The following is a 57,671-nucleotide window of genomic DNA, read 5'->3' as shown; positions in this document are numbered from 1 at the left end:
AATTTTCTTACGATCTTGAAAACTTTTACTATACAGAACAATTAATTCGTGATAACTATTTAAAACAACAATTAAATAGATTTATAGATCAAGAAATTACACAATTAAACAATCATGTAGGATTTGATGATTGCAGACCTTTATCTCAAAGCGAATATGATTACGTTTTAAAATCAATCAAAGACGAAAGATTTACAAAAGAGCGTTTAAAACTAGCAAAACAACATATAGAACGTAATTGTTTTTCTATTGAAAGAATTAGAGCTATTGTTAAAGAATTTAGCTTTGATAAGGATAAACTAAATATCTTAAAATTAAGTTATCAATCCTGTCCAGATAAAGATCAATTTTACAGATTAAAAGAAACATTGAGTTTCTCTAGATATAAAAGAGAATTTGATCAATTTTTATTGAATCGCTAATATTCTAAAGTTTTACTTTTTTATAAATAAACCACAACAAAATGTTGTGGTTTTCTTTTTATATAAGATCTAATTTTTTATTTACCACAACGTTTTTTATCTAAAACACTATCATTTTTCAATTAAGAAAAACACAATCAAAACACTTATTTTCAAGTTTTAAACCTAAAAATATAAATTATTCAGTTCAAAATTTAAAATAAAATGATTTATGAGGTTGGGTAAAACTGTAGACTTAACGTATTACAAGAAATTACATATAAAAACTAACAATTTAATTTAAGTGTATGAAAAAATTTCTTATCCCTTTGCTAATATATTCTATTGCGTTTACGTCTTGTTCTAATGATGATGAAAATGAATATATTGATATTGTTACTGATAATCCAACGGATGCTATAATTATTGAATCAAATATTTTAAATCTACCTGGGATACCTTTTAATTATGCCAATATTGAATTGCCTAACTCTTTCTTAAATAATGGAGTTTTAAATGAAGATAATACACCAAATAACAATCCAATTACAGATCATGGTGCTACTTTAGGTAGAGTTTTATTTTATGATACTAACCTATCTAAAAACAATACGATTTCATGTGCTTCGTGTCATAAACAATCAAACGGATTCTCAGATCCAAGTCGATTTAGTACTGGTTTTGAAGGTGGTTTAACTGCTAGAAATTCAATGGGATTAGCTAATGCACGATTTTATGAAAATGGTCGTTTTTTCTGGGATGAAAGAGCCGAAAGTTTAGAAGAACAAACTTTAATGCCTGTGCAAGATTTAGTAGAAATGGGGTTAACACTTACTGAATTAGAAGATAAAATTTCACAAGAAGATCATTATACTTCATTATTTATAAATGCTTTTGGTGATCCTACCATAACTAGTGAAAGAGTTGCCTTAGCGCTATCACAATTTATTCGCTCTATGGTTTCTTATGAATCTAAATTTGATGAAGGTTTAGCACAGGTAAACAACATCGAAAATGATTTCCCAAATTTTACAGCATCAGAAAACAGAGGAAAAGCTCTTTTTATTAGTAATCGAACACGTTGTTTTGAGTGTCATAATACGAATGTATTTGTTGGAGATGCTCCAAGAAACATTGGTCTAGATGCTACTATTACAGATGAAGGTGCTGGAGGTGGAAGATTTAAAGTTCCATCATTAAGAAACATTGAACTTACTGGGCCATATATGCATGACGGACGTTTTGCTAGTTTAGAACAAGTAATTGAACATTACAATAGTCGTGTACAAAACAGTCCTAATCTAGATAATAGGTTAAGACAAGGAAATGGTGTACGTCGTTTAAATTTAACTAATGAAGAAAAGCAATCTCTTGTTGATTTTCTATTAACACTTACTGATAACAATTTTGTAAACGACGAGAAATATGGGGATCCTTTTATTCAATAAAATAATGCGTCTTTTATCTAAAAAGATTGTTAGACCTAGTAAAGTTAAGAGATATACAAAAAATTAAATTTCCTTAGTTAAAAATCAATAGATTACTTCACCTATTCTTCTTTTTTATTAAAAGAAAAATGTGAAGTAATTTTATTTTAAACTCCTATGTAGGTTTTAAAATATTGAAATCTATTTATCAGTTTGTCCTACTTAAAAATAGTAATCGTTAAAATTATTATTCTATATTTACTTTAATTAATTAGGATACAATGGAAGGCAATTTCTCTGTTTGCGAGGAACATGTTTATGATCAGTTATATAATACTCATGCTGAAAGTTTGAGAAATCATTTATATTTTAAGTTTGGTGATTTAAATCAAGCAGAAGATATTGTTCAAGAAGCTTTTATTAAACTTTGGCAAAAATGTAGTAGTATTATTTATGAAAAAGCTGCTGCTTTTTTATATACAGTTTCTAAAAACCTATTTATCGATGTGATACGATCTAAAAAAGTAGCCTTAAAATTTGAAAAAAATAGTATTCCTACACAAGATATAGAAGATCCATATTTTCATTTAAGGACTAAAGAGTTTCAACAAAAGTTAGAGACTGTAATTTCTGAATTACCAGAAAAACAAAGGGAAGCTTTTTTATTAAATAGAATAGAAAAACTAACTTATAAAGAAATAGCCGAGAAACTAGAAATTAGTCAAACAGCCGTTGAAAAACGTATTTCCAAAGCATTAATTAAACTTAAAGAAATAACTGAATTACAAAAACGTTCTATATAAGGTTGGGTAATAGAACCTTTAAAACGTTAAGTAACTGAATAGTAAAACTTTTAAGCGTGAATAAAAAATTACTTAAAGATAATTTAATTGCCAAATGGCTCGATAATAGCTTAAGCGATGAGCAAAAAAAGGAACTAGAAAGCTCTGGTGAATTAGACGAACTTAAGTTTGTTTTGGATGAAATTGATACGTGGAAAGTCAAAAAATTTGATTCAGAAAAAGGTTTAGCTGATCTTAAAAAACGAAAAAAATTAGTCATTGCTCCTGCTCCAACATCAAAGAAAACTAGTAATAGTAATCGTTGGTTACAAATCGCTGCAAGTATCTTAATTTTAATTAGTGCAGGATATTTTTCATGGAATTCCTTTTTTTACCAGACCATTACCATAAATACCCAAATAGCAGAAAACAAAACTATTGAACTGCCTAGTGGATCAATAATAAAACTGGACGCGCTTTCAGAAATATTTTACTCAGAAAAAAACTGGAAAGACAATCGAACTATACATTTAACCGGACAAGCATTTTTTGATGTTACAAAAGGATCTTCGTTCGAGGTAATTACAGATAAAGGAAACATAAATGTACTGGGTACACAGTTCAATGTAAAAACTTCTAATACTAATTTTGAAGTGATTTGCTATGAAGGTAAAGTAAAAGTTACGTATCAAAATGATGAGTTAATCTTAATCAAAGGAGAATCTGCTATAGTTCAGAAAAACAAACTAAAAGAAACAACACATACTAACACCGCACCAGATTGGACGAATGGTTATAGTAAATACAATAAAGCCAACTTACAAGAGGTTATTACAGATTTAAAGAAATACTATACTATTCAGATTCAATTACCAAAAAAGCATGAAAATCTAGAATTTTCAGGAACATTAACTCATAAAAACTTAAATACGGCATTACAAACTTTATTTGTAACTATGGAAATAAAATATGTTATTGGTAACGATAATACCGTAATTTTTGAATAGATGAATTTGAGATTTTTCTCTTATCAATTACTTTTTCTTATTTGTTTGTTAACTACTAGTCTTTCAGCTCAAAAGAGTAATCGCATAACACTTTCAGATAAACTAAATCAGATTGAAAAAAAATTCAATGTAAATCTTTCTTATAACCATACCTTCTTTAATACAATTCTTTTAGAGAACGACTTTAACTGTGCAAGTATTTCAGAATGTATTACCATAATTGAGGAAAAAATTCCGGTGAAATTTGAGAAAAAAGACACTAATTATTTAGTTATTCCATTAAGAAAAAATTTCAGTTTTACAATAATTGAAGATGAAACGAATGAATCTGTAACTTCTTTAATCTATCAAATTCAGAACAAGCCAAAACAAAATTTAGAACTTTCAAATGGGGTTTTTACTCTTAAAAATATATTTCCGTTAGATTCAATACATTTAGAATCTTACTTTCACAAAACCATTCATATACAAGCCAAAGATTTAGAACGAAATAATACACTGAAATTTTACACTAAACAATTTCGGTTAAATGAAATTGTTCTTACTAATTATTTAACTAAAGGAATTGACTCAAAAATTGACGATCATAGTATTCAAATTCAAACGAAAAGATTGGGACTGTTAGCAGGAGAAACTGATGGTGATATTTTTAATGTAATTAGTAATATTCCTGGTATCCATTCACCAAGTGGAAAATCAGGAAATTTAAATTTTAGAGGTAATACCTATGATCAAAATTTAGTTCAAATTGATGATATTCCTATTTACCATTCGGGACATTTTTTAGGCGCAATTTCTCCTTATAATGCATCAGTTATCGATAATATTGAAGTACAACGAAATATGTTACCTGCCAAATTCGGTGGCCGTGTTGGTGGTTTAATCAATATGAAAACAAAAAATAAAATTCCGAATAAAAACAGTTATGAAATTATTGGAAATACTTTGTTTGCAGGTGTTACGATTAATACCAAATTAATTGAAGATAAACTTTCTCTTTTAGCGGCTTACAGAAGAAGTTACCCTGGATTTAATTCTCCTAAATTAGAAACCATTTCAACTTTAATTTTTCAAGGTAGTCGAATTGAAACTGTAGTAGGTTCTACAAATCTAGATATAGGTTTTTCAGATATGAATGTTGCACTGAATTATAATATCAATGAGCAACACTCTGCAACTGTAAGTTTTATAAATATTGAAAATGATTTGTTTGCTGAAGTAAGAGAAATGCAAAATCCTGATCAAACTGATTTTATAGATTTAGATCTTGATAACTGGGGAATTACAGGTAAATGGAAAGCACAGTTTTCTGATAAATTTAATACTGAATTACGATTTAGTAAATCGAATATGCGTATTAATAATGTTAGTGAAGGTTTTAATAGAGATCAACGTAATAGTTTTCTTAAATATGAAAATATAATTGCCGATACTCGTTTTATTGCTGAAGCTAGTTACAGCTTTAATCCAAATACAAAAATAGATGCTGGTTATAATGTGATTAACCATGAATTAACTAGTAATGAAATGGAGCAAGAAAACAATTTGGATGCAAGACGAGATCAAAAAGCAACTATTCATTCAACTTATATTTCATTTCATAAAAACTGGAACGATAAATTAGATGTCAATTTAGGAATTCATAATAATTATTATACTCCTTCTGGGGATTTCTTTGTAAATCCTAGACTTACTGCTAGTTATGCTGTAAATAAAAAATTATATATAAAATCTTCTTTTGGAACTTCAAATCAATTTATACAAAAGAAATTCGTGAATGATTTTGATGATTTTAATATTACCAATCAATTTTGGTTTTTACCGAATAGAGAAATAGCTCCACTAAAAGGAACACAATTTATGTTTGGAGCTGTACTCAATCAAAAACAATGGCTAATTGATTTAGAATTTTTCAAAAAAAGGTCAAATAATATAACATTAAAAATAGAAGATATTCGCGGGAATATTTCAAGTATAGGTGCCGATATATTTGTGAAAAAGAAATGGCGTAACGTAGAAGCTTGGGCTAGTTATTCCTTAAGTAAAACAGAAACGACTTTTCGCAACATAACTTCTGATGCATTTTTTGATCAGCGTCATATTTTAAATTTAACAAACCTTATAAATATTAATCGATGGAAATTTGCACTTTCTTGGCGTTATTTCTCTGGTATGCCTGTAATATATCCTGATGATCCTAATATTAATACTTCTAACTTATCACTTTCAGATCGTTTTGATGGCTCACATCAATTAGATTTTTCTTCTTCTTATACTTTTTATAATACTTCAAAAAGTTTTAAAACAGTAATTGGTTTATCTATTTTAAATGTTTATGACCAAGATAATACTGTGAATATTTTTCAAAATCCTAGTGCAAACACTTTTCGAAAAACAAGCGGCTTTGCTCCTAACCTACAAGTGAATTTAGTATTCTAATAAGGCTAAATTATTTACTCTAAAAAATAAAACCTAGTAAAACCACTAAATTTTCATTAAAAAAACTTCAAAAAACCAAATACTTAACACGCTTATAATCAACATCATAAACTAAAACCCTATATAAAAAGATTAAAAAATGTTCTTTTTTTAAAAAAAGAGGTTGGGTAAAAAACAATTCAAACGTACTATAAACAAATGGATATAATTTAGTTTTTATTAAAACCTGAGTTCGATAAATTAACTACTACCAGAAAATAATATTCCGTGAAAATTAGAGGGATTTATGTTTATAGGAATTTGACTTTCTAGTAAAATCGAACTTAGGTTAATAAAAATTTTAAACACCTAAAATTTAAATTATTGATTATACAATTACTCTTTTCAAAATTGTTTACGGCCAAAAACGAGAGAAGAATACATTTTTACGAATTATAAACTTGTACTAAAAGTATTTAAGTTTTTTAAAAACGCTAAAATTATGAAAGTAATGTCTTTAAAATGGATAGTATTAATATTCCTAAATATGATAATATTTCAATCTTGTAATACTGATGAAGATACAGATATTATTGATACTGACTCTACCATTTCTGTATCCGACGATACAACTACCTTAATTACGGAATGGAACAATCTGTGGGTTTCTATAGATCAGTACACAGAGTATATGAGACCTAACAGTGTAACTAGAGCTTTGGCATATATTCACTTAACTGGTTATGAAACTGCAGTTCCGTTTATGAATAACTATTCTTCGAATACAGAAAGGTATTCTAATTTAAATATCAACTTTTCTAATTTAGAAGATAATATAAACTTAAACTTGGCTTTAAACGCTGCTTATGCAGAAGTTATAGATCATTTCATGATCAATCTTGAGTCTGGTATTAGGCAAAATATTTCTGACTTTAAAAACTCGAAGTCAGTAACATTAACAACAGGACTTTCATCTTCTGAAATAGAAAACTCCGAAAATTGGGGAAAATATGTAGCGAAACGTATTATTGATTTCAGTAAAAGTGATAGTGATGCTGAGTGGCAAATAGATAATCCAACTCCACAGAGTTATATAGCTCCAGTTGGTGTAGGCTTATGGGAAGCTAAAGAAAGTGAAGATGCTTGGTTTCCGTATTGGAGAAAAGTGAGAACTTTTGCTATTACTCCAGAAGAATCAAGTAGTGTAGCTTTTGATGATGTTTTACAATACAGTACCTCTACGTCAAGTGATTATTACCAACAAATGAATAATGTATATCAAACAACCATTACAGCTAATGCTGAAAACAATGAAGATTTATGGATTGCAGAATTTTGGGCAGATGATGTAGAAGGAATTATGATTAGTCCACCAGGAAGACAATTCTCAATTGCAAATCAATTAATAAAACAATATGATTTAAGTTACGATAAGGCACTGGAACTTTTATTAAGATTAGGCTTTTCAATAAATGATGCTGCTGTTTCAGCATGGGACGATAAATACACATACAATATCGAACGTCCTAGTAACTATATAACAAAATACATAGACGAGAGTTTTACAACAAATTTATCAAGATTTATACAGGAAGAAAATCCAGCTTTTCCAAGTTACCCATCTGGTCATGCGACATTTGCAGCTGCTGCAGCTGGAGTTTTTATAAACTTTTTTGGTACAGATAATATAAATTTTACTGATAATACATACACCAGTTTTGTAAATACATCATTTAATGGTTCTGCTAGAAGTTTTACTTCTTTTACCGAAATGGCGAGAGAAAACGCATACTCTCGCGTACCATTAGGGGTCCATATAGAACAAGATGCAATTGAAGGGTTGCGATTGGGATATGAAATTGCGGAAGCCGTAAATAACCTTAATTTACAGTAACGTGATTGATATCCTATTAGAGTAAATTTCTCTGAGATGAAGCTTTATTAATTTTATAGGTTAATAGTAGTTTGGTTTTCATCGCAATAAAGCTAGTCTCGGAGTATTTACATCTATGTTCAAGCTCATAATTATTGATAAAAAAGTCTCTCTAAAAAGATCATTAATAGATTCTTTAGAGAGATTTTCATTTTTAAAAAAATCTCATCTTGTAGTAAACGATATACGATACGCTACAATAACTTCTTATTTTTTTAACCCTAAAAACTACACAGCCATAACTAAAAAGAATACGTTCAAGGGTTATTCCTGAGTTAGTTCGTCTTTTAAATTTTACTTTTAAAACTAACTAATCTCATAATAAATTAAAACCAACGAAATAATGGAAAAACCTCAAAACGAAAAATCATCGTCATGTTGGAACTGTGACGGAGACATCGAAATTGTGACAAAACGTCTTGAAGAGATGTTTGTAGAAATGGGACAAAAAACAAGAATTGAAAGAGGACAAAAACCTGCTGAAAGAGCTGTATTCAGAAAACAACACGGAATAGCTTACGGTAACTTTGTTATTAATAAAGATATTGAAGATCGTTTTAAACTAGGTTTATTTGCTGGAGATTCTTATGAATGTGCTGTTCGTTTTTCTAGTGACACAGAACCTACTTCTCCTGATTTACATTCTACTCTTGGAATTGGACTTAAACTTTTTGGTGTAGATGGAGAAAATATTTTAGATGGCGGTACAAATGCCGATTTCATCATGCAAAATATCGATCGTTTTTTTGCTAGAGATGCACAACAAATGTGTAGTTTTACTACTGCTGGTGTTATCGATAGAGATTACGATTCTTACATAGCTAAACATCCTGAATTAGCAGCTATCTTAAAAGCTATGACTAAAGAGGAAGCTAGTGTACTAAGTGCTAGTTATTGGGCTATTTTACCTTTCAAATTAGGAGAAAATCAAATCGTAAAATATCGTTTAGTTCCAGAAAACACTTATGAAGGAGCTCCTTTTAATGAAAATGATTATTTAAAGATTGATCTTGAAAAACGTTTATTACAAGGTGATGCTACTTTCAGATTTGAAATTCAATTACGTACAAATCCTGAAACAATGCCTATTGACGATGCTCAAGTTGTATGGAGTACAGAAGAGAGTCCGTATATCTGTATCGCAAAATTACATTTACCTCAACAAAACGTAGCTGCAATCGGTCAAGCTGAATTTGGAAGTAATTTAGCTTTTAATATTTGGAGAACACTACCAGAACACGAACCATTAGGTTCAATTGCTCAAGTTAGAAAAGTTGTGTACGCTGCCAGCGCAGAGACCAGACACCAAGCTAACGGAGAATTATTAGAAGAACCCAAAAAGAGAAGTCCGCATTTCGAAGGAAATATCGATGAAAATGATGATTGTATTGTTACTGCAGGAATTTATCCTCCAATAGGAATTATGCGTGTTGGTAACAGTCAGAATGAATATTTCTTAGGTCCACTTGTTGACGAACCAATTGCTCAAGAAGATCCTTATGCTTACAGAGACGAAATCGGAGCTTTAAAAAGACAAGCTGCACAGTTTAGAATATACGGATTTAATGCAGCAGGAAAAGCTGTAAAAGAATTAACTGCTGAAAATGCAAACATTACTTGGCATTGTCATTTAGCAAATCAAAAAGCTTCTTGGTATCAATTTCAATTAGCTCTAGATATTCCTGAAGCTGCAGACGCTCCACCTTCATTTTTAAGAAATATTAATGTTCCAAATCGCGAATCATTATTAATCGATGGTAGTGCTCAATCTATTTCTGGTGTAGGTATTGAAGACGGACCAACTTTTGAAGGTGAGTTTTTAGATAAAAAAGTGTATTTAGGCGAAATGCGTACTGATGAAAAGGGAAGACTAATTATGTTAGGCGGACATGGAAAATCAGAAAATATAGATGGAGATATTGCTATTACTTTCGCCAATAATGAAGGTTGGTATGATGATACTTCAGACGGACCAGTAACTGCTGAAGTTGAATACAACGGAACTAAATTAAAAGTAGATCCTGCTTGGGTTGTATGTGCTCCGCCAGATTACGCACCAATGCAAAAATCTGTAAGAACAATGTGGGATTTAATGCGAAGTGTTGCTGTAAAATCTGGAATGTTAAATAGACCTCAACGCCCGTCGTTCACAAAAGATATTTTACCAATTTTTCAACGTATGACAGATTTACAATGGGTAAATGCTGGATTTGCTGGAGCTTTTGGTTGGGGAGGTCAGTTCAATTATACTTCAAAAGAATGGATTAAAAAATTAGGAAATCCTTCACCTGCTTTTCTTGAAATGAGAAGAACAATCTCTAATAACTTCAGAAGAATTGATGTAAAAGGTGCTGAAGCTCCACAATTATGGCCTTGGTTATATGGAGATGCTATTAGTATTCCTTCTACAGGATCAGTTCGTCAACATGCAACTTTATCAGAATTACAATTAGAATTTCTAGATCAATGGGTTACTGGAGATTTTGATGCTGATTATATGGATACAGAAGGTTGTCCGTTTCATGCTGAACCAAAGAAAATTGATGATTTACCAGTAGACGAACAACCAGATATGCTAACAAAAGCTGCAATGGATTTCTGTTTAGCTGATGCTTTTCATCCTGGTTGTGAAATGACTTGGCCAATGCGTTCTTCTGGAATGTATATGAGTGCTTTTAGAGTTAAACATGCAAAAGCAACTCCTCTTGTAAATAATATTTATTACGGACCAACAATGAATAGCGATACGTTAACTTTAGCAAAAGGACCTATTTTAGGTGGACAAGTAGCTGGTGGAATTACACGTTGGATGGCTATTCCTTGGCAAACTGATACGGCAAGTTGTAGAGATGGTTATACAACTACATACGATCCATATTTACCAACTTTCTGGCCAGCGAGAGTTCCTAATAATATTTTAAATGAAAAACGCTACGATCAAACTGTAGATTCGAATTTAGCAGAAGAAACAAGAATGGAAGCTTTTGCTGATAGAGCAGATTGGTTGAGTGATCTTCCTTTAGATGGTGCTTCACCAAACTACACGAATCAAATTAACAGTATGGTTAAGTATTTTGATAAATTAGCTGTAGTTCAAAAACGTCCTGGAGTATTAAATGATCCTAATTTCCCTAAAGAAATGCAAGTTGGTATCACTCCTACTCCAGCGCAAGAAGCTGCTTTATTAAAAGCAACATTAGAAGATTTAGCTGGAATTTTAGACGTAGGTACTTTAAATGATGAGACTAAAGAGATTTTAACTATTGCCGTAGATAAATTATCAGATAAGAATTTATTAAATGAAGAGTTATTATTAGAAAGTGCTCAAAATGAATTATTAACTTTAGTTGAAGATGAAATCACAAAAGATTTTGCACCAACAGCAAATGTTATTAATACAGTGAGTTTAATAGCTTCTAAGCTACATAATATCAGTAAAACAAAATCTCATCAATCGGCACCAGAGAAAAAGATTGAAGTTGGTATTCCAGAGAAAATGACACGATTCTCAAGGTTTATTCCGAAATAAAGAGAATAATATATGATATCAAATCATAATACAGAAATATTAATTTTAGGTGGCGGCATTGCTGGTTGTATTGCCGCCATTTCTTTAGCAGATACTTACAAAGTAACTCTAGTAGATAAATTAATTCAGCCTACAGAAAAAGTTGGTGAATCTTTAGCGCCCGCTACACATCGAATTTTAAATACACTCGGACTTACACTTACCGATAGTGAGTATAAAAATATTTTTATTAATAACCTCGGAATGCAATCGTACTGGGGAAGTGATCAAGTTCAAATAATAGATCATTTAAGAAATCCTGATGGAGCATCAAAAAGTGTAGATCGTAAAAAGTTGGCTTTGTACTTAAGAGAAAAAGCTATTGAAAAAGGCGTTGATTGTTTCTGGGGATTACGTTTTTTTAATAGTTCTTATCAAGATAATACATGGAATATAACTTGTAAATCTGATGATATAAAAAATCGTACTACGAAAGTTTTCTCTTCAAAGTTTGTTATAGATGCTACAGGAAGAGGAGCACATTTTGCGAAATCTCAAAATATTAAAAGAACAAAATACGATTCGTTAATTTCTTGTTGGCTAACAGTGCTTAACACCACACAAAATACGATGAGTACTATTTTACCAGATGAGTTTGGTTGGTGGTACACTGCGGTAATTCCCAACAACAAAAGAATTTTATCGTATCAAACTGATGCAGATATTATAGATAAAGGTATTTTTAAAAGTTTTAATTCGTTTTCAAAACTTATTCATCAAAATAATATTGTAAATCAATTTATCCAAGATCAAACTAATGCTATTGAATTTCATGGTGTTGTAAGTGCTAATTCTACTAAGTTAGATCAAGTTGTTGGTCAACAATGGTTAGCTTTAGGAGATGCTGCAATTAGTTTTGATCCTTTATCTTCTCAAGGAATGTTTAATGCTATGGCAACTGCTATGCAAGTAAGTGATATACTTAAAAAAGTAAATATTTCATCAAACCTAAATAAAGAAAAAACAGCTTATTTATCAAACAATTATTCCTCACAAATAGATTCAATCTGGAATCATTATCTGAAGCATAAAGATTTATTTTACAGTGCTGAAACTCGTTGGAAAACAGCAACTTTTTGGAAAAGAAGACAAGAAAGTGTATTCGTATCATAAAATCTACTATTTTTGCTGCCCTTTTTTTATCTTTAAATAAAAATTATGAATACACACGAAACTTATATGAGTGAAGCTGTAAAAGCAGCTTTAAAAGGAATGAGTAATAACGAAGGCGGACCTTTCGGTTGTATTATTGTAAAAGAAGGTGAAATTGTTGGACGTGGTAATAACAAAGTAACGTCTACTAACGATCCTACTGCACATGCAGAAGTTACTGCGATTAGAGATGCTTGTCAGAATTTAGGTACATTTCAATTAGATGGTTGTATAGTTTACACGTCTTGTGAACCTTGTCCGATGTGTTTAGGAGCAATCTATTGGGCACGTCCTGACAAAGTTTACTACGGAAGTAATCAAGTAGATGCTGCTAATATTGGGTTTGATGATGAATTCATCTACAAAGAAATTCCTTTGCCGTATGATAAAAGAAGTATTCCTTTTGAACAAGTAGGTAGAGATATTGCTCTAGAACCTTTTCAAAAATGGACAGAAAAAGACGATAAAATCGAATATTAATATGCAGAATCCTTATCTTAACGGTAGGGATTTTTTAATACCAAAAATTATGATTTTAGAAAACGAGCAACTACATATAGAACTTAAAACAGCTGGAGCAGAATTAACAAAAATCTATTCTAAAACAGCGCAACTCAATTACCTATGGAATGGTGATGCAAAATTCTGGAAACGTCACGCTCCTATTTTATTTCCTATAGTAGGAAAGCTAAAGGAACATGCGTATTATGTAGATAGTTATAAGTTCAATTTACCTCAACATGGTTTTGCTAGAGATTATGATTTTACTGTAGTTTCTTCAACTTCTAATTCCGTAACTTTTGAACTTAGCTTTTCTGAAAAAACATTGGAAATTTACCCATATAAATTCAAGCTAAGAGTTTCTTACACTTTAATAGAAAACACTATTAAAATTGAATATCAAGTAAACAATGAAGACGATAAAGCAATTTATTTTTCAATTGGTGCACATCCAGCGTTTAGTTGTCCGATAACTTCTGACGGAGCTTTTTCTGATTATTATGTGGAATTTGAAAAAAATGAACAACCAGAACAATACTTTCTGAATCAAGAAAATGGTTTACGTAAAGTGACTCCTTCAAAAAGATCTATTGGTAACAAATTAGATTTAAATTATGATCTTTTTGCAGATGATGCTTTAATTTTTAAGCATATTCAATCTAATAAAATCTCCTTAAAATCTATAAAACACAATCATGGTTTAGAATTTTTATCTTCTGATTGGGAATATTTTGCTTTTTGGACAAAAAAAGATGCGCCTTTTATTTGTTTTGAACCTTGGATGGGAGCTGCTGATCTTGAAACGACAGATCAAGATTTCACCACTAAAGATGGAATTATTGAATTAGTCAAAAACAATACGTTTACTCAAGAATATACTATTAGATTCTTTTAATAAATAACGTACTAAGTTTTATAAATAACGTTCTTTAATCACATTCAAGTGATGGTTTTGATGCCCAGCAATTAAAGCACCCAAAGCTCTAACAGATATTTTATTACCAGATCCTATACCTATTTTTAGTAAATCTTCTTGATTGAAACTTTTATACAGTTGAATTGTTCCTTTTCTTAACAGCTCTAATTCGTCTAAAAGCTCATTATAATCTCTTTGTTGTGCAGTTGAATTATCAACAAACATATCTTGATCAAAACCTGGTAAATCAGTTTTATCGTTTCTCGCAAAGCATAAAGCGCGGTAACAAAAAATTCTTTCAGAATCTATTAAATGTTGAATTACCTCTTTGATAGTCCATTTGCCTTCAGCGTAAGCGTAGTTTTCTTTTTCTGATATTATGTTTCTTAAAGTAGATTCAAAATCTTGTTGTACAAGTTCTAAATTCTCTTGAATAGATTTCTCTTCTGATAAACTTGTAATATATGGTTTAAAATACGGATTGTATTCGCTAGTTGGTATCATGAAATAAATAGATTGACTGAAAAACGAAATTAATCATTTTAAAATCAAAATCAATACACCAGATAAAGCTAGAAACAAACATAAAGGAGAAAAAAACTTCGTATCGTTAATACCAAACTTTGTTGATTTTATCTTTTTAAAGAAACCTACATATTTAAAATCACCAACGGCTCTAATGAAAAAAATAGAGGCAAAAATTATAATTCCGTACTCTTTTATAAATTCAGGTAAAAACTGAAAATCGTAGAAATTTGCTTCATGTAAGTATGTAATTGCAATCAACATTACAAAAACAGCAACTAAAAATGTTAAAAATGGAGGTGGGTTTAATACACTCTTTTTATTTGTTTGAGTTGGTATTACAGCGTCTACTGCGTAACGTCCACCAAAAGCCCAATACACATGAAAAATTGAAATGACAATTAATATTAATCCTGATAATATTCCTATAAAAAACATCATAATAATTTACTTTTAAACTTTCTTAATTCTTAGAAAATCAAATTTATACGTTAACTATTAATTAAAGCTTGATAAATATCAAGAAAGCGATTCGTTTAATTAATAGTTTAAGAATTATGTACATACTTCTTCAAAAAATAGCTTTGAAATTAGCTGTTTATAATATAAATTGTTTTGTATGGAAATTTCATTAAAACAGCTTAAAAAGAGTTATTTTCAAATAAATTAAGTGAAATTTAGTTAAATTAGTATAAGTTAAAATGTATGAACTTTATAGTTTTTAATGTATGTTTGTTATGACCCAAAGCTAAATATCCCTTATGATAACCTTACTTATAAATATTAAGGAATTAATACAAGTTAGAGAAAAAGGTGTTAAAAAGGTAGTTGGTAGTGATATGAAAAATTTACCGACAATAAAAAATGCCTTTTTAGCCATCGAGAATGAAAAAATTATCGATTATGGTGTAATGGAGAATATCCCCTCTTATTCTGCGGCTATTTTGGTTGATTGTACTGGGAAAATGGTTTTCCCTACATGGTGTGATAGTCATACACATATTGTATATGCAGGTACTAGAGAACAAGAATTTGTTGATCGTATTAACGGATTAACTTATGAAGAAATAGCAAAAAGAGGCGGCGGTATTTTAAATTCAGCAAAAAGATTAAAAGACAGTTCTGAAGATGAACTGTATGAATTAACAAAAGTACGTTTAGATGAAGTTATGCGCCTTGGAACTGGTGCAATAGAGATAAAATCAGGTTACGGACTAGCTACAGACGCAGAGTTGAAAATGTTGAGAGTAGTAAAACGTTTAAAGAAAGATTTTGATTTACCTATTAAGGCTACATTTTTAGGAGCACATGCTTTTCCTGAAGAATTTAAAGAGAATCAAGAAGCTTATGTTGATATTATCATCAATGAAATGCTTCCTAAAGTAGCTTCAGAAAATTTAGCTGAATTTATTGATGTATTCTGTGAAACAGGGTATTTTACTGTAGCACAAACTGAAAAAATTATAAAAGCCGGTAAAGCCTTAGGTTTACAACCTAAAGTTCATGTAAATCAATTTACAACTATTGGAGGTGTTGAAAAATGTGTGGACAATAATGCTTTGTCTGTAGATCATTTAGAAGTTTTAAATGAAAAAGATATAGCCGCTTTACAGAATTCAGATACAATGCCTGTTGCACTTCCTTCTTGCTCGTACTTTTTAAGTATTCCTTATACACCTGCAAGAACTATAATAGACAATAATTTACCGTTAGCTTTAGCTTCAGACTACAATCCTGGTTCTACTCCTTCTGGAAATATGAATTTTGTTGTAGCCACAGCTTGTATAAAAATGAAAATGACGCCAGAAGAAGCTATTAACGCAGCTACTATAAACGGAGCTTATGCAATGAATCTTTCTAATGAAGTAGGTTCGATAACACGTGGTAAAAAAGCAAATTTCTTTATTACTAAAGAGATTTCTTCATATAACTTTTTACCATACAACTTTGGAGCTAGCGTTATAGAATCTGTATATATAGACGGTAAACTTATATAATGATATTACAAACTTTTTCGCAGGATACAATTACCGAATTTGTTTCAGTTAGAACTGGAGAATCAAAATTAGGTGAACATGTACAAACAATTTCTAATCAGAAAGAAATTGAAGAAGAAATAAAAGTATCCTCTGCAAAATATATCATATTAGGAGTACCAGAAGATATTGGTGTTCAAATGAACTATGGTAATTCTGGTGCTCATACTGCTTTTATTCCTGCCTTAAAAGCATTATTAAACACACAACAAAATCAATTCATAAACGGAAAAGATATTCTTGTTTTAGGATATTTAGATTTTTTTGATGAGGTTTTAAATTTTAATCCTAACGACAGAGAAAAAGGAGATACTTTTTTAAAGAAATTAGATAGTGAATTATCTAAGTGGATTTCATTAATTGTTACCTCTGGTAAAACACCTATTGTTATTGGTGGTGGACATAATAATGCCTACGGAAACATTAAAGGACTTTCAGAAGCTGTAGATGATTCTATTAATGTGATTAATCTAGATGCACATACCGATCTTCGAAAGTTAGAAGAACGTCATAGCGGAAATGGTTTTTCTTATGCCTTACATCATAAATTTCTAGATAAATATTTCATGTTTGGCTTGCATGAAAACTATACTCCTCAATATATTTTTGATTTTATTCATGATAATATTAATCTTGAATATAATATGTTTGAAGAGATTGCTGTATACCAAACAACTTCGTTTGAAAACGAAATGCAAAGAGCTTTACAGTTTATATCTGATAAAAAATTCGGAATTGAAATTGATTTAGATTGTATTCAATATTTTCCTAGTAGTGCAATGACTCCGTCTGGATTTACTCCTGAACAAACAAGACGTGTTGTTCATTTCTTTGGAAAACATTCAAATGCTAATTATTTACATATTTGTGAAGGTGCACCTTCTATTTCAAATGAAGATTCTGCCACAAAACAAGTTGGGAAATTCATTAGTTATTTAATTACCGATTTTATTAAGGCAAATACGAATTGAAAAAGAAATCACTCTTATTATTCATCATTGTTCTAGCTCAGTTTTTTTGTACATCGCTATGGTTTGCTGGAAACGGAGTTTTAAATGATTTAATTCGTGTCTTTCATCTTGATCAGAATTCATTAGCATCTCTAACTTCTTCGGTACAATTTGGTTTTATTATTGGTACACTCGTTTTTGCTATCTTTAATATTGCTGATCGCTTTTCTCCTTCTAAAGTATTTTTTGGTAGTGCAGTACTTGCTTCAATATGTAATCTAGGAATTGTTATTTCTAATAATACAATTACATCATTATTAATATTCCGGTTTTTAATTGGTTTTTTCTTAGCTGGTATTTATCCTGTAGGAATGAAAATCGCTGCAGATCATTTTGATAAACAATTGGGAAAATCACTAGGTTTTTTAGTCGGCGCATTAGTTTTAGGAACTGCTTTACCACATTTACTAGCTGGTTTCTCTACATCATTCCCATGGAAATCTGTCATTTATTCTACTTCTGGTTTGGCTTTTTTTGGAGGAGTTGCAATTCTTTTATTTGTTCCTGACGGACCTTATAGAAAGAAAAGTTCTCGTTTACAATTAACAGCCATATTTGAAATCTTTAAGAATATAAAATTTCGTACTGCTGCTTTTGGGTATTTCGGTCATATGTGGGAATTATACACCTTTTGGGCTTTTGTTCCCGTTATTTTAGGTTTTTATTTGGATGCAAATCCAACTCCAAATTTCAATGTCTCTTTTTTATCTTTTAGTGTGATCGCTATTGGTAGTTTAGGATGCATTTTAGGTGGTTATCTGTCTTCTCGTTACCCAACAAAACAAATTGCCATGATAGCCTTAAGTATATCAGGAGTTTGTTGTCTTATATCTCCTTTCTTATACGAACTACATCCTGCAATATTTCTAACGCTTATAATTGTGTGGGGATTTACAGTAATTATGGATTCTCCTCTATTTTCTACGCTCGTTGCTAAAAGTGCCCCAGTAGAGATTAAAGGAAGTGCTCTTACTATTGTGAACTGTTTAGGATATTCGCTAACAATATTAAGTATTCAAACTATTTTCTTTTTAAACAGTTATTACAGTTTTGAATATCTACTAAGTATACTAGCTATTGGTCCTATTTTAGGTTTGATTGCGCTTCGTAAAAATAAATAACATACAGTTAATCAATCCAGTTTTTAAAGTCTTTTACACGTTCTCTACTCACAATAATTTCTTGTTCTGTAAAAGAATTTAACACTAATTTTAATCTAGCTGTTTTATATATACTTATATCTGATATGAAGTCTTTATGAACAATCCATGATCGACTAACTCTAAAAAACTTTTTAGAGTTTAACTCCTCTTGTAAATGTGTTAGTGAACTATGAATAATTCCTTTTGTTTGTATAGATTTTATATAAGTAACATTATCTTCACTATAAAACCCTATAATTTCCTCTTCATTAATAATCTTTATCTTTTTCCCGATCTTTATAGTAAAAGAAGTTTTAAACTTTTTTTCTTCTACATCTAAAAACAAATTTTTTAATGTTTTGTATTCATTCTCTATTTTCTGAATTGTATCAGCTTTTTTAATTGCGAGTTGAAGCTCTTCTTCTTTTATTGGTTTTAATAAATAAAAGATACTATTATATTCAAAAGCCTTAATGCTGTATTCACTATAAGCAGTAGTAAAAATAATTTTAGACTGGATATTGATTTCTTTAAAAATTTCAAAACATAGACCATCAGATAAATGGACATCTAAAAAAATTAAATCAGGGTGTTTATTTGCTTTCAACCAAGATACAGCTTGTTTAACAGAAACTAAATTCGCTTGAATTTCAAATTTATAATTAGAAAGCATTCGTTCGAGTCTTCTAGATGCTACTAATTCATCTTCAATTATAATTACTTTCATATTTACTCAGTCAATAAAGGAAGTTTAATTATAAATTTATTTTCACCGTTTTCGATTATGACCTTATTATCTGTAAAATACGAATAACGTTGTTTTATATTGGCAATTCCTTTTTTATGGCTTCTTTCTTTAGAGATTTTATTATTCTTATTATTTTCTATAAGTAAATATTCATCATTTGAACTAATAGTAATCAATACAGGTTTATCTTTATTAATTTCATTATGCTTGATTACATTCTCTAAAATTTGTTGCATTGCAGTTGGAACAATATACATCTCTTTTGCCTTGTTACTGACTTCTATTGAATAGCTCAAACCTTCTTCAAATCGAATAGCTAATAAATCTAAATAATTATAAATAAAAATCAATTCTTCATTTACAGACACAACATCTGACTTTTCATACTCTAAAAAATAACGGTAAATATCCGATAGTTTTGATGAAAAAAGTATAGCCTGCTTCGGATTTTCTTCTATTAAACTCGTTAAAATATTAATATTATTAAATAAAAAATGAGGACTTAACTGACTTTTTAATTGCTGATAATTAAGTTGAGATTGTAAGCTTTGCTGCTTTAGTTTTTCTTTCTCCTTTTTACTGTTCTTAAAAATATAGTTTAGATGAACAATTAAAACAATAGCTGTGTAATAGATTCCTTTTATTAAGATTAATCCGACAATTGTTTCTTTAGTTAATATTTTATATTTAAAAACACTAAAATCTACTCCTATTAGCGGTAAAATAATTAAAGAAATAAAGTATAAAAATGGAATTAAAAAACCTTTAATTCTGAACACTTTTATTTTTTTATCTACAGAATCAAAGAAATATAGTGCTCCTAATAAAATAAAACAACCAATGATTAAAGTATTAAATATAATAGAATAATTATTAAACTTATTAACCCAAATTAAAATAGAAAACTCATAAATAATAGTAAGAGTAAAATATGAAATAATTAGATTTTGAGTATTTAAAGGTCCACTTTCCTTTCTTTTAAAACTTGTTATCAAAAAAGTTATTAAAGTTATAAATGAAGTAATTATAGCACTTAAAAAAAGTATTTTATAAAGTGAATCGGATTTTAAATTATAAATTTTAATAATTAAGAATAGTAGTAAAAAGTGAAACAAAAAAGAACCAATTGTTACACCAAATAATGATTTTATAAAGTTTTTATATTTATGTGAAAAATATATCCCTATGAATATTGAAGTAGTCATAAATGGAAAAAGAATAAACAAATCTCTTATTCCTTCTATCTCTAATATGGCTTCTGAAAATATTTGTTGAATAGATAAAACAATTAAAAAGCTAACAAAAACTGATATTAACAATGATTTTATGGACTTACTCATATTTATTTTTTCTTCAAAGATGTATTATCATCTTCTTATAAAAAAACAAAAGTAAGTGAACTGTAAAAAATAAATAGCAAACAGTTAATCAATCCAGTTTTTAAAATCTTTTACACGCTCTCTACTCACAATAATTTCTTGATCTGTAAAAGAATGTAATACTAATTTTAATCGTGAATTTGTATACGATATGATGTCTTTTATGGCATTAATATGAACGATAAACGTTCTATTTACTCTAAAAAACTGTTCTGGATCTAAATGATCGTACCAATGCTCTAATGAATGATCTATTAAGTAATTTCTGTTCTCGTTCGTGTGTATATAAGTAGCTTTATTTTCTGAATACAAACACTCGATATTATCTGTGTGAATAATCTTTATATGCTGACCGATTTTTATTGTAAAACGTTTCTTATATTTTCTATCTATCGGATTAATTAACAGTTTTCTGATTTCGTTAATATCTACCTGAATATTATTGCTTTTTGGTTGTTGCTCTTTGTATTTATCTACAGCAACTTTCAATTCATCATCGTCTATTGGTTTTAATAGATAATCAATAGAGTTTAACTTAAAAGCTTTAAGTGCATATTCATCATAAGCTGTAGTAAAAATAATTGCAGATTTTACTGGTATTTCTTCAAAAATTTCAAACGATAAACCATCTGAAAGTTGAATGTCCAAGAAAATTAAATCAGGATGTTCATTCGTTTGAAACCAATTTAACGCTTCTTCTACAGAATGTAACATTGTATTTACTTCTATATTCAATTCAGCTAACATTCTATTTAAACGTCTTGCTGCTGGTTTTTCATCTTCAATTATTAAAACATTCATATTATTAATACCAATTAGTCTATATATTTATTTGCTTGTTTTTTATCTTTTTCTATTAGCTCTTTAATTTTTCGCTTTTCCCAATTCTTTCCTAAAAGTATAGATATTGCGTAAACATCTATGGCTTGAAAAATCACAATAATTCCCCAAACAGCCCACAAAGGATACACTTTAAAGTTTTCAAAATTATACCAAAGGTTACTAATTTTAAAGCCACCGAATATATGAAAGTTTATTTCTGACACATTAGATGATAAGGCAAAAATTATATTAAAAACCAGATAAACTGTTAAGTGATCGTAAAACGATTTTATTTTCGCTGCTTCTTTCTTAGCTAGTAAATATTTATTCTTCTTTACATCTAATACCATGACTTTTTTCTGTTTTAAATTAATTTCTTAGCATTTTTCTTTTTTTGTCTTCTTCCTCACGCATTAACTCTTCTATTTTTCTTCTTTCCCAATCTCTTCCGAATAAAAAGTTTGGTCCGAATAATCGTAATGCTTGAAAAACGATTCCTATTCCCCAAAAAATCCATACAGCGAACGTTCCAAAGTCGAAAAAAGCTTCTTCAAAAGATTCTCCATTCAATAAGTTTCTTCTAATTTTCATTGCTGAAATGAAAAAATTTATAATGATGTACACAGCTAAATGTCTGTAGAAATTCTTCAATTCCTCTACTCGCTTCTTAGCTTTAATGTATTCTTGTTCTTCAGTATAATTTGTTACAAACATAGTTTTAGTGATTTAACATTTTTTGATTTCTCTTTCTATCCTTTTCCATGAATTCTTTAATTTTCTTGTCTTCCCAATCTTTAGATAACAAGTTACCAAATCCGAAAACTCCTAACCAATGAAAGAAAACTCCTATTCCCCAAAACAACCAAGTAGAATATACACCGAAGTTACTAATAGCATCTTCAAAAGAATTACCATTATCATTCATTATACCAACAATTATAATAGCACTTAAAAAAAGATTTACAAGAATATAAGCTACTAAATGACCGTAAAATCCTTTAATATCTTTTACTTTCTTTTTAGCTTTTAAATAGCGCTGCTCTTCTAAAAAATCTTGCTCCATGGTTAATACTTTTTATTCATTATTTCTCTAATCTTACGCTCTTCCCATTCTTTACTAAAAAGATTATCACTAAAAGCTAAAAAGCCGTGAATTCCTATAGCAACTCCCCAACCTAAGACAGAAAACCAAAACCAATGAAACTGAGGAGAAAAAGTTAAATTAGTGTATACTATAATTGGAGTGTTTAATAGGTATAATGCTAAATGCACATAAAAACCTTTAATTTCTTTTACTTTTTTCTTTGCTTTTAAATAGCGTTGTTCTTCTATATAATTATTTTCCATTTCTATTGTATTCTTTTATGTATTCGTTAATTTTACGTTCTTCCCAATCTTTTCCCATTATTAATTTAAAGCCATCAAAAACTTGAAATCCGTGAGAAAATAATCCTATTCCCCAACCAAATACTGAAAACCAAAACCAATGAAATTGTGGAGAAAATTTTAAGTTGATGAAAATTAGCATCGGAATAACAATTATGTAAATCACTAAATGACTATAAAACTCTTTGATCTCTTTTACTTTTTTAAGAGCTCTCATGTATCTGATTTCCTCTTCTTTGAGTAACTCCATAACTACTAAAATTTATCTTTATCCATTAATTCTCTGATCTTACGCTCTTCCCAATCTTTACCTAAGAACATATTATAATTATACACTTCTAATCCGTGGAATAATACGCCTATACCCCAACCTATAATTGGAAAATAAAACCAATGAAATTGTGGAGAGAATCTTAGATTGATAAAAATGAAAAACGGAATACAAATTAAGTACGACGCTAAATTCCTATAAAATTCTTTCATTTTTTCAACACGTTCAACTGCTTTTATGTAGCTATTATTTTCGAAATTATCTGATATTTTCATAATGTCTTTTGTTTTAGATAACAGTGGTAAACTCACTGTAAATGTTTTGTTATTATTCTCGATATGAACTCTCTCGTTAGAAATAAGTCCGTATCGATCTGCAATATTTTGAAGCCCCACTTTTGTACTCTTCTTCCCTATGGCTTCTTTAGGATTAATATTGTTTTTAATTTTTAAGTATCCGTTTTCTTCATAGATTGAAATCTGTAACGGTCGAGAACTTGAAACTACATTGTGTTTTACAGCATTTTCTAAAAGTAATTGTAACGATAATGGTACTATTTTTAAATCACTAGTAGTTACATTGGTTAGAATTTCAAATTCTAAAGCATCTTCAAAACGCATTTGTAATAATTCCATATACGTTTTAGCAAACTTTAATTCTTCTTCAAGTGGTATTAATTCTTTGTTTCTCTGTTCTAAAACATATCGATATACTTTCGATAGTTTTGTTGTGAATTTCTCAGCTTGATTTGGATTTTCACCAATTAAGGAAGTCAATACATTTAAGCTATTGAATAAAAAATGAGGATCAATCTGGCTTTTTAATGTTTCAAACTTTGCTGTTTCTGTTTTAGCAACTATTTGTTGTTGTTTAGTTTCTTGATTTGCAGCTCTCTTCCAATTAAACATAAAATCACGAGCATGTAAAAAAGCGGAAACACCAAATGAAAACTGAATCCAAAATAAATGTGTCCAAATCATTCCTTTTTTAAAGAAATCTTCAGGTGGCATACCTTGAATTTTCACAAAAAGAATATAGTTGATTGCCAATATTACTGGAACCGTATACAAGATTGTAAATAAAATACCTGCCCAAACTCTTTGATTTGTTTCGGTAATCCAATCCCATTTACTACTCAAATAATCATTTACAACTCCTTGGGTAAGTGCTAATACAAAAGAGTACATTGCAGAAACACCAATTGAAATCCATAATAATTTAATGGTATAATTTCCACCAACAAGCCAAAAGAAAAAACCAAAACCAAATGTTAATTTTAACGTATGCGTTATTTCTTTTTGAAAATATTTAATTGAAAATAATTTTTCTTTTGACCTCATTATGAAATAGTTAATAAATGTTAGCTTCTATATTCTTGTGTGTTTAAATCACTTAGAATTTAATATCTAAAGATACATCTTTGTTGGTAATAGTAAACTTTGCATCATCATATCTTGGTGGACCGAAATTCATTACATTATTTGAAGCTCCATAATCTTCCATTGGCATACCACTCGGCTGAAAGTCCATTTTACCATTACTATTCTTATCATGAAAACAAGTAATTGCATATTCTCCTGCTGGTACATTTTCGAAAACAATTACAGATTTACCATTTTCTATTTTTGCTTCTTTAGCTTGAATTGGCTTTCCTATTAAAAAGCTTTCTTTATCAGAAAGAGCAAATTTTATTGTTCCATCGTTTGATGTAGCATTAACTACGGTGACTGTTATTTTTTGATTTCCTTCCTGAGCAGAAATATTTGAAAGCGATGCTAATAAGATTAAAATTGTACTTAAAAATTTCATTGTATTTAGTTTTAAAGATTAATTACACTTCAAAGATGCTGTCACATTGTGTATTTTAAAACTTATTATTACCGAATTGTAAAATTTTGATGACGAACTGTAAAATTTTGTAAAATAAGTTTGGTGTATTATTTTTTTTTATACTTTAGCAGCATGCATACAAGCAATAAGACAAATCAAATTTCATTACGCCGACGACGCCCCATGCGACGCCGCTAGTTCATTCTTACCTAAGAATAAATAGAAATTTGAATTTTATCTTATTAACATCATCATGCAATCTTACAATACTTTTTTATCGTTACCAATCATAATTATCACAACTGATAATAGGATTTCTGTACGACGCTTTTTCCCGCGCCCGTAAGGGCTTATATGACTAATAGAACTTAGGTGAGTCCGGTTCTTCTTCAAAAAAAATTTAGAACAAACAATTTAAAATCAAGGTAATGGAAATCATTATTGCCGATATATCACATAAAATTTACGCAGAAGAAATTTGTACTACCATAGAAAATGCAGCTAAAATTAGAGGTACAGGTATTGCAAAGAGAAAACCAGAATATATTATTTCTAAAATGGAAAAAGGTAACGCAGTTATCGCTTTAGATGGAAATACATTTGCCGGTTTTTGTTATATAGAATCTTGGGGACATGGAAAATTTGTTGCCAATTCTGGATTAATCGTTCATCCTAACTTTAGAGGTTTAGGTTTATCAAAAAAAATCAAACAAAAGATTTTTGATCATTCAAGAACCAAGTTTCCCAATGCTAAAATCTTCAGTATTACTACTGGATTAGCTGTTATGAAACTTAATAGTAACCTAGGTTATAAACCCGTTACATTTTCTGAATTAACAACAGATCAAACGTTTTGGGATGGATGTAAAACCTGTGTAAATTATGATGTTTTGACGAGAACAGAACAAAAAATGTGTTTATGTACGGGAATGTTGTATGATCCAGCTACCGAAAATAAAAATCAACCTAAGAAATTTAAAGAGAAAACATTCACTAGGTTGAAAAGTATCAAACAACATTTATTCTTAAAAAAAGAGAAAAAATGAAAAAATTAGTTTTAGCATATAGCGGCGGTTTAGACACTTCTTATTGTGCAATACACTTAACAAAGGATGAAAATTTTGAAGTTCATGCTGTTAGTGTAAACACAGGTGGCTTTACCAAAGAAGAAATACATGATATTGAAAGTAAAGCATATCAATTAGGTGTAAAAACATATAAAAATATAGATGCAGTTCACAATTACTACGAAAAAGTAATTAAATACTTAATCTACGGAAATGTATTAAAAAACAATACGTATCCATTATCAGTAAGTGCAGAAAGAATTGTACAAGCCATAGAGATTATTAATTATGCAAAATCTATTGGAGCAGAATATATTGCACACGGTAGTACTGGAGCTGGAAATGATCAAGTTCGTTTCGATTTAATCTTTAACACATTGGCTCCTAATATTAAAATTATTACTCCAATTAGAGATAAAAAGTTAAGCAGACAAGAAGAAATTGCTTATCTACAAAGTCACGGTGTAGATTTATCTTGGAGTAAAGCTAAATACTCTGTAAACAAAGGTTTATGGGGAACTAGTGTTGGTGGTGATGAAACATTAACCTCTCACCTAGCCTTACCAGAAGAAGCATATCCTTCTCAACTACAAGAAACAAAAGCTACAGACATTAAAATTTCCTTTGTAAAAGGAGAACCTATAGCAATTAACGACGAAAAAGATGCTTCTGGAGTTATCATTGAAAAACTAAATAATATCGCTTCTAAATACGCTATTGGTAGAGATATTCATGTTGGTGACACCATTCTAGGTATTAAAGGAAGAGTTGGTTTTGAAGCTGCTGCTGCTTTGTTAATTATTAAAGCACATCACTTATTAGAAAAACATACATTAACCAAATGGCAATTACAGCATAAAGATTATGTAGCTAACTGGTACGGAAATCACTTACATGAAGGATTATATCTCGATCCTGTGATGAGAGATTTAGAAGCTATGTTAAGTAGCAGTCAACAACAAGTAACGGGAGATGTATTTATAACTCTAAAGCCTTACCATTTTACTTTAAACGGAATTTCTTCGGATAACGATTTGTTACAATCGAAATTTGGTAGTTATGGTGAAATGAATAACGCTTGGACTGCAGAAGACGCTAAAGGTTTCATTAATATTTACGGAAATCAAACTAAAATCTATCAAAATACCAATAGTCATGATTAAAGCTGGAATTATAGGTGGAGCTGGTTATACAGCAGGAGAATTAATTAGATTATTAATACATCATAAAGAAGTCTTAATTGATTTTGTTTTCAGTACTTCAAATGCTGGTAATCCAATTAGCGCGGTTCATCAAGATTTAGTTGGATCTATAGATCAAAAATTTACACACACAATTAATACTAATGTTGATGTTTTATTCTTGTGTTTAGGACACGGAAATTCTGGTAAATTTCTTGCGGAACATCAATTTTCTGATACTACAAAAATTATTGATTTAAGTAATGAGTTCAGACTTGTAAACGATAAAGTATTTCAAGGAAATGAATACATATATGGCTTACCTGAAATCAATAAAGAGGAAATAATTAATGCGAATTATATTGCAAATCCAGGTTGTTTTGCTACTGCGATTCAATTAGCTATTGCTCCTTTAGCATCAGAAAAACTAATCAAAAATAACATTCATGTAAATGCTGTAACTGGTACAACTGGTGCAGGAACTAGTTTATCGAAAACAACACATTTTACCTGGAGAGATAATAACTTTTCCTATTACAAGCCTTTTACGCATCAACATTTAGGAGAGATTTATCAAACCATAGAAAAATTTCAATCAGAAAGTAAACACCAAGTTTTATTCTTACCGAATAGAGGAAACTTTTCTAGAGGAATATTTGCTACTGTTTATACAGAATTTTCAGGTTCAGAAGAAGAAGCTATTAAAATTTATAAAGAGTTTTATAAAGACGCTGCTTTCACTTTTGTTGCTGACCAAACTTTACATCTGAAGCAAGTAGTGAACACCAATAAATGTTTAATACATGTTCATAAACATGAGAATCAATTATTAATCACAAGTTGTATTGATAATTTATTAAAAGGAGCTTCTGGACAAGCAGTACAAAACATGAATTTAATGTTTGGTTTTGAAGAGACTGAAGGACTACAATTAAAAGCTAATTTTTTCTAAATATTAAACTATAAGAGAATATATAATTCGTATTTCAAACGTCATTCTGAATTTATTTCAGAATCTCACCGGGTAGATAATTAATTATGATGAGAAACTGAAACGAGTTCAGTTTGACGAATTACAATTTTTAGATAATCTCTTTATCAACTATAAATGAAATCATGAAAATAGCAATCATAGGAACAGGAAACTTAGGAAAATCCATAGCTAAAGGATTGATAAAAGGTCAGAACTTTAATTCACTGTACTTAACTAAAAGAAATGTAAGTGAATTAAACGATTTACCAAAACAAGAGAATATTGTTATCACCAGTAATAATAGTGAAGCAATTCAAAATTCTGATGTTTTAATTTTTGCAGTTCAACCAAAACAGTTAGAAGAAATCTTGTTTCAATCTAAAGAATATATCAATAAAGAACAACTTGTAATTTCAACAATCACAGGTTTTTCCATAGAAAAAATTGAAAACATTTTAGGTCAAGGTTTTTCAATTATAAGGGCAATGCCTAATACAGCAATTGCAGTAGAAAAATCGATGACTTGTATTTCTGCCAATACTAATGATACTAGTAAAATTACTATTGCTGAATCTATTTTCAATCAACTTGGAAATAGCATGATTATTCCTGAAAACTTAATGCAAGCTGCAACCGTGGTATGTGCAAGTGGAATTGCGTTTTGGATGCGTTTAATTCGTGCAACTACACAGGCTGCTATTCAATTAGGTTTTGATGCTAAAGAAGCACAGGAATTAGCGATGTTCACAAGTGAAGGAGCTGCTAACTTATTAATTCAATCTGGAAATCATCCAGAGCAAGAGATCGATAAAGTAACTACACCGAAAGGATGTACAATTGAAGGTTTAAATGAAATGGAACACAAAGGTTTAAGTTCTTCATTAATTCAAGGAATGGTTGCTTCTTTCAATAAAATTAACACTATTAAAAAAGAACAAATATGAGTTTATTTAACGTTTATCCATTATTCGATATCACTCCTGTAAAGGCTAAAGATGTATATGTGTATGATGAAAATGGCACACAATATTTAGACTTATACGGAGGACATGCAGTGATTTCCATTGGTCATTCTCACCCTACTTACGTAGGAAAATTACAACAACAACTAGCAAATATTGGATTTTATAGTAATTCTATTCAAAATCCGTTACAACAACAACTAGCAGATAAATTAACAACCATATCTGGATGCAACCTTTACGAGTTATTTTTATGTAATTCTGGAGCAGAAGCCAACGAAAATGCTATAAAATTAGCCTCTTTTCATACGCAAAAACATAAAGTAGTAGCTTTTAAAAATGCATTTCACGGTAGAACTTCGGCAGCTGTAGCTGCAACAGATAATCCGAAAATTGTTGCACCAATTAACGCACAACAAGCCGTTGAATTCGTTGAGTTTGGAGACATCGAAGCTTTAACTAAGATTTTGGCTAAAGGAGATGTTTGCGCAATAATCACAGAAATTATTCAAGGAGTTGGAGGTTTAGATGAAGCTTCTACAGCGTTTTACAAAACTGTAGAACAACTTTGTAAACAATTCGGCACCTTATTGATCGCTGATGAAGTTCAATCTGGTTTTGGTAGAACCGGTGATTTCTTTGCTTTTCAAAAACATGGAATAGAACCAGATATTATTTCAATGGCTAAAGGAATGGGAAATGGTTTTCCTGTGGGAGGAATTTTAATTCATCCGAAAATTAAAGCATCATTTGGTTTATTAGGAACCACTTTTGGTGGAAATCATTTGGCTTGTACTGCTGCTTTAGCAGTTATAGAAACGATTCAGCAAGAAAAACTATTAGATAATGTTGATGAAATTTCAACCTATTTTATTCACAAAGTATCACAAATTTCAGAAATAAAAAAAGTAAAAGGACGGGGATTAATGCTTGGTTTAGAATTTGACTTCCCAATTGCAGAGTTACGTAAAGAATTGATTTATAATCATCACATCTTTACAGGAAGTTCTAAAAATTCGAACTTACTACGTATTCTTCCTTCATTAACCGTTAAGAAAGAACATGTAGATGTTTTTATCAATGCATTAACAAAAGCATTAGAGTTACAAAAAGTATAAAAATTAATTATCTGTCATACTGAATGTTTATCTCTTTTCTACTACTGCCAAAAACAGTAGTCATTCCGAGGAAAGAATTAACGAAGGAATCTATTAATAAAAAATTATGATTGCTTCATTTCATTCGCAATGACGCCAACACTTTTAACACTCAAACCCATGAAAAAATATACTGAAATCAATGATATTAAAAATATACCCCAAACAATAACAGAAGCAATAGCATTAAAAAAAGCTCCATTTGAGCATAAAAACTTAGGTAAAAATAAAACCTTAGTAATGTTGTTTTTTAATGCTAGTTTAAGAACTAGATTAAGTACTGAAAAAGCTGCTAAAAATCTAGGAATGGATGTTATTTGCTTGCAAATTAGTAATTCTTGGAATTTAGAATTTGAAGACGGAACTGTAATGAATTTGTCCACTTCTGAGCATATTAAAGAAGCGGCAAAAGTAATTGCGCAATATGCAGATATAATTGCAGTAAGAGCATTTCCAACACTAAAAGATAAAGAATTGGATTATGCAGAAGTAATTATGAATAGTTTCTCAAAATACGCAGATGTTCCTGTAGTGAATTTAGAAAGCTCAACAGCGCATCCGTTACAAGCATTAGCAGATGCTATTACTATTAATGAGTTTCATAAAAATGAAAAACCAAATGTTGTTTTGTCTTGGGCACCACATCCTAAAGCTTTACCACAATCTGTAGCGAATTCTTTTGTAAATATGATGCAAAAATTACCTGTAAATCTAACAATTACACATCCGAAAGGTTATGAATTAAGTACTGAAATCACAAAAGACACTCAGGTAAATTACGATCAAGAAGAGGCTTTAAAAAATGCGGATTTTGTTTATGTGAAAAACTGGAGTTCTTATGCGGATTACGGACAAATATTAAGTCAAGATAGCAATTGGATGATTACACAACATAAGCTTAATAATGCTAAATTTATGCATTGCTTACCTGTAAGAAGAAATGTTGTTGTTGAAGATGCAGTTTTAGATTCTGATAATTCTTTAGTAATAAATCAGGCAAACAATAGAACATATGCAGCTCAGGTTGTTTTAAAAAACATCCTCGAAAACTTATAACATGCAAGAATTAAAAATTATAAAAATTGGAGGAAACGTAATCAATAACGAAAAATTATTGGGTGATTTCCTTGATGATTTTGCCAAACTTGAATCGCCAAAAATTTTAGTTCATGGTGGTGGAAGAGCTGCTTCTGAATTATCAGTAAAAATGGGAATTAGTCCTAATATGATTAATGGACGTAGAATTACTGATGCTGATACTTTAGAGATTATAACGATGGTTTACGGTGGAAAAATCAACAAGAATATTGTTGCTCAATTACAAGCTAGAAAATGTAATAGTATTGGCTTTTCTGGTGCAGACGGCAATACTATTGTTTCTGTAAAAAGACCTGTAACTACTATAGATTATGGTTTTGTTGGTGATGTTGTTGAAATAAACACTGAGACTTCTCGGATTTTACTAGACAATAAAATTAGTCCGATTTTTTGTGCCATTACACACGATGAGAACGGACAATTACTAAATACAAATGCAGATACTATTGCTGCTGAATTAGCAATAGCTTTATCTAAATCATATAAAGTTGCGCTTTATTACTGTTTTGAAAAAAATGGTGTATTAACAGATATTACAGACGATGGTTCCGTAGTTGAAAAGATTGATGAAAAGATATTTGAAGATTTAAAGCGTAACGAAATAATTAATGAAGGCATGCTTCCTAAAATACATAACTGTTTACAAGCAATTAAAAAAGGTGTAAACAGTGTTCACATAGGAAATAACACAATGCCTTTTAACACGAATGTAAAATGTACAACGTTTCAACAATAATGACACAAAAAGAACTTACCTATAGCGCTATCGATCTCTTAAAAAAACTTATAGAGATTCCATCGTTTTCTTCAGAAGAAGATAAAACTGCGGAAGCTTTAGCCTATTGGTGTACGATTCATAGTATCGATTATAAGAGAACCAATAATAATATTTGGGCTATCAATAAATATTTTGATGAAAGTAAACCAACTATTTTACTAAACTCTCATCACGATACTGTTTATCCAAACAACGGATACACAAAAAATCCACATAAAGCCATTGTAGAAGATGGAAAATTATATGGTTTAGGAAGTAACGATGCTGGAGGATGTTTGGTTTCTTTATTAGCAACATTCACTCATTTTTATCATCAAGAAAATTTAAACTATAATTTAGTTTTTGTTGGTTCTGCTGAAGAAGAAAGTAGTGGTTCAAACGGATTAAATAGCATGTTATCTATAATTCCTAAAATTGACGTAGCCATTGTTGGAGAACCAACATTAATGCAATTAGCTATTGCCGAAAAAGGATTGATTGTTTTTGATGCTAAAGTCAAAGGAACACCGAGTCACGCTGCACATCCTAATGAGGATAATCCAATTTACAATACTATAGAGGTTTTAGAATGGTTTAAAAACTACACGTTTGATAAAACTTCGGAAGTTTTAGGCGATGTGAAAATGACCGTCACACAAATTAACGCAGGAAAACAACATAACGCGGTTCCATCTGCAGTAGATTTGGTTGTAGATGTTCGTGTAAACGATAAATATACAAATCAAGAAATTGCTGATTTATTACAAAATGAAGCTCCTTGTGAGATTGTACCGAGAAGTTTACGTTTAAATTCATCATCAATAGATAAAAATCACGAATTAATACAAGCTGGTATTGCTTTAGGAAGAGAAACTTATGGTTCTCCTACCCTATCAGATCAGTCAGTTTTAAGCTGTCAATCTGTAAAATTAGGTCCTGGTGATAGTAGGCGTTCTCATACCGCAGATGAGTTTATTTATATTGATGAAATTAAAGAAGGAATAGATCTCTATATTAAGATTTTAACTTCTGTTCTAAAAGAGTAAAACGGAACGATTTTTGATGGTTTTTCAGTAGTATTTTAACTAAAATGCAATTAATTATGAAAAAAAAAATATTTACCTTCTGTTTAACCTTACTATTTAGTTTTTCAATGTTTGCTCAAGAAAAAGAGAACAAAAAAGAAACCTTACCAGATGGCTGGTATAAAGCATATAGTAATTGTATAACACCGAATGGTTTTGCAACAATCAATCTTAAAACTAACTTCAGAAGAACGATTACGGTTTGGGTAAAAGCTGAAAACAATATGATTACCCATATTGGTCGTACAAATTCTAAAGAATTACATAACAATAGATTGAATGACACAAGACTTTTTAGTGCTCCTGTTATCAAAAAAAGACATGGAAAAACTATTGCTGAGCTTAGAATTGTTGGACGTGGAGTCTGTAGAGCAAGAACTTGTGTACTTGAGATTATAGATGATAATAATCTCACTGCAAGTAGATAAAAATTTTAAAAAACAACTTAAATGAAACTTTGGAAAAAAGAGTTTTCATTAGATCAAGCTATTGAAGATTTTACAGTAGGAAACGATAGAGAGATTGATCTATTTATTGCAAAATACGATGTACTAGCTTCAAAAGCACATGCAAAAATGTTGGCTTCTGTAGGAATTATTTCTCATGAAGAAGCCAACATTCTTGTAAAAGAATTAGATCATTTATTAGATGAAATAACACAAAACAACTTCAAAATAGACCAAACATTTGAAGATGTTCACTCAAAAATAGAATACGAACTAACACTTAAACTAGGTGAAGTTGGTAAAAAAATACACACTGCAAGATCTAGAAACGATCAAGTTTTGGTGGCCTTGCAACTGTATTACAAAAATGAAATCACAGTTATTCTTGAAAAGGTTAAAACTTTATTTAAAACCTTAATTTCTTTAGCAGAAACTCATCAGCATAAATTATTGCCAGGATATACACATTTACAAGTTGCCATGCCTTCTTCTTTTGGTTTATGGTTTTCTGCTTATGCTGAAACTTTATTAGATGATATTGAATTGCTAACTGCAACATTAAAAATTGTAGATCAAAATCCTTTAGGTTCTGCTGCTGGATACGGTAGTTCTTTTCCTATTGATAGAGAATTTACAACTAAAGAACTTAATTTTTCAACATTAAAATACAATGTTGTTGCTGCTCAAATGGCAAGAGGAAAAAATGAACGAATATTAGCCAGTTCACTTGGTAATTTAGCAAATACGTTAAGTAAATTTTCTATGGATATTTGTTTATATATGAGCCAAAATTTTGGTTTTATCTCTTTTCCTGATGAACTAACTACCGGAAGTAGTATTATGCCTCATAAAAAGAATCCAGATGTTTTTGAATTGATTAGAGGAAAGTGTAATCAAATACAAGCTGTTCAAACAGAAATGTTATTGCTTACAAACAATTTACCTAGTGGATATCACAGAGATTATCAGTTATTAAAAGAAAACAGTATTAAAGCTATTGAAAACACTAAAAATGTTATAGATATATTTAATTATAGTATCAAACAAATTATAGTTAAAGATGTAGATATTAATGATGATAAGTACAAATACTTATTCACGGTTGATAATATTAATAATCTAGTAACAAATGGAGTTCCTTTTAGAGAAGCTTATCAAAAGATAAGTTCAGAGGTAGAAAATGGCTTTTACGAGCCTGATACATCAAAAAAACATACTCATATTGGAAGTATTCATAATTTAGCTCTAGAAAAAATTACAGAAAAGCTAAACTAAATAACCTTTTCACATATTTAAAGCTACTAATATAAAGTCGTACCTTTCGAATATCGAATCTACTTTATAAACAACTTCATGGTTCTATATATTTGAATAACTAATTGAATATTATAGAACCATGTATAAAATTTCAACCTTCAAAGAAGCTATAAGCTTGCTTAAAATATTTGTAATGTTATTTTTAGTGCTTATTACTTATACTAGCTGCAATAATAACACAAGTAAAAATGATTGGCGAACTGAAAACTTAAAAGGTAAAGTAAAATCTTACACTGAGCTTTCATACGAAATCCTTGAAGAAAAAAAGCAAGAAAACCATTATAAAAAAGAAGTAAAAAACTTTGACCAAGATGGTAAAATAATAAATGAATTACTGTATAATTTTGATGGTGTTGGAAATCAATTCATACCTAAGTACAACGAAAAAAATGAAAAAACTGCCATGTATTGTTATGTGGAAAATAGTGATAAACTAATTTATAGGTGGATTTATAGTTACAATGAAAAAGGGTTAAAGATTAAAGATGAAATTTATGATGCCAGTGATAAATTAACCTTAGAACGTTTTTTTAAGTATGATGAAAAAGGTAATAAAATTGAGCGTACTCAAAAATACGTATATAACCCAGATACTGCGCTTAATAAAAGGACGTTTGAATATGATGACTCTGGAAGAAATATTCGAATTAATACTTACGATCCTTTTGGTAAAAATATAAAAAGTCATTATGATTTTGTGTATGATGATGGGGGAAATAAAATAGAAGAGAATATTCTTAATCCTAATGGAAAATTAACTAGTAAATGGATATACAAATATGAGTTTGATGAGAAAGGAAATTGGATTAAGAAAACTGAGTTTGATCAAGGTATTTTCCCTAAAAATATTATTGAACGTACTTATGAATACTATAATTAAACCCATATGTTAAGAAAAGTAATTTTTATATTTTTAATTTATCTTTCTTTTAGTTTATATACTCAAGAGAACAAGACTATGAATAAAGATGGGATCTTTAAAGACAATTATGGTAATATAACCTCTTATAAAAATGGAAAATTACATGGTAAACAAGTAAAAGTTATAGGTTATACTGATAAAACAGAAACTTCTTATTACAAGAATGGTAAGATCTTAAAAAAAGAATATAATTATATATGGATTGAAGGTGTGGAAAATCCAACAGGATTTTATAAAAAAGGAAAACCTTACGAAGGTTATTTTCCTAAAGATTCTCAAGAAATTTTATTAGTTGACTATTACAAAAAAGGAAAGAAAAAATATCAATACTCTAAAGACAATCTTTTTACAGATAAAATAGAACCTTTAACTATTAAATCTACTTTCAAACAAAATAAAATTTATGATGGTCGTTCTTATGATTTTTCGGAACAGAGTCAATATTTAAAAATTAATTATCTAAAAAAAGGAGAAATAACACAACAAGTTTTTTGGGTTTTTGCTGTTCATTACGCAAATGCATTTACAATTAGTTACACTAAAACTGGTTACGAAATAACTGAAAAAAGAGCAGATGATGTAAAAGTTATTAGAAAGGATGATAAAGTATCTTTTTTCTATAAAGAACAAGAGATTATGTTTATCTCTTTACTAAAAAACACTTTAGTAGCAAAAGACATTGGATATTATGAAGTAGATGGTAGTTTATACCAAATTATCAGAAACGGACTTCAATTTAGTTCTAAAACAGAAAAAGAACCTGAAGGCGATTATTTTCGTAGTTTATTATTTAAGATATTTATGGAATTACGTTATGAAAAAAATTATAACACTAAAATTCCTACTATACTTTCAAATCTTAAAAACTCTGAACGTGAAGATATTTTTGCCCAAATCACATATGATGATAAAGGAAAACCTTTTTCGGGAGTTATAGTTTCCCAAGAAAATAGAAAATATTCAGGTAAGGCTTATGAAAATGGGAAATTAATTAAAACTGTAAAAGGAATTTCAAAAGATAGTATTAAAGCTATCTATAGGAAATTACTTCATTTAGATTAAAAGTTATTTAATCTTTTTTTAAATTTTTCAATTAAAAATACATTTCCAAAGAGCATTGTAAATGCATAACCAATATCTTCAACAGGTATAGTTACTAATCTTATTCCTAAATTTTCGTTATTGTTATACCAAACAACTGGCTCTTCTAAACCAGTTCCTGTTAATACTCCATTTACAATAAAAAAAGGAATCAAAATTATTAAAAAGGCTATATAAAAACGTCTTAAATATTCTATTCCGAAGAAAAAACCGATCAGTAAAGTTCCTATTAAAAAGGAATAATTTACCGTTGTATAAGCTTTTCCCCAGTTCATAATCAGAACAGGAATTACAACAGCTATCAAAGCTAACGTAATAAACTGAGTGTTCTTCTTAGAAATTAATAAGTTTGGTTTAAAATATTCTAAAGAATAATGGATAAAAATACTTGCGTATGGAATACAAAAAAAGAATAACCACTCTTCTATCGGCATTCCTAATAACAAGAAAGGTAGATGATAATCTGGATTAAATCCCCAAACTCCATTTTTTGTAAAAATTGCATCCCAAACAAGAAACACTGCTGCAACTATTGTTAAAGACAATAGAACAGCTTTCCAATGTTTAATAAAACGCATATTCTTTTCAAAAGAATATATGAGAGGAATACTTAGTGAACCTAAGTTTAGAAGTAAGTATAAGTAAAGCACTATTTCAAATATTCTTTAAAATACTTAAAAGGAACGAATAACATTCCGAAACACTCTCCTTCTTGTTTTCCTAATTTCTTATGATGTATTTTGTGAGCTTTTCTTAATCCTCTAAAATACCAATTATCAGTTTTATCGAACCACTTGAAACGGCGGTGAATTAAAACATCATGAATTAGAAAATATGCTAAACCATAAAATAAAATTCCAAGTCCTATAAAAAACAAGAAATTTAATTCTGGACGAATTCCAAAGAAGAATAACATCATACTCGGAATCGCAAAAACGACAAAAAATGCATCATTTTTTTCAAAAACGTGTGGATAACCTGGTTGATGATGATCTTCATGTAAATACCATCCAAAACCATGCATTACATATTTATGGGTACACCATGTGATACCCTCCATTATAATAAATGTACTTAGTGTAACTAAAGCAAATATCATTAAATCAAATTTAATTTATATTTCACATAACTTCTTGCCAACAAATTTATCTTCATCGGATTAGAAATCCTAATTCTTGTATCCATAATTTGTGCAGAAGGTGTAGCTTTTAACTTATTCAATAATTTTCTGTAATAACGATACGCCATGTAAACTCCGAACTTGGCATCTACTGGTAATTGTAAAATCCCATTTGAAAATGCATAATCGAAATCGGCTTCTATTTCTGCTATAATTTCCTCTTTAGACTTATTATCAAGTTCTTTTAAATCTACATTAGGAAAGTAAGATCTATTTAGAAGTTCTACGTCATCTTTTAAATCACGTAAGAAATTTACTTTCTGAAAAGCAGATCCTAAACGCATAGCTGGATCTTTAAGCGCTTCGTATTTTTGATCGTCTCCTTTAACGAAAACTTTCAAACACATTAATCCAACAACATCTGCAGAACCGTATATGTATTCGTTATATTCTTCTTGAGTCTTATATTCAGTTTTGTGTAAATCTGCACGCATACTCTTTAAAAAAGCCTGAACTAAATCATCTGTAATACCGAATTTGTTTACTGTAAATACAAATGAATTTAAAATCGGATTTAGACTAATACCAGAATGCTTTGATAAAAAGTAATCCTTTTCAAAACGATCTAATAAACCTTCTTTATCGTAATCATGAAAAGTGTCTACTATCTCGTCAGCAAAACGAACAAACCCATATATATTATAGATATGAGATCTTATAGATTTAGATAACATTTTAGTCGCTAGAGAGAAAGACGTACTGTAACTGTTTGTTACTATTTTACTACACTTGTAAGAAACGTCGTCGAATAATTCTTTCATGATAGGTGGTTTTTTAATATTAAATCTGAAGCTATTTTACCCGAAATTAAAGACGGTGGTACACCCGGTCCTGGAACCGTTAATTGGCCTGTAAAGTATAAGTTTTTAACTTTTTTACTTTTTATATTAGGTCTTAAAAATGCTGTTTGAGTTAAAATATTTGCTAACCCATATGCATTTCCTTTGTAAGAGTTATAATCTTCTATAAAGTCGTTTACACAATAACTCTCTTTAAATATAATACTTTGTTTAACATCTTGACTAGTTAAACGTTCTAATCTTTCAATAATTATATTAAAATACTTTTCTCTTATTTCTTCAGTGTCTTCTATTCCAGGAGCTAAAGGAATTAAAAAAGTAGCCGCTTCTTTTCCATCTGGTGCGAATGAATCGTCTGTTATACTAGGAAAACTTGCATAAAACAATGGTTTTTCTGGCCACTTTGGAGTATCGTAAATATCTTTCGCATGTACATCAAAACTAGTATCAAAAAATAATGTGTGATGTTCTACGTTTTCTAATTTTTTATCGAATCCTACATAAAATAATAAAGATGACGGTGCAAAAACTCTATTATCCCAATATTTCTCTGAATATTGCCTTAAAGATGAATTTAATAATGTTTCTGTATGGTGATAATCTGCTCCACTTAAAACAAGATTAGTTTCTATAATCTCTCCATTAACTGAAATAGAATTCACGTGATTTTTATTATCTACATCTATCTTCTCAACATTCGCATTCGTTACAAACTCTACTCCTAGCTGTTTTGCTAAAGCTACTAAACCTTCTATGACTTTGTACATTCCTCCTTTCGGATGCCATGTACCCAATCCGAAATCAGCATAATTCATAAAATTATAAAAAGCTGGTGTGTTGCTTGGTTTAGCTCCTAAGAACAACACCGGAAATTCAAGAATTTGAATTAACTTATAACTCTTAATTTTTTTTCGAACTTGTTTTTTAATTGTAGAAAAAAACTGACCAACTCTTACTGCTGTTTGCGGAGTTACTAATTCAAGAGGAGAAATTCCGGGGCGATATACAACATCTTTAACTGCAATATTGTAATTATCTTGGGCAGATTTTATAAATTTTCTTAAATGCTTAGAACTTCCTGGTTCTTCATTTTCAAAAACTTCACAAATTTCTTCAAAACTCCCAGGAATAGTTATACTATCATTTTCTCCGAAGTATACTTGATAAGCTGGATCTAGTTTTTCTAAAGTGTAGAAATCTGAAGGTTTCTTGCCAAAATCAGCAAAGAATTTTTCAAAAACGTCTGGCATCCAATACCAAGTAGGTCCTATATCGAATGTAAAACCTTCGTTTAAATATTGTCTAGCTCTTCCACCTAAAGTGCTATTTTTCTCGTATATTGTTACTTGAAAACCAGCTTTTGCCATGTAACAGGCAGCTGAAAGTGATGAGAAACCTGAACCAATTATTGATATCGTTTTATTCAATGTAAATAATTTTGATACCCTAAAGGTAGAAAAAAATATTGTTTTGTTTAATCTTTTTAACTAAAAATTAAACAAAAATTATAAACCATCAATCATATCAATTATTGAAGGGTAAATTTCAATATTAGATTTGAAATTTTCTTCTGATACTATAGTAGCTTTTTTTCCAACAGCCATTAATTTATGGTCTGTTCCTTTTAAAATATCGTCAATTTCTTTGAAGTACTCTGGAATCTTATCATCACTAGGTTGAACAGTCATTGAGGTTATAAAACAAACTTTAAGTTCACCCTCAAAGAAATAATTCAAATTATTTAATGGTAAACTTTGTCCAAGATAAATTGTTTGACACCCTCTTAAAACAAGCTCAAAATTTAAATACATTAAACCAATTTCATGAATTTCTCCATCTGGTAAGAAAAGAACATAAGTATAATCTGTATTAGTAGCAGAATATTCTAACTTTTCTGTGTTTAATTGTATTTTCTGAATGATTAGATTTGAAATGAAATGCTCATGAGCAGGCATTAACGTTTTCGTTTGCCAAAGAAGTCCAATTTGATTTAAGAAAGGAATGAAGACTTCTTTAAATATTTGCCTAAACGTTTTTTTGTGCAATAACTTATCGTAAGTACTATTAAATAATACTTTGTCGAATTGGAACATCGACATTTTGAATGCATTAATTGCTTCGTCGTTTGCTGCAAATTTGAATGCTAATTCTCGTGTACTATTGAGAATTTGCTCTTCAGACATTTGAGCAATTTTAGAAATCTTGAAATTATGCTTATTCAATAATGCCACATTTAATAGTTTTAATAAACTATCTGTGGAGTAATATCTAATGTTAGTATCCGTTCTGTTAGGCTCAAGTAGATTGTAACGCTTTTCCCAAATACGGATAGTATGTGCTTTTACTCCAGAAATGTTTTCAAGATCTTTAATAGTAAATACTGTCTTTATATTGTTCAACGTTTATCTTTTTTTATTAAACAAAGATAACAAATATAATAGTGTTTTTTAATTTTTTTTATAAAATACTGTAACAATTTATATATTGGCGCATCTAACAGTGTAACTAACCAGTAAATATTGTGTCAAAAAGTCTAGAAGACAAGTTTTTAGATAATTTCGAATCGAATCAGAATATTGTTCATAAAATTTGTAGAATTTATACAACAAACCAGAGCGATCACAATGATTTGTTTCAGGAAATTACAATACAAGTATGGAAAAACTATGCTAAGTTTAGAGGAGATGCTAAGTTTAGTACCTGGTTATATAGAGTTGCACTTAACACTGCAATTTCACTATATAGAAAATCAACCAGAAAGGTAAAAACGCAAGATATATCTGATATAGCTTTTAAAATTAAAGCCGTTGAATATGACGATACACAAGAAGTTCAATTGAAATCTCTTTACAAGGCAATTCAACATTTAAATGATATTGATAAAGCGTTAGTTTTTCTTTATTTGGAAGACAAATCCTACAAAGAGATATCTGAAACATTAGGTATTAGTGAAGTAAATGCTCGTGTAAAAATGAACAGAGCAAAAGACAAATTAAAAAAACGATTAAACCCATAAACACTATATGGATTTATTAGAAAAATATAAAGAGGCTTGGGATAACCAGCCAGAGAACTCAAATAAAGTCTCTAAAGGAGAGATTTATAAGATGATGAAATCTAAATCTTCATCAATTGTAAAATGGATTTTTATTATTGGATTAATAGAATTTATACTCATAAGTTCTTCTTACTTCTTTTTAGATATTGAAGAAAGTATACAAGCTTATGAAAATATTGGTTTAAATAAATACTTCATGTTATTTAATACCATTGCTGGATCTGCTATTGTATTATATTTTCTTTACAGATTTTACATTAATTATCGATCTATTTCAACTACAGAAAGCACCAAGAGTTTAATGAACCAAATTCTTAACACTAGAAAGACAGTTCGTAATTATGTTTTAATCAACTTAACTTACCTAGCTATTTTTTATGTTATAGCTACAATTTTAATGGTAAATAAACAATTTACAGATTTATCTACACTACACACTGTAGGTATTATTATTGCTTCATTAATTGCTTTAGCCGTAATGTTAACTGTAATATGGTTAATCTATCAATTGTTATATGGTATCTTATTAAATAAATTGAATAAAAATTATAAAGATTTAGCTAAATTAGATGAGTAAATAATTTTCTCATGAAAAAAATAGCTTTATTACTTCTGATTTTTATTAGTTTCAATAGTTTTTGTCAAGATAGTGATTCCTCTGAATTTTGGGATAATGTAAGATTCGGAGGTTCTTTTGGTTTAGGGTTTGGTAACAATACTACTACAATTGCAATAGCTCCTAACGCTATATATGATTTTAGTTCCAACTTTTCTTTAGGAATTGGATTAGGTTACCAATACGCGAAACGAGATGATATTAAGAATAATGTTTTTAGTACTAGCTTACTAAGTTTTTATAATCCAATACAAGAGATACAACTTTCCGCAGAATTTGAACAACTTTTTGTGAATAGAAGTTTTCAAGGAATCAAGGATAATTTTAGCTACCCTGCTTTATATCTAGGTGCGTCTTACAACGTTAATAGAAATATTGCAATTGGTTTTAGATACGATGTACTTTTCGACGAAAATAAAAGTATCTATTCATCAGCGATATCTCCTGTATTTAGAGTCTTCTTTTAAAGTAAAGGTTAAAACTTTAGCATTTGATAGTTTTGTAATGCTTTTAATAATGTTTTATGCATTTTATCAGTATAATCTAAATGTGTTACAATTCTTATTTTACCTTCTCCCATAGGAGTTAACAAAATATCTTTCTCTTGCATATCTTTGATAAAATCAGCTGCATTTAAATTATCGTTTACATAAAAAATAACGATATTAGTTTCTATAGGTTCAACTTTTTTCACATAAGATAATTGCTGTAAGGTCTCTCCTATTTCTTTTGCTTTTTGATGATCTTCTTGTAAACGCTCTATATGATTATCTAATGCGTAAATACCAGCAGCAGCCAAATACCCAACTTGTCGCATAGCACCACCAAATAGTTTCCTTATTCTAAGTGCTTTTGCAATATGATCTTTAGAACCAACTAAAACAGAACCTATCGGAGCTCCAAGTCCTTTTGATAAACAAATAGAAATTGTATCGAATAATTCTCCGTATTGTTTAGGTGTTTCATTTTTCTCTACAAGAGCATTAAAAAGTCTAGCACCATCTAAATGATATGCTAAATTAAACTTATCTGAAACTTCTTTTATATTTTTCAATTCATCAAAATCCCAACAAGCTCCTCCACCTTTATTCGTTGTATTCTCTATACAAACTAAACGAGAATATGGTACATGAATATCTGATCTTCCTTCTGCAGCATAATGCAATTGGTCTGCCGTAAACATTCCTCGATCTCCATCAATTAACTTACAAGAAACTCCAGCATTAAAAGCTGCTCCTCCACCTTCATAATTGTACACGTGAGCCCATTTATCACAAAATAATTTATCACCAGGTTGTGTATGTAATTTTATTGCTGTTTGGTTCGCCATGGTTCCTGAAGGAAAAAACAAAGCATCTTCCATTCCGAACATATCAGCTACTTTTTCTTGTAATAAATTTACTGTAGGATCTCCTTTAAAAACATCATCACCAACATCAGCCGTCATCATTGCTTTTAACATTCCTTCCGTAGGCTTTGTTACAGTATCACTTATTAAATTTACTTGCATTTCAAAAATTTATTATTAGTTAATTGTGCGTTTATTTTGATCCAATTGGAGAACCATCAGGCATTTTTAAAACTACTGATTTCTTACTATACTTTGAAGGATTTTTCTTAAAATCATTAATTAAAACAAGAAACTCATTATTCACCGTATTTTTATTGCTCTCTAAATACGATTTGATTGTATTGATTTTTTCATTTACAATCGCTTTTCCCTCAAAATAAATTGAACTGTTGTGCAAATAAAATAAATTTAAAATAATTTCTTTTGATACAATTGTATTCAATGATTTGTAGTAAGAATCTTGATATGATTTCTGTACAGAAACTTCAATTAGTTTATCTAAAATCTCTTGTAAACTTAACTGACTATTATCTATACTATAATGTTGTATAACACGGTTTACACGTTCTGGATGTAACAAATAACTCAATGTAAATGCAACATTAGTTTGCACCGCTCCATACGGATCGAAAGCTACTCCTGTTTTACTTTTAAAACTTTCTCTTGTTCTTCCATATCCGTAAGCTCTTGGGGGAAAAAGTTTTAATAATCGTTTCGGAATTGCTATTTCTTTTACGTCAATAGTTTTTAAAAGGGCTTTTAAAGCTTGTCTTTCTGTAGCTCCTTTTATTCTTTCAACAATTACATCTTTTTGTCCTTTAACTGCGTAGGTATAATCTAATCCACCTATTAATTTTGAAGTTGCATCTGTTTGATATCTATGGAAAAAATACAACGGAACAAATACATCTTCTAAAACTGAATATGGTTCATTGGTTTTGATATTATCTGCGGAAAAGTCTTCGATTGCCTTTTTTCTAATTGCTAATACATTATTTAATTCTTCAGAAGCACTTTTTCCGTTATCCCATAAATGTGCATAAGCATGTGCACTACCTTTTGGTCTTGCATCTGCATCAGAAATAAATCGTAATCCTTTATCAGAAGCTTCTTTTAAAATCTTAGCTAAACCTTCTTTTTCTTGATTAGGAAAATCTTGATAGGCATACGCTACAGTTATTTTATCCCAAGCTCCTATTTTATCGTCATAAGCATTTGAAAAATCAACTTTTCCATTTTTAAGTTGAAGCTGTGGATGAGGATAATCCATTACCGAAGATCTGTTATTTGTACTTGCTGCAAAATTATGAGCGAAACCTAATGTGTGTCCGATTTCATGAGCAGATAATTGACGAATTCTTGCTAAAGCCATTTCCAAAGCAAACTTATCATCAATATTTCCATTTGCGTAGGGAGCTTGCAAGGCCTGAGCAATTAAAAAATCTTGACGAATTCGAAGTGAACCTAAACTTACATGTCCTTTTAATATTTCTCCAGTTCTTGGATCAGAAATATTTCCTCCATAACTCCAACCTCTTGTTGAACGATGTACCCATTGAATGACATTGTAACGAACATCTAACGGATCGGCATCTTCAGGTAACATTTTTAACTGAAAAGCATTTTTATAACCAATTGCTTCAAAAGCTTGATTCCACCATCTTCCCCCTTCTAACAAAGCAGAACGGACAGGTTCTGGCGTTCCTCTGTCTAAATAATAAATTATAGGTTCAACAGCTTCGCTAATTTTAGCTTTAGGATTTTTTTTCTCTAATCGATGTCTGTATATGAAACGTTTTCTGATAGATTGATCAACTGGAGTCGCATAATCTAAGTATGTCATTTGCCAAGAACCACAACGAGGATCGTATACTCTAGGCTTGTATTTATCATCTGGTAACTCAACAAAAGAATGATGTTGATGAACCGTTACTAAAGAAGCATTTGGTGTAACACTTCGTATGTTATACCCTTTTGGTTTTCCTGAGAAAGTAAGCATTACATCAAACTCAACATTCTTAGGAAAAGCTTTAGTCCTATCAATATAAAATGCGCTTTTACTTTTATCCAATCGATAATTCCCTTGGTTATTAGAAGCTAATCTATTGGCTACTTCATGTGCATCTCTCACAAAAAAACTGGTTGCATTAATCAAGTAACGATTATTCTTTTCTTCTACAATTTTAAAACCATGTAAAACAGATTTTGCAAACGCTTCTTTTACCGATTGTTTTTCTTCAATATTATCTGTTACAGCTCTAAAATTCTGATTAGGTTGTATTAGCAATAATTTATTACCAGCTTTTTTAAATTTTACCACTACTCCACTTCCTAACTGACCTCTATCTAAACCAATATCATTCGATCCAACACCTTCTGATAAAGCGTTTACATATAAAATTTCGGTATCTAGTTTTGTTATTTCTAAGAAAATTTCATCTGTTTTTTCATTATAATAGAAAGGAATAAATCCTTCATTTCTCTTCATTTCTTTTTTTCCCTCAAAAAACTGAGCAAATGTAGAAAGTGTAAAAAAACAGCATAAAATAAGTAGTGCATTTTTCATGTAGTTGTATGGTTTAGATTTAAAGGCAGATAAAAATAGTAAATCTTTTTTTTACCTTATTTTTGCCTTTATGATTACATTCGACCAATTAAAAAACATTAAAAATCGCGTAGAAAAGCTTAGAGATTATTTGGATATCGATCAAAAATTGATTGAAATTTCTAATGAAGAAGAAAAAACTGCCGATCCTAATTTCTGGAATAATCCGAAAGAAGCTGAAACATTAATGAAATCGTTACGATTAAAGAAAAAGTGGGTTAGCGATTATGATGAAATCGTTACATTAAGCGAGGATTTGAATGTACTTTATGATTTCTTTAAAGAAGGTGATGTAGAAGAAGATGAAATCACAGAACAATTTGAAAAAACTAGTGCTTTTTTAGAAGATATTGAATTTAAAAACATGCTTTCTGAAGAAGGAGATAACTTAAGTGCAGTGATTCAAATTACTGCCGGTGCTGGAGGTACCGAAAGTTGTGATTGGACAGAAATGTTGACTCGTATGTATACGATGTGGGCAGAAAAACAAGGTTTCAAATTAAAAACATTAAACTACCAAAGTGGTGATACTGCTGGTATAAAAACTGTAACTATAGAAATAGATGGCGATTTTGCCTTTGGTTGGTTAAAAGGTGAAAATGGTGTACATCGTTTAGTTCGTATTTCTCCTTTCGATAGTAATGCAAAACGTCATACTTCTTTCTCTTCTGTTTATGTATACCCTGTTGCTGATGATTCCATAGAAATTGAGATTAATCCTGCTGATATTGAAATTACTACTGCTCGTTCTAGTGGTGCAGGTGGACAAAATGTAAATAAAGTAGAAACGAAAGTTCAATTACACCATAAGCCTACGGGTATTCAAATTCAATGTTCTAATTCAAGATCTCAACACGATAATAGAGCGACAGCTTTACAAATGCTGAAATCACAGTTATATGAAATAGAACTTCAAAAAAGACAAGCTGCTCGTGCTGATATCGAAGCTAATAAACTGAAAAATGAATGGGGAAGTCAGATTCGAAATTATGTAATGCATCCTTATAAATTGGTAAAAGATGTTAGAACTGCCCATGAAACAGGAAATGTAGATGCAGTTATGGACGGAAATATAAATCCGTTTTTAAAATCTTATCTAATGATGATGGGACAAAAAGAGAGTTAGAAATCAAAAATTAAAACAAAATCAAAAGATAAATCATGATCAAAATATATCACAATCCTAGATGCTCTAAATCTAGACAAGGATTAGCTATTTTAGAAGAAAGTAAAAAAGAATTCACTGTAGTTAAATACTTGAATGAAACTTTAAATAAGACTGAACTTAAAGAAATTATTTCATTATTAAACATTGCTCCAATTGATTTAGTTCGTAAGAATGAAAGTATTTGGAAAGAAAACTATAAAGGAAAAGACTTAATTGACGATGAAATAATTACTGCTATGGTAGAAAATCCAAAACTTATAGAAAGACCAATAGTGATTCACGATAAAAAAGCTGTGATTGGTAGACCTCCTCAAAAAATTTTAGAAATTCTGTAACAGATTCTCACAAATTAACACTTATTAACAGAGAAAGTTGAATTTTAACACTCATTGCGCGTATATTCGCGTCAACTATTAATACTTTAATTTACTATGAAAAAAGTTGTAAAATTATTTACACTAGTACTATTTGTATCGCAAATAGTTGTAGCACAGTCTACAAAAATTCCAAATGACCCTTCAGTCAAAACAGGAAAATTATCTAACGGATTAACTTACTTCGTAAAACAAAATGCAAAACCTGCTAATAAAGTAGAATTACGCTTAGCAATTAAAGCTGGTTCTGTTTTAGAAGATGAAGATCAATTAGGTTTAGCTCACTTTATGGAGCATATGAACTTTAACGGAACAAAAGATTTTAAAAGAAACGAGTTAATCGATTATTTACAATCTATTGGAGTTAAATTTGGATCACACTTAAATGCATATACAGGATTTGATCAAACTGTGTATATCTTACCAATTCCTACGGATGATAAGGAAAAATTAGATAAAGGTTTTCAAATTATTGAAAACTGGGCGCATGGTGCATTATTAGAAGGTAAAGATATAGATGAAGAACGTGGAGTTGTTCTTGAAGAATATCGTACAGGTAGAGATGCTAATACTAGAATGTTACAAAATTATATAGATAAGATTGCTTTCGGTTCTAAATATGCAAAGAGATTACCTATCGGTACTAAAGAAAATATCGAAAACTTTAAGCACGAAAGCATTCGTCGTTTCTTTAAAGATTGGTATAGACCAGATTTAATGGCTGTAATTGCTGTAGGAGACGTAGATGTTGCTGTTTTAGAACAAAAAGTAAAAGATTTCTTCTCTAAAATTCCCGCTCGCAAGAATCCTAGAAAAAAAGAGAGTTATACTTTAAAAAATCACAAAGAAACTCTTATTGCTATTGAAGCAGACAAAGAAGCTCCGTTTGCTAATGTTGAGATTATGTACAAAGATCGTGAGGACAGTAAACCTAATAGTAGTGTTAACGATTATAGAAAATCTTTAATAACTAATTTATTTAATCGAATGATTAATAATAGATTTGAAGAATTAGTAAACAGTGAGAACCCTCCTTTTACTTATGGTTTTAGCTATTATGGTGGTACTTTAGCTAAAGATAGAAATGCATTTCAATCTCAAGCTGGAACAAGTGCTGACGGACAATTAATAGGTTTAGAAACTTTATTAACTGAAAACGAAAGAGTAAAACGTTTTGGTTTCCAAAAAGGAGAGTTCGAAAGAGCAAAAAAGAATATTATTTCTAGTATCGAAAAATCTTTTAAAGATAGAGATAAGAGAGAATCTAGTAGAATTGCTGGATCTTTAGTTGGAGGTTTCTTAGACGGAAGACCAGTGGCTAGTGTTGAATGGAGTTATAAAAGTACTCTTAAAATGTTACCTACTATTCAGTTATCTGAAGTAAACGATTTAATTAAAAACTATTTACACGATGATAACAGAGTTGTTGTAATTACAGGACCTAAAAAAGTTGTTACTGAAGCTCAAGTATTAAAAGCTTTAAACGATGTAAAAACAAAAGATTTAAAGCCGTATGAAGATAAAGCTGTAGCTTCTTCTTTAATTACAAAAGCTCCTAAAGCTGGTACAGTTGTTAAAACTACAACTAATGATAAATTAGGTACAAAAACTTTAGTATTAAGTAATGGTGCTAAAGTAACTTACAAGAAGACTGACTTTAAAAATGACGAAATTTTATTCTCTGCATTTAGTTACGGAGGTACTTCTTTATACAGTAACGAAGAATTTAAAGTTACTGCATTTGCAAATGATGGTTTAACTGAAGCTGGAATTAACGGTTTCAATTTAAATGATATGGGTAAAATGATGTCTGGTAAGATTGCTAGAGTTAGACCTTATATCGGAAGTATTAGCGAAGGATTCTCTGGTAGTGCTTCTCCTAAATACTTAGAAGAACTTTTACAACAAGTACATTTATATTTTACTGCTTTAAACAAAGATGATAAAGCTTATAAATCGTTTATTAATAAGCAAAAAAGTTTCATAGGAAATCTTTTAAGTAGTCCAAGATTTTACTACCAAAAAGAAATGAGAGATTTCATGAACGAAGGTAACGATCGCTATGTAGGGTTTCCATCTCCAGAAAAATATGATGCCTCTGATTATGACTTAGCTTATAAAAAATATAGAGAACGTTTCGCTGATGCTAGTGATTTCAACTTTTACTTTGTTGGAAACGTTGATGAAAATAAGCTTGTAGAATTAGTTTCAAAGTATATTGCTAGTTTACCTAGTACGAATTCTAAAGAAACTTATAAAGTACATGATTTCCGTCCTAAAACAGGTTCTCATGAGAAGATTTTAGCGAAAGGTAAAGCTCCTAAGAGTACGGTTAGCATTAGATATCAAGGTGAAGCAGATTATAACGATAAAGATGCTTTAACTTTTGATTTTATTGGTGAAGTATTAAGTATTAAGTTAATTGAAAAATTACGTGAAAAAGAAAGTGGAGTATATTCTGCTGGTGCACGTAGCGGTATGAGCAAATTACCTTATGGAAGATATAGTTTATCTATCGGTTTCCCTTGTGCTCCTGAAAATGTTCAAAAGCTTAAAGATATTTCTGTGGCAGAGGTCGAATCGTTAATTAAAAATGGGCCAACTCAAGAAGATTTAGATAAGGCTAAAAAAGGTATGATTAACGATCGTAAAGACGAAATGAAGAAAAATAGATTCTGGTTAAATGTAATACGTGGAATCGATTATGCTAAAGGTAATCCTGATAACATATTTACTTTCGAAGAAAGAGTAAATGCTGTTACAACTAAGGATATTCAAAAATTAGCTAAGAAATACCTTTCTAATGGTTATATCTTAGGAATTTTAAATCCTGAAAAATAAAGATTCATAATCTTTTATGTATAATTTAAAAAGCTCGCCAATGGCGAGCTTTTTTGTTCTTCATTTTATTATTTTAAGCAACATATCCCACACATATACCAGGTTCTAAACCAGTACCTGTAATACATTTCATAACACAGTTTGCAGCAAAGCTGATACACTCTGATGCTACATAACATCCTTTGTTTACAGCACATCCGTTTACCAATGCAACTCCTTTTCCTCCAGCAATTTTTTGCTGTGATACTTTATCTAACTTTTGTACACCTTGTAATTTTAATAATTGTTTCATTTTTATACTATTTTAAATTATCTACAATTGCTATTTACTGATCCCATTTCGGTATTAGCTATTACACATCCATAATTACCGTTGCTATCGACCCCACAACATCTACCTGGAACAGTATTACATAAACTACTATCACATAATTTTTTAGTTTTAGTTAATCCTCCATTAATCTTTTTTTGTTCTTGTGCACTCAAAAAAGTCACACCTTTTAAATTCAATAAGGTTTTCATAATTAATATTTTAAATGATTTATCTATCAGATACTTACTCTTTTTAAAGAAGGTTAATTTCTTTACTTTATAAATATCTACGAGATAAAAATGTTACATAAATATTTAGATATCAATAGTAAACTCACTAACGCTTTAAACAAATTCATTAACGTAGTGACTCATTGCATTCCACAAAAAAACCTCTTACAAAATGTAAGAGGCTAAATATCTCAAGTACTTATTAGTTTTTATTTAGCTAAAAAAGATTCAAAACCTGGTTTTATCAAATTCGGATAAAAACAATCATCACTTATATAAGGTTTAGCTATAATTATATTTCCTTCGGATCTGTTTGTTATTTCTGATTTTTTAATCTTACACTCTGGGCCGTTTATATATGCATAATTGGTTTGAGCTGTTGTTAATGGATGAGCAGATGAAATTATAATTGGAAAATCTACATTTAATTCATCTTCGTTAAATCCGTTTGGAAAATAAAGTTCAATACAATTTTCATCTACAATAGATTCTAAGTAAGATTCAAAAGATGTTACTCCTACAGAATGTAAACCTTTCTCTAATGTAGGTGGTTCTTCTTCTTCATCTGGTCTTCCGCCACAACTGAAATTACCTGAACCGTAATAGAACATGTATTGTGATTCAAAAGCTGCTACAAATGAATTGTTATCATTAAAAGTATTAAATAATTCATGTAATCTAATTCTTTCAGGGTTATCTAAACCATTTAAAAGATTAAGAATTAATTGTAGACTATTTTCATCATTTAGTATCGTCTTAGATACTAAAAAAGAAACCGATTGTAATTTACTTTCATAAAAATTAAACGGAACCTCCTCCTCTTCTCTGACTGACTTTTTTTCTAGTTTAATAGTAGTATTTACTTCCACTGTTGATTCATTTTCAGCTAACATATTATCATCTTGGGAACATGATAAAAAAGATAAAAATGAGACTAAAAGTATTAGGGTTGATTTATTCATGATTTATATTTTTAGTTGAAACTAAATATTTAGATCAAAATATATTTATTCTTTGTATAAGAGCTTTAGTAAAATGTATTAACGCTATTGAATAATTCATTAACGCTTTCAATTTATTAATTGAAAATTTCTTGAATAATAAAATCTTTTCGTCGACTTGAAACCGGAACTTTGTGATCTTCATTAATAATCAATAACCCGTTTTTATTGTATTGAATTACATGGTTTTTATTTACTAAATACGATTTGTGACATCGAATAAACACATTTTTAGATAATAATTCTTCCATCATTTTAATAGGCTTAGAAACCACAATTCTATCGTTTTTTGTGTAAAACATAGTATAGTTTCCTTCAGATTTACAGTAAAAGATATCTTCTTCATAAACAATAAAAATATTCTCTAAAGTCTTTAAAATAATACGCTTTCTGCCAGATGATTTTGTAAAGTGTTCTTTAGAAACTTCAACAGATTTTTCAGTATGATTATGTTGTTGAAATCCTTCTACTACTTTAGTCACTGCCGTATTAAACTCATCATCATCTATAGGTTTAATTATATAATCTAAAGCTCCAACCTTAATAGCTTTAATAGCATGATCATCGAAACCAGTTATAAAAACTAAACACAAATCTTTATAATCTATTTGAGAAAGAATATCGAAACTTGTACCATCTTTTAAATGAATATCTAAAAATAACAGATCAGGTTTTTCTTTACTAATAACTTGTATAGCATCGGAAACACCTTCTGCTTCTCCTACTATTTCTATTTTATCTTGAAAATTATTGGTGAGTTTTTCTCTAATCAATTCTTTGATATAAACCTCATCATCAATCAAAATTGCTTTAATCATTACTTGTCAATTTATAGGGGATTAAAAATTTCACGTATACTCCACTTTCATTCGTATTCAACTCTTTTTTATCGAATGTAATAATTTTTTGTTTTGTGGTTTTATATATGAAGTTTGAAATTAATTCTGTAGAAACAGATGTCTTTGTCTTAGATTTTTCTTTTTGTAAGCCTATTCCATTATCTTCAATCGTGCATTGAATATATTTTCCTTCTAATTTTAAATGAATCGTTATTTTCCCTTTATAATCGATTTTTGAAAAACCATGTTCAATACTATTTTCTATAAAAGGCTGTATAAGCATTGGAGGAATATAGAGTAAATCATCCTCTTCAAAATTTTCTATTTCTATGTTAAATCCGAAACTATCGGGAAACCTAAATAACTGTAATTCTAGGTATTTTTTTAGTAACTCTAATTCATCTTCTATCAACACGTAATTCTGTAACGAATTACTCAGTACTAATCGTAGTAATCTAGAGAATTTAGTTAAATAGTTTACTGCCGAATTCTGATCTCCTTTAAACTGACTCTGAATTATAGATAAACTATTAAATGAAAAATGAGAATTCATTTGAGAACGTAATAATCGTTGCTGTAACTGTATTTCTTGACGTTCAAAAGCATAATTTCTTTGTCTATAAAACAAATATCCAATGATTAGTAATAATACTACAATACTAGAAAAAGCAATAAGTTTAATGTTTCTAGATTCTAACTGAATATTATCTACAATTGCTTTATTTTTTTCGGCAATAGCTAATTTTTCTTTTTCATTGGCTAATTGTAATGCATACAGTTTTTCATTTATTTTCTCCTCTTGTCTATTCGTACTTTCTTTTATAAATGATAGATATTCCTTTAGTACTTCTTTTTCATCTTTATTAGTTCTGTAATTCAACAAAAATCGATATTTCGTATAAGAATTAACGTGTTTTTTCTTCGTATTAACATTCAATAATGCTTTTGTTGAATCTAAATATTGAGAAGTAATATCATATGCTTTAGTTGTTAAATAAGCTTCAGAAATGTTATTATATGCTTCTATTAAGTTGTTAGTGAAATCAATTTTACTTTCATGACCTTTACTTAACAAACCTTGTTCTTTTATAAGCTTAATAACTTTCTTGTAATAAGAAATTGCACTTTTATAGTCTTCGCTGTAGAAATTTAAAATTCCATATCTTCTATAAATCTGACGTTTAGAATCAATACTACAATCGATTGTAAGTAAACTATCTAATAATTTTGTAGCTTTTTTCTTATCCTTTAGATAATATGAGAAAACTCTAGATTTGGCAATAGCAGTAATTACATACATATCTATATTACCTATTTCTTTTGCTATTTTAAGGATTTTGTTATTGTATTGTAATGATTCTTGATAATTACCAAATACTAAACTTTTTCTAGCCAAATAATTATAAGCATAAATAAGATCTTTTTTAAACTTAACTTCATCTGAAATTTTAATAAAATCTTTGGCTAAACTTATTCCGTTTGCAATATTCCCTCTAAGGTTTTCCATTTCCCAAGTGGTTCTATAAAATGCAATTGTTCTAGAACTTTCATTAGGCTTTTTTATTAGAGAAATAGTTTTATGAAGGTAAAATCTTGCTGAATCCAAATTATTCTGTTTCTTAAAGTAATTTCCTTTTAAGAATATATTTTCTAAGAGAAGCGAGTCACTTATTTTTGGGTTTTTATCAAGTATTTCTTCTGCTTTATTGATGTAAAATAAAGTAGAATCCTTCTTTACTTTTTTAGACTTTTTTTGAAGTGACGCAATCGTTTCTAATATATTTTCTTTTGTATTTACATCTGAATTATTACAACTTAAACACACTAAAATGATTAAGAAAAAAGCCCCAATTTTTTTCATCTAATACTCTTATATATTTTCAAAGTTAATTTTTTTAGATCAATTGATCACAAATCTTAACGTACGACTACTGTAGCTGTTTCCATAAACAAAAAAGACTCGCAAAATGCGAGTCTTTGAAATTTACGTATATAAATAAGCATTAGTTTTTGACTAATGATTTTGTTCTTCCAAAATACCAGATGTAAGCATAACAAATTAATGTAAGTATAAATGCAGTTTTAAATCCGAAATTATCTATTAATCCTCCGAAAATAAAAGGTACAATTGCACCACCAACAATTGCCATACATAATAATCCTGAAGCTTGAGCTTTTAAATCTCCTAATCCTTCTAAGCTTAAAGTAAAAATAGTTGGGAACATGATAGAATTAAATAATCCTACAGCTAAAATTGACCACATAGAAATTAATCCTGTTGTAGCAATAGAGATTAAAATCATAGCTACAGCTAAAATTGCAAAAATCGCTAACACTTTACCCGGAGAAATAATTTTTGTTAAATAAGCTCCAATAAAACGACCAATCATTGCTCCACCCCAATAGAAAATCACAAAAATTCCTAATAAAGATTTTGGATCAGAGTTTGAAAATGTTTTATTGAAAACACTTGCAATTGTATTTGCAATATTCATCATTGTTTCGTTTTGAGAAATGATAGTTGCTAAGTTCATATCTTGGAAATAATTCACTAAAAAACTTCCGATAGAAACTTCTGCTCCTACATAAACAAAGATTCCTAGCGCTCCAAGTAACATTACTTTATTTTTTAATAATGATAAATAACCTCCTTTCGGACTTTCTTCCATCACTTTTGGCAGCTTAATAAATGAAAACACCAAAGCTAAAACTCCAATAAAACCTGCGATAAATAAAAATGGAGTTTGAACTGTAGCGGCTTCTGCTGCATAATATTCTGTTTTTGCAACTTCTGATAATTGCTCAATTTCTTCTGATGTTTTTACGGTATCACTTAATAAGAATAAAGCTCCTACAATTGGTGCTATTGTTGTTCCTAAAGAATTAAATGCTTGTGATAAGTTCAATCTACTTGAAGCTCCGTTTTCACTTCCTAATAAAGCTACATAAGGATTTGCTGCCACTTGTAAAACTGTAATTCCTCCAGCTAATGTAAAATACCCTGTTAAAAACACGAAGAAACTTCTATATGAAGAAGCCGGATAAAATAACAAACAACCTAAAGCCATTATTGTTAATCCTAAAACAATTCCTTTTTTATAGCCTATTTTACTTAATAGTTTACCTGCAGGAACTGAAACCACAAAAAAAGCTGTAAAAAATGCAAACTGAACTAATACTGTTTTCGCATAAGACATTTCGAAAACATCCTTTAAACGAGGCACTAAAGAATCTACTAATACAGTGATAAATCCCCATAAAAAGAATAAAGTGGTTAAAAATATAAAAGCTGTTTTGTAAGATTTATTGGTTGTTGTCATAAATTATTATTTGTCTTTTAAATAAAAATCTGATTTAATGTTTTTGTATCCGTTATTATCAAACTTGCTATAACTAAACCATTCGTGAATAGCATAACTTCCTACTTCTCCTTTCTTATTCATTGCGATATAACAAACTTGAAAATTTTTAAAATCGCTATCTGGTTTTGTTACTATTCTTTTAATCGCTTCTTCACAAGCTTGTTGTGGTGACATTCCTTGTCGCATTAATTCTACGATTAAAAAGCTTCCCACAGTTTTTAAAACTTCTTCTCCTAAACCTGTAGCTACAGCCCCTCCAACTTCATTATCGATAAACAATCCAGATCCAATAATTGGTGAATCTCCTATTCTACCTCTTAGTTTATAAGCTAAACCACTTGTTGTACATGCTCCTGAAAGATTCCCTTCGGAATCCATTGCTAGCATTCCAATCGTATCGTGATTTTCAATATTAATTATCGGTTTGTATTCTGATTTCACTTTCCATTCTTCCCAAGCTTTTTTAGATGCTTCAGTTAAAAGATCCTCTTTTTGAAATCCTTTTGAAACCGCAAATTGCTCAGCTCCTTTACCCGATAATAATACGTGAGGTGTATCTTCCATAACTTTTCTTGCTACAGAAATTACGTGCTTGATATTTTCTACACCAACT

Annotated in this window: 57 protein-coding genes (2 of these 57 running past the window's edge); 31 read left to right on the top strand and 26 right to left on the bottom strand. The window is 29.6% G+C overall.

Features of this window, described 5'->3' with window-relative positions:
- From Q1A15_RS06120 to Q1A15_RS06075, 10 genes are all read left to right on the top strand, one after another.
- On the top strand, positions 1 to 422 hold the 3' portion of the coding sequence (locus Q1A15_RS06120; protein ID WP_299620421.1) for a DUF4476 domain-containing protein. The gene continues 595 nt to the left of window position 1, outside the view; 422 of the gene's 1,017 nt are visible here — the last part of the coding sequence; its start codon lies beyond the left edge, outside the window; it ends in the stop codon at positions 420 to 422.
- 287 nt (positions 423 to 709) lie between these two features.
- Positions 710 to 1,849 (top strand): cytochrome c peroxidase, encoded by a 1,140-nt coding sequence (locus Q1A15_RS06115; protein ID WP_299620418.1) that lies wholly within the window; start codon positions 710 to 712, stop codon positions 1,847 to 1,849.
- A gap of 260 nt (positions 1,850 to 2,109) precedes the next feature.
- A complete protein-coding gene (locus tag Q1A15_RS06110; RefSeq protein WP_299620415.1) occupies positions 2,110 to 2,631 on the top strand; it encodes an RNA polymerase sigma factor in 522 nt (173 codons plus the stop codon).
- 56 nt (positions 2,632 to 2,687) lie between these two features.
- The gene (locus Q1A15_RS06105) at positions 2,688 to 3,617 is read left to right on the top strand and encodes a FecR family protein (RefSeq protein WP_299620412.1); all 930 of its coding nucleotides are present in this window, start codon (positions 2,688 to 2,690) and stop codon (positions 3,615 to 3,617) included.
- A complete protein-coding gene (locus tag Q1A15_RS06100; protein WP_299620409.1) occupies positions 3,618 to 6,056 on the top strand; it encodes a TonB-dependent receptor plug domain-containing protein in 2,439 nt (812 codons plus the stop codon).
- Between the two features lie 526 nt (positions 6,057 to 6,582).
- Entirely contained in the window at positions 6,583 to 7,929 is a 1,347-nt protein-coding gene (locus Q1A15_RS06095; RefSeq protein WP_299620406.1) for a vanadium-dependent haloperoxidase, read from the top strand.
- A 382-nt stretch (positions 7,930 to 8,311) separates the two neighbouring features.
- Complete coding sequence (locus Q1A15_RS06090) at positions 8,312 to 11,497, top strand: LodA/GoxA family CTQ-dependent oxidase (RefSeq protein ID WP_299620402.1); 3,186 nt, start codon at positions 8,312 to 8,314, stop codon at positions 11,495 to 11,497.
- A gap of 12 nt (positions 11,498 to 11,509) precedes the next feature.
- Entirely contained in the window at positions 11,510 to 12,649 is a 1,140-nt protein-coding gene (locus Q1A15_RS06085; RefSeq protein ID WP_299620399.1) for a tryptophan 7-halogenase, read from the top strand.
- Between the two features lie 45 nt (positions 12,650 to 12,694).
- Positions 12,695 to 13,168, top strand: a complete 474-nt coding sequence (locus Q1A15_RS06080; RefSeq protein WP_299620395.1) for a nucleoside deaminase — start codon at positions 12,695 to 12,697, stop codon at positions 13,166 to 13,168.
- A gap of 49 nt (positions 13,169 to 13,217) precedes the next feature.
- Positions 13,218 to 14,084: an aldose 1-epimerase family protein gene (locus Q1A15_RS06075; protein WP_299620392.1), complete on the top strand. Its 867-nt coding sequence runs from the start codon at positions 13,218 to 13,220 to the stop codon at positions 14,082 to 14,084.
- Positions 14,085 to 14,102: 18 nt separating this feature from the next.
- On the opposite strand, the gene Q1A15_RS06070 is transcribed toward Q1A15_RS06075, so the two are convergent.
- Positions 14,103 to 14,609 (bottom strand): DinB family protein, encoded by a 507-nt coding sequence (locus Q1A15_RS06070; protein WP_299620389.1) that lies wholly within the window; start codon positions 14,607 to 14,609, stop codon positions 14,103 to 14,105.
- 33 nt (positions 14,610 to 14,642) lie between these two features.
- Positions 14,643 to 15,071, bottom strand: coding sequence for a DUF3995 domain-containing protein (locus Q1A15_RS06065; RefSeq protein WP_299620386.1), 429 nt, complete (start codon positions 15,069 to 15,071; stop codon positions 14,643 to 14,645).
- Between the two features lie 320 nt (positions 15,072 to 15,391).
- Here Q1A15_RS06065 and hutI point away from each other — a divergent pair, with 320 nt between their 5' ends.
- Genes hutI through Q1A15_RS06050 form a run of 3 tightly spaced genes read left to right on the top strand, consistent with a single transcriptional unit; the run spans position 15,392 to position 18,797 of the window.
- The gene (gene hutI / locus Q1A15_RS06060) at positions 15,392 to 16,627 is read left to right on the top strand and encodes an imidazolonepropionase (protein ID WP_299620384.1); all 1,236 of its coding nucleotides are present in this window, start codon (positions 15,392 to 15,394) and stop codon (positions 16,625 to 16,627) included.
- Entirely contained in the window at positions 16,627 to 17,637 is a 1,011-nt protein-coding gene (locus tag Q1A15_RS06055; RefSeq protein WP_299620381.1) for a formimidoylglutamase, read from the top strand. The genes hutI and Q1A15_RS06055 overlap by 1 nt, the downstream gene beginning before the upstream one ends.
- Positions 17,634 to 18,797, top strand: a complete 1,164-nt coding sequence (locus tag Q1A15_RS06050; RefSeq protein ID WP_299620378.1) for an MFS transporter — start codon at positions 17,634 to 17,636, stop codon at positions 18,795 to 18,797. Before Q1A15_RS06055 ends, Q1A15_RS06050 begins: the two co-directional genes overlap by 4 nt.
- A 7-nt stretch (positions 18,798 to 18,804) precedes the next feature.
- On the opposite strand, the gene Q1A15_RS06045 is transcribed toward Q1A15_RS06050, so the two are convergent.
- The 10 genes from Q1A15_RS06045 to Q1A15_RS06000 form a co-directional block, all read right to left on the bottom strand.
- Positions 18,805 to 19,545, bottom strand: coding sequence for a LytTR family DNA-binding domain-containing protein (locus Q1A15_RS06045; protein WP_299620376.1), 741 nt, complete (start codon positions 19,543 to 19,545; stop codon positions 18,805 to 18,807).
- A gap of 2 nt (positions 19,546 to 19,547) precedes the next feature.
- Positions 19,548 to 20,906 carry a histidine kinase gene (locus Q1A15_RS06040; RefSeq protein WP_299620373.1) on the bottom strand — a complete coding sequence of 453 codons (1,359 nt, stop codon included), beginning with the start codon at positions 20,904 to 20,906 and terminating at the stop codon, positions 19,548 to 19,550.
- 84 nt (positions 20,907 to 20,990) lie between these two features.
- On the bottom strand, positions 20,991 to 21,746 hold the full coding sequence (locus Q1A15_RS06035) for a LytTR family DNA-binding domain-containing protein (protein WP_299620370.1): 756 nt from the start codon (positions 21,744 to 21,746) through the stop codon (positions 20,991 to 20,993).
- Between the two features lie 14 nt (positions 21,747 to 21,760).
- Entirely contained in the window at positions 21,761 to 22,117 is a 357-nt protein-coding gene (locus tag Q1A15_RS06030; protein ID WP_299620367.1) for a 2TM domain-containing protein, read from the bottom strand.
- A 19-nt stretch (positions 22,118 to 22,136) separates the two neighbouring features.
- A complete protein-coding gene (locus Q1A15_RS06025; protein ID WP_299620364.1) occupies positions 22,137 to 22,481 on the bottom strand; it encodes a 2TM domain-containing protein in 345 nt (114 codons plus the stop codon).
- Between the two features lie 4 nt (positions 22,482 to 22,485).
- A complete protein-coding gene (locus tag Q1A15_RS06020) occupies positions 22,486 to 22,830 on the bottom strand; it encodes a 2TM domain-containing protein (RefSeq protein WP_299620361.1) in 345 nt (114 codons plus the stop codon).
- A 2-nt stretch (positions 22,831 to 22,832) separates the two neighbouring features.
- Positions 22,833 to 23,114, bottom strand: a complete 282-nt coding sequence (locus Q1A15_RS06015; RefSeq protein ID WP_299620358.1) for a 2TM domain-containing protein — start codon at positions 23,112 to 23,114, stop codon at positions 22,833 to 22,835.
- Positions 23,104 to 23,403 carry a 2TM domain-containing protein gene (locus tag Q1A15_RS06010; protein WP_299620355.1) on the bottom strand — a complete coding sequence of 100 codons (300 nt, stop codon included), beginning with the start codon at positions 23,401 to 23,403 and terminating at the stop codon, positions 23,104 to 23,106. The genes Q1A15_RS06015 and Q1A15_RS06010 overlap by 11 nt, the downstream gene beginning before the upstream one ends.
- A gap of 5 nt (positions 23,404 to 23,408) precedes the next feature.
- On the bottom strand, positions 23,409 to 24,764 hold the full coding sequence (locus tag Q1A15_RS06005; protein ID WP_299620352.1) for a 2TM domain-containing protein: 1,356 nt from the start codon (positions 24,762 to 24,764) through the stop codon (positions 23,409 to 23,411).
- A 52-nt stretch (positions 24,765 to 24,816) separates the two neighbouring features.
- Positions 24,817 to 25,233 (bottom strand): DUF2141 domain-containing protein, encoded by a 417-nt coding sequence (locus tag Q1A15_RS06000; RefSeq protein WP_299620349.1) that lies wholly within the window; start codon positions 25,231 to 25,233, stop codon positions 24,817 to 24,819.
- A gap of 449 nt (positions 25,234 to 25,682) precedes the next feature.
- Between Q1A15_RS06000 and Q1A15_RS05995 the strand changes: the two genes are divergently transcribed.
- From Q1A15_RS05995 to Q1A15_RS05940, 12 genes are all read left to right on the top strand, one after another.
- Positions 25,683 to 26,300: a GNAT family N-acetyltransferase gene (locus Q1A15_RS05995; RefSeq protein ID WP_299620346.1), complete on the top strand. Its 618-nt coding sequence runs from the start codon at positions 25,683 to 25,685 to the stop codon at positions 26,298 to 26,300.
- Entirely contained in the window at positions 26,297 to 27,484 is a 1,188-nt protein-coding gene (gene argG, locus Q1A15_RS05990; protein WP_299620343.1) for an argininosuccinate synthase, read from the top strand. The genes Q1A15_RS05995 and argG overlap by 4 nt, the downstream gene beginning before the upstream one ends.
- A complete protein-coding gene (gene argC, locus Q1A15_RS05985) occupies positions 27,477 to 28,454 on the top strand; it encodes an N-acetyl-gamma-glutamyl-phosphate reductase (RefSeq protein ID WP_299620340.1) in 978 nt (325 codons plus the stop codon). Before argG ends, argC begins: the two co-directional genes overlap by 8 nt.
- Before the next feature lie 164 nt (positions 28,455 to 28,618).
- Positions 28,619 to 29,419 (top strand): pyrroline-5-carboxylate reductase, encoded by an 801-nt coding sequence (gene proC / locus Q1A15_RS05980; protein ID WP_299620337.1) that lies wholly within the window; start codon positions 28,619 to 28,621, stop codon positions 29,417 to 29,419.
- Positions 29,416 to 30,555, top strand: coding sequence for an aminotransferase class III-fold pyridoxal phosphate-dependent enzyme (locus Q1A15_RS05975; RefSeq protein WP_299620334.1), 1,140 nt, complete (start codon positions 29,416 to 29,418; stop codon positions 30,553 to 30,555). Before proC ends, Q1A15_RS05975 begins: the two co-directional genes overlap by 4 nt.
- A 159-nt stretch (positions 30,556 to 30,714) precedes the next feature.
- The gene (locus tag Q1A15_RS05970; protein WP_299620331.1) at positions 30,715 to 31,650 is read left to right on the top strand and encodes an acetylornithine carbamoyltransferase; all 936 of its coding nucleotides are present in this window, start codon (positions 30,715 to 30,717) and stop codon (positions 31,648 to 31,650) included.
- Between the two features lies 1 nt (position 31,651).
- Positions 31,652 to 32,428 carry an acetylglutamate kinase gene (gene argB / locus Q1A15_RS05965; RefSeq protein ID WP_299620328.1) on the top strand — a complete coding sequence of 259 codons (777 nt, stop codon included), beginning with the start codon at positions 31,652 to 31,654 and terminating at the stop codon, positions 32,426 to 32,428.
- The gene (locus tag Q1A15_RS05960) at positions 32,428 to 33,495 is read left to right on the top strand and encodes a M20 family metallo-hydrolase (protein ID WP_299620325.1); all 1,068 of its coding nucleotides are present in this window, start codon (positions 32,428 to 32,430) and stop codon (positions 33,493 to 33,495) included. The genes argB and Q1A15_RS05960 overlap by 1 nt, the downstream gene beginning before the upstream one ends.
- A 56-nt stretch (positions 33,496 to 33,551) precedes the next feature.
- On the top strand, positions 33,552 to 33,962 hold the full coding sequence (locus Q1A15_RS05955) for a hypothetical protein (protein WP_299620322.1): 411 nt from the start codon (positions 33,552 to 33,554) through the stop codon (positions 33,960 to 33,962).
- A 21-nt stretch (positions 33,963 to 33,983) separates the two neighbouring features.
- The gene (gene argH, locus Q1A15_RS05950) at positions 33,984 to 35,255 is read left to right on the top strand and encodes an argininosuccinate lyase (RefSeq protein ID WP_299620319.1); all 1,272 of its coding nucleotides are present in this window, start codon (positions 33,984 to 33,986) and stop codon (positions 35,253 to 35,255) included.
- A gap of 121 nt (positions 35,256 to 35,376) precedes the next feature.
- Positions 35,377 to 36,177 (top strand): hypothetical protein, encoded by an 801-nt coding sequence (locus Q1A15_RS05945; protein ID WP_299620316.1) that lies wholly within the window; start codon positions 35,377 to 35,379, stop codon positions 36,175 to 36,177.
- A gap of 78 nt (positions 36,178 to 36,255) precedes the next feature.
- Complete coding sequence (locus tag Q1A15_RS05940) at positions 36,256 to 37,281, top strand: hypothetical protein (RefSeq protein ID WP_299620313.1); 1,026 nt, start codon at positions 36,256 to 36,258, stop codon at positions 37,279 to 37,281.
- Here Q1A15_RS05940 and Q1A15_RS05935 read toward each other — a convergent pair.
- The 5 genes from Q1A15_RS05935 to Q1A15_RS05915 all read right to left on the bottom strand — a co-directional run bounded on the left by Q1A15_RS05935 (position 37,278) and on the right by Q1A15_RS05915 (position 41,699).
- Complete coding sequence (locus Q1A15_RS05935; RefSeq protein ID WP_299620310.1) at positions 37,278 to 37,970, bottom strand: lycopene cyclase domain-containing protein; 693 nt, start codon at positions 37,968 to 37,970, stop codon at positions 37,278 to 37,280. The two genes, Q1A15_RS05940 and Q1A15_RS05935, sit on opposite strands and share 4 nt — an antisense overlap.
- Positions 37,970 to 38,419: a sterol desaturase family protein gene (locus Q1A15_RS05930; RefSeq protein ID WP_299620307.1), complete on the bottom strand. Its 450-nt coding sequence runs from the start codon at positions 38,417 to 38,419 to the stop codon at positions 37,970 to 37,972. Before Q1A15_RS05930 ends, Q1A15_RS05935 begins: the two co-directional genes overlap by 1 nt.
- Complete coding sequence (locus Q1A15_RS05925) at positions 38,419 to 39,261, bottom strand: phytoene/squalene synthase family protein (protein ID WP_299620304.1); 843 nt, start codon at positions 39,259 to 39,261, stop codon at positions 38,419 to 38,421. The genes Q1A15_RS05930 and Q1A15_RS05925 overlap by 1 nt, the downstream gene beginning before the upstream one ends.
- A complete protein-coding gene (crtI, locus tag Q1A15_RS05920) occupies positions 39,258 to 40,727 on the bottom strand; it encodes a phytoene desaturase family protein (protein WP_299620300.1) in 1,470 nt (489 codons plus the stop codon). The genes Q1A15_RS05925 and crtI overlap by 4 nt, the downstream gene beginning before the upstream one ends.
- Positions 40,728 to 40,805: 78 nt before the next feature.
- Positions 40,806 to 41,699, bottom strand: coding sequence for a MerR family transcriptional regulator (locus Q1A15_RS05915; RefSeq protein WP_299620297.1), 894 nt, complete (start codon positions 41,697 to 41,699; stop codon positions 40,806 to 40,808).
- Between the two features lie 122 nt (positions 41,700 to 41,821).
- Between Q1A15_RS05915 and Q1A15_RS05910 the strand changes: the two genes are divergently transcribed.
- From Q1A15_RS05910 to Q1A15_RS05900, 3 genes are read left to right on the top strand one after another with little or no spacing between them, the layout of a single operon-like run.
- On the top strand, positions 41,822 to 42,316 hold the full coding sequence (locus Q1A15_RS05910) for an RNA polymerase sigma factor (protein ID WP_299620294.1): 495 nt from the start codon (positions 41,822 to 41,824) through the stop codon (positions 42,314 to 42,316).
- 7 nt (positions 42,317 to 42,323) lie between these two features.
- Positions 42,324 to 42,935, top strand: a complete 612-nt coding sequence (locus tag Q1A15_RS05905; protein ID WP_299620291.1) for a hypothetical protein — start codon at positions 42,324 to 42,326, stop codon at positions 42,933 to 42,935.
- A gap of 11 nt (positions 42,936 to 42,946) precedes the next feature.
- On the top strand, positions 42,947 to 43,441 hold the full coding sequence (locus Q1A15_RS05900) for a hypothetical protein (RefSeq protein ID WP_299620288.1): 495 nt from the start codon (positions 42,947 to 42,949) through the stop codon (positions 43,439 to 43,441).
- Positions 43,442 to 43,449: 8 nt separating this feature from the next.
- Here the strand turns inward: Q1A15_RS05900 and Q1A15_RS05895 are convergent, their stop codons facing one another.
- Positions 43,450 to 44,484: a GntG family PLP-dependent aldolase gene (locus Q1A15_RS05895; protein ID WP_299620285.1), complete on the bottom strand. Its 1,035-nt coding sequence runs from the start codon at positions 44,482 to 44,484 to the stop codon at positions 43,450 to 43,452.
- Positions 44,485 to 44,515: 31 nt separating this feature from the next.
- On the bottom strand, positions 44,516 to 46,891 hold the full coding sequence (locus tag Q1A15_RS05890) for a zinc-dependent metalloprotease (RefSeq protein WP_299620282.1): 2,376 nt from the start codon (positions 46,889 to 46,891) through the stop codon (positions 44,516 to 44,518).
- Positions 46,892 to 46,961: 70 nt separating this feature from the next.
- Between Q1A15_RS05890 and prfB the strand changes: the two genes are divergently transcribed.
- The 3 genes from prfB to Q1A15_RS05875 all read left to right on the top strand — a co-directional run bounded on the left by prfB (position 46,962) and on the right by Q1A15_RS05875 (position 51,313).
- Positions 46,962 to 48,056, top strand: a complete 1,095-nt coding sequence (prfB, locus tag Q1A15_RS05885) for a peptide chain release factor 2 (protein WP_299620279.1) — start codon at positions 46,962 to 46,964, stop codon at positions 48,054 to 48,056.
- 35 nt (positions 48,057 to 48,091) lie between these two features.
- Complete coding sequence (arsC, locus tag Q1A15_RS05880; protein WP_299620276.1) at positions 48,092 to 48,433, top strand: arsenate reductase (glutaredoxin); 342 nt, start codon at positions 48,092 to 48,094, stop codon at positions 48,431 to 48,433.
- A 96-nt stretch (positions 48,434 to 48,529) separates the two neighbouring features.
- Positions 48,530 to 51,313 (top strand): insulinase family protein, encoded by a 2,784-nt coding sequence (locus Q1A15_RS05875; RefSeq protein ID WP_299620274.1) that lies wholly within the window; start codon positions 48,530 to 48,532, stop codon positions 51,311 to 51,313.
- A gap of 73 nt (positions 51,314 to 51,386) precedes the next feature.
- On the opposite strand, the gene Q1A15_RS05870 is transcribed toward Q1A15_RS05875, so the two are convergent.
- From Q1A15_RS05870 to Q1A15_RS05840, 7 genes are all read right to left on the bottom strand, one after another.
- Entirely contained in the window at positions 51,387 to 51,605 is a 219-nt protein-coding gene (locus Q1A15_RS05870) for a hypothetical protein (protein ID WP_299620271.1), read from the bottom strand.
- A 17-nt stretch (positions 51,606 to 51,622) separates the two neighbouring features.
- Positions 51,623 to 51,835: a hypothetical protein gene (locus tag Q1A15_RS05865; RefSeq protein ID WP_299620269.1), complete on the bottom strand. Its 213-nt coding sequence runs from the start codon at positions 51,833 to 51,835 to the stop codon at positions 51,623 to 51,625.
- 230 nt (positions 51,836 to 52,065) lie between these two features.
- Positions 52,066 to 52,818: a hypothetical protein gene (locus Q1A15_RS05860; protein WP_299620266.1), complete on the bottom strand. Its 753-nt coding sequence runs from the start codon at positions 52,816 to 52,818 to the stop codon at positions 52,066 to 52,068.
- 116 nt (positions 52,819 to 52,934) lie between these two features.
- Positions 52,935 to 53,675 carry a LytTR family DNA-binding domain-containing protein gene (locus tag Q1A15_RS05855; RefSeq protein WP_299620263.1) on the bottom strand — a complete coding sequence of 247 codons (741 nt, stop codon included), beginning with the start codon at positions 53,673 to 53,675 and terminating at the stop codon, positions 52,935 to 52,937.
- On the bottom strand, positions 53,668 to 55,557 hold the full coding sequence (locus Q1A15_RS05850) for a histidine kinase (RefSeq protein WP_299620260.1): 1,890 nt from the start codon (positions 55,555 to 55,557) through the stop codon (positions 53,668 to 53,670). Before Q1A15_RS05850 ends, Q1A15_RS05855 begins: the two co-directional genes overlap by 8 nt.
- Before the next feature lie 142 nt (positions 55,558 to 55,699).
- Positions 55,700 to 57,016 carry a sugar MFS transporter gene (locus Q1A15_RS05845; RefSeq protein WP_299620257.1) on the bottom strand — a complete coding sequence of 439 codons (1,317 nt, stop codon included), beginning with the start codon at positions 57,014 to 57,016 and terminating at the stop codon, positions 55,700 to 55,702.
- A 6-nt stretch (positions 57,017 to 57,022) separates the two neighbouring features.
- Positions 57,023 to 57,671, bottom strand: partial view of a N(4)-(beta-N-acetylglucosaminyl)-L-asparaginase gene (locus tag Q1A15_RS05840; RefSeq protein WP_299620254.1) — the 3' portion only. Its footprint extends 344 nt past the window's final position; 649 of the gene's 993 nt are visible here — the last part of the coding sequence; its start codon lies beyond the right edge, outside the window — the gene reads right to left on this strand; the stop codon is at positions 57,023 to 57,025.

The sequence above is a fragment of the uncultured Tenacibaculum sp. genome (assembly GCF_947495995.1).
Taxonomy (GTDB): domain Bacteria; phylum Bacteroidota; class Bacteroidia; order Flavobacteriales; family Flavobacteriaceae; genus Polaribacter.
Note: the sequence above shows the minus strand (reverse complement) of the source record. Positions and strands in the feature narration are given on the sequence as shown.

What these genes read in the sequence shown, in the direction of transcription:
- Q1A15_RS06115 (WP_299620418.1), top strand. Translation starts at nt 710, where the DNA reads ATGAAAAAATTTCTTATCCCTTTGCTAATATATTCTATTGCGTTTACG.
- Q1A15_RS06110 (WP_299620415.1), top strand. Translation starts at nt 2,110, where the DNA reads ATGGAAGGCAATTTCTCTGTTTGCGAGGAACATGTTTATGATCAGTTA.
- Q1A15_RS06100 (WP_299620409.1), top strand. Translation starts at nt 3,618, where the DNA reads ATGAATTTGAGATTTTTCTCTTATCAATTACTTTTTCTTATTTGTTTG.
- Q1A15_RS06095 (WP_299620406.1), top strand. Translation starts at nt 6,583, where the DNA reads ATGATAATATTTCAATCTTGTAATACTGATGAAGATACAGATATTATT.
- Q1A15_RS06090 (WP_299620402.1), top strand. Translation starts at nt 8,312, where the DNA reads ATGGAAAAACCTCAAAACGAAAAATCATCGTCATGTTGGAACTGTGAC.
- Q1A15_RS06085 (WP_299620399.1), top strand. Translation starts at nt 11,510, where the DNA reads ATGATATCAAATCATAATACAGAAATATTAATTTTAGGTGGCGGCATT.
- Q1A15_RS06080 (WP_299620395.1), top strand. Translation starts at nt 12,695, where the DNA reads ATGAATACACACGAAACTTATATGAGTGAAGCTGTAAAAGCAGCTTTA.
- Q1A15_RS06075 (WP_299620392.1), top strand. Translation starts at nt 13,218, where the DNA reads ATGATTTTAGAAAACGAGCAACTACATATAGAACTTAAAACAGCTGGA.
- Q1A15_RS06070 (WP_299620389.1), bottom strand. Translation starts at nt 14,609, where the DNA reads ATGATACCAACTAGCGAATACAATCCGTATTTTAAACCATATATTACA.
- Q1A15_RS06065 (WP_299620386.1), bottom strand. Translation starts at nt 15,071, where the DNA reads ATGATGTTTTTTATAGGAATATTATCAGGATTAATATTAATTGTCATT.
- hutI (WP_299620384.1), top strand. Translation starts at nt 15,392, where the DNA reads ATGATAACCTTACTTATAAATATTAAGGAATTAATACAAGTTAGAGAA.
- Q1A15_RS06055 (WP_299620381.1), top strand. Translation starts at nt 16,627, where the DNA reads ATGATATTACAAACTTTTTCGCAGGATACAATTACCGAATTTGTTTCA.
- Q1A15_RS06045 (WP_299620376.1), bottom strand. Translation starts at nt 19,545, where the DNA reads ATGAAAGTAATTATAATTGAAGATGAATTAGTAGCATCTAGAAGACTC.
- Q1A15_RS06040 (WP_299620373.1), bottom strand. Translation starts at nt 20,906, where the DNA reads ATGAGTAAGTCCATAAAATCATTGTTAATATCAGTTTTTGTTAGCTTT.
- Q1A15_RS06035 (WP_299620370.1), bottom strand. Translation starts at nt 21,746, where the DNA reads ATGAATGTTTTAATAATTGAAGATGAAAAACCAGCAGCAAGACGTTTA.
- Q1A15_RS06030 (WP_299620367.1), bottom strand. Translation starts at nt 22,117, where the DNA reads ATGGTATTAGATGTAAAGAAGAATAAATATTTACTAGCTAAGAAAGAA.
- Q1A15_RS06025 (WP_299620364.1), bottom strand. Translation starts at nt 22,481, where the DNA reads ATGTTTGTAACAAATTATACTGAAGAACAAGAATACATTAAAGCTAAG.
- Q1A15_RS06020 (WP_299620361.1), bottom strand. Translation starts at nt 22,830, where the DNA reads ATGGAGCAAGATTTTTTAGAAGAGCAGCGCTATTTAAAAGCTAAAAAG.
- Q1A15_RS06015 (WP_299620358.1), bottom strand. Translation starts at nt 23,114, where the DNA reads ATGGAAAATAATTATATAGAAGAACAACGCTATTTAAAAGCAAAGAAA.
- Q1A15_RS06010 (WP_299620355.1), bottom strand. Translation starts at nt 23,403, where the DNA reads ATGGAGTTACTCAAAGAAGAGGAAATCAGATACATGAGAGCTCTTAAA.
- Q1A15_RS06005 (WP_299620352.1), bottom strand. Translation starts at nt 24,764, where the DNA reads ATGAGGTCAAAAGAAAAATTATTTTCAATTAAATATTTTCAAAAAGAA.
- Q1A15_RS06000 (WP_299620349.1), bottom strand. Translation starts at nt 25,233, where the DNA reads ATGAAATTTTTAAGTACAATTTTAATCTTATTAGCATCGCTTTCAAAT.
- Q1A15_RS05995 (WP_299620346.1), top strand. Translation starts at nt 25,683, where the DNA reads ATGGAAATCATTATTGCCGATATATCACATAAAATTTACGCAGAAGAA.
- argG (WP_299620343.1), top strand. Translation starts at nt 26,297, where the DNA reads ATGAAAAAATTAGTTTTAGCATATAGCGGCGGTTTAGACACTTCTTAT.
- argC (WP_299620340.1), top strand. Translation starts at nt 27,477, where the DNA reads ATGATTAAAGCTGGAATTATAGGTGGAGCTGGTTATACAGCAGGAGAA.
- proC (WP_299620337.1), top strand. Translation starts at nt 28,619, where the DNA reads ATGAAAATAGCAATCATAGGAACAGGAAACTTAGGAAAATCCATAGCT.
- Q1A15_RS05975 (WP_299620334.1), top strand. Translation starts at nt 29,416, where the DNA reads ATGAGTTTATTTAACGTTTATCCATTATTCGATATCACTCCTGTAAAG.
- Q1A15_RS05970 (WP_299620331.1), top strand. Translation starts at nt 30,715, where the DNA reads ATGAAAAAATATACTGAAATCAATGATATTAAAAATATACCCCAAACA.
- argB (WP_299620328.1), top strand. Translation starts at nt 31,652, where the DNA reads ATGCAAGAATTAAAAATTATAAAAATTGGAGGAAACGTAATCAATAAC.
- Q1A15_RS05960 (WP_299620325.1), top strand. Translation starts at nt 32,428, where the DNA reads ATGACACAAAAAGAACTTACCTATAGCGCTATCGATCTCTTAAAAAAA.
- Q1A15_RS05955 (WP_299620322.1), top strand. Translation starts at nt 33,552, where the DNA reads ATGAAAAAAAAAATATTTACCTTCTGTTTAACCTTACTATTTAGTTTT.
- argH (WP_299620319.1), top strand. Translation starts at nt 33,984, where the DNA reads ATGAAACTTTGGAAAAAAGAGTTTTCATTAGATCAAGCTATTGAAGAT.
- Q1A15_RS05945 (WP_299620316.1), top strand. Translation starts at nt 35,377, where the DNA reads ATGTATAAAATTTCAACCTTCAAAGAAGCTATAAGCTTGCTTAAAATA.
- Q1A15_RS05940 (WP_299620313.1), top strand. Translation starts at nt 36,256, where the DNA reads ATGAATAAAGATGGGATCTTTAAAGACAATTATGGTAATATAACCTCT.
- Q1A15_RS05930 (WP_299620307.1), bottom strand. Translation starts at nt 38,419, where the DNA reads ATGATATTTGCTTTAGTTACACTAAGTACATTTATTATAATGGAGGGT.
- Q1A15_RS05925 (WP_299620304.1), bottom strand. Translation starts at nt 39,261, where the DNA reads ATGAAAGAATTATTCGACGACGTTTCTTACAAGTGTAGTAAAATAGTA.
- Q1A15_RS05905 (WP_299620291.1), top strand. Translation starts at nt 42,324, where the DNA reads ATGGATTTATTAGAAAAATATAAAGAGGCTTGGGATAACCAGCCAGAG.
- Q1A15_RS05900 (WP_299620288.1), top strand. Translation starts at nt 42,947, where the DNA reads ATGAAAAAAATAGCTTTATTACTTCTGATTTTTATTAGTTTCAATAGT.
- Q1A15_RS05895 (WP_299620285.1), bottom strand. Translation starts at nt 44,484, where the DNA reads ATGCAAGTAAATTTAATAAGTGATACTGTAACAAAGCCTACGGAAGGA.
- Q1A15_RS05890 (WP_299620282.1), bottom strand. Translation starts at nt 46,891, where the DNA reads ATGAAAAATGCACTACTTATTTTATGCTGTTTTTTTACACTTTCTACA.
- prfB (WP_299620279.1), top strand. Translation starts at nt 46,962, where the DNA reads ATGATTACATTCGACCAATTAAAAAACATTAAAAATCGCGTAGAAAAG.
- arsC (WP_299620276.1), top strand. Translation starts at nt 48,092, where the DNA reads ATGATCAAAATATATCACAATCCTAGATGCTCTAAATCTAGACAAGGA.
- Q1A15_RS05875 (WP_299620274.1), top strand. Translation starts at nt 48,530, where the DNA reads ATGAAAAAAGTTGTAAAATTATTTACACTAGTACTATTTGTATCGCAA.
- Q1A15_RS05870 (WP_299620271.1), bottom strand. Translation starts at nt 51,605, where the DNA reads ATGAAACAATTATTAAAATTACAAGGTGTACAAAAGTTAGATAAAGTA.
- Q1A15_RS05865 (WP_299620269.1), bottom strand. Translation starts at nt 51,835, where the DNA reads ATGAAAACCTTATTGAATTTAAAAGGTGTGACTTTTTTGAGTGCACAA.
- Q1A15_RS05860 (WP_299620266.1), bottom strand. Translation starts at nt 52,818, where the DNA reads ATGAATAAATCAACCCTAATACTTTTAGTCTCATTTTTATCTTTTTTA.
- Q1A15_RS05855 (WP_299620263.1), bottom strand. Translation starts at nt 53,675, where the DNA reads ATGATTAAAGCAATTTTGATTGATGATGAGGTTTATATCAAAGAATTG.
- Q1A15_RS05850 (WP_299620260.1), bottom strand. Translation starts at nt 55,557, where the DNA reads ATGAAAAAAATTGGGGCTTTTTTCTTAATCATTTTAGTGTGTTTAAGT.
- Q1A15_RS05845 (WP_299620257.1), bottom strand. Translation starts at nt 57,016, where the DNA reads ATGACAACAACCAATAAATCTTACAAAACAGCTTTTATATTTTTAACC.